Source organism: Cupriavidus sp. BIC8F, assembly GCF_032465815.1.
Taxonomy (GTDB): domain Bacteria; phylum Pseudomonadota; class Gammaproteobacteria; order Burkholderiales; family Burkholderiaceae; genus Cupriavidus; species Cupriavidus necator.
In genome coordinates, this window is sequence record NZ_CP136094.1 from 795481 (window position 1) to 851547 (window position 56067).

At 67.3% G+C, this 56067-nt stretch carries 52 protein-coding genes, 1 tRNA gene and 1 pseudogene (2 of these 54 cut by a window edge); 16 read left to right on the top strand and 38 right to left on the bottom strand.

Translation table 11 applies throughout. The annotated features are described in order from the left end of the window. The 4 genes in view from RS901_RS03665 to RS901_RS03680 are tightly spaced (at most 5 nt apart) and all read right to left on the bottom strand, a layout consistent with a single transcriptional unit that may run on beyond the window. Positions 1-366 carry the start of an AraC family transcriptional regulator gene (locus RS901_RS03665; protein ID WP_316151570.1) on the bottom strand. The gene continues 465 nt to the left of window position 1, outside the view, so 366 of the gene's 831 nt are visible here — the first part of the coding sequence; the start codon lies at positions 364-366; the stop codon falls past the left edge of the window. Further along, positions 363-1256, bottom strand: a complete 894-nt coding sequence (locus tag RS901_RS03670) for a 2OG-Fe(II) oxygenase (protein WP_316151571.1) — start codon at positions 1254-1256, stop codon at positions 363-365. Before RS901_RS03670 ends, RS901_RS03665 begins: the two co-directional genes overlap by 4 nt. After that, complete coding sequence (locus RS901_RS03675) at positions 1253-1996, bottom strand: lytic transglycosylase domain-containing protein (protein WP_013958050.1); 744 nt, start codon at positions 1994-1996, stop codon at positions 1253-1255. Before RS901_RS03675 ends, RS901_RS03670 begins: the two co-directional genes overlap by 4 nt. 5 nt (positions 1997-2001) lie before the next feature. Next, the gene (locus tag RS901_RS03680) at positions 2002-3723 is read right to left on the bottom strand and encodes a proline--tRNA ligase (protein WP_316151572.1); all 1722 of its coding nucleotides are present in this window, start codon (positions 3721-3723) and stop codon (positions 2002-2004) included. A gap of 193 nt (positions 3724-3916) precedes the next feature. Between RS901_RS03680 and RS901_RS03685 the strand changes: the two genes are divergently transcribed. Together RS901_RS03685 and RS901_RS03690 are read left to right on the top strand one after the other, a co-directional pair. Continuing rightward, complete coding sequence (locus tag RS901_RS03685; RefSeq protein ID WP_114133583.1) at positions 3917-4600, top strand: RNA pyrophosphohydrolase; 684 nt, start codon at positions 3917-3919, stop codon at positions 4598-4600. Beyond that, positions 4593-5174: a CNP1-like family protein gene (locus RS901_RS03690; RefSeq protein WP_316151574.1), complete on the top strand. Its 582-nt coding sequence runs from the start codon at positions 4593-4595 to the stop codon at positions 5172-5174. Before RS901_RS03685 ends, RS901_RS03690 begins: the two co-directional genes overlap by 8 nt. A 90-nt stretch (positions 5175-5264) precedes the next feature. Here the strand turns inward: RS901_RS03690 and proB are convergent, their stop codons facing one another. The 4 genes from proB to rplU all read right to left on the bottom strand — a co-directional run bounded on the left by proB (position 5265) and on the right by rplU (position 8323). Then, positions 5265-6383, bottom strand: a complete 1119-nt coding sequence (gene proB, locus RS901_RS03695; protein ID WP_010814745.1) for a glutamate 5-kinase — start codon at positions 6381-6383, stop codon at positions 5265-5267. Between the two features lie 97 nt (positions 6384-6480). Continuing rightward, complete coding sequence (gene obgE / locus RS901_RS03700) at positions 6481-7578, bottom strand: GTPase ObgE (RefSeq protein WP_316151575.1); 1098 nt, start codon at positions 7576-7578, stop codon at positions 6481-6483. A gap of 133 nt (positions 7579-7711) precedes the next feature. Continuing rightward, the gene (gene rpmA, locus RS901_RS03705; RefSeq protein ID WP_010814747.1) at positions 7712-7972 is read right to left on the bottom strand and encodes a 50S ribosomal protein L27; all 261 of its coding nucleotides are present in this window, start codon (positions 7970-7972) and stop codon (positions 7712-7714) included. A gap of 39 nt (positions 7973-8011) precedes the next feature. Further along, positions 8012-8323, bottom strand: a complete 312-nt coding sequence (gene rplU, locus RS901_RS03710; protein ID WP_006576525.1) for a 50S ribosomal protein L21 — start codon at positions 8321-8323, stop codon at positions 8012-8014. A gap of 529 nt (positions 8324-8852) precedes the next feature. Here rplU and ispB point away from each other — a divergent pair. Both ispB and RS901_RS03720 read left to right on the top strand, forming a co-directional pair. After that, complete coding sequence (ispB, locus tag RS901_RS03715; protein WP_316153362.1) at positions 8853-9782, top strand: octaprenyl diphosphate synthase; 930 nt, start codon at positions 8853-8855, stop codon at positions 9780-9782. Positions 9783-9912: 130 nt separating this feature from the next. Then, a tRNA-Pro gene (locus RS901_RS03720) sits at positions 9913-9989 on the top strand. A gap of 71 nt (positions 9990-10060) precedes the next feature. On the opposite strand, the gene RS901_RS03725 is transcribed toward RS901_RS03720, so the two are convergent. Together RS901_RS03725 and RS901_RS03730 are read right to left on the bottom strand one after the other, a co-directional pair. Further along, a complete protein-coding gene (locus RS901_RS03725) occupies positions 10061-10381 on the bottom strand; it encodes a helix-turn-helix domain-containing protein (RefSeq protein ID WP_316151579.1) in 321 nt (106 codons plus the stop codon). Beyond that, positions 10378-10611: a type II toxin-antitoxin system RelE/ParE family toxin gene (locus tag RS901_RS03730; RefSeq protein ID WP_316151580.1), complete on the bottom strand. Its 234-nt coding sequence runs from the start codon at positions 10609-10611 to the stop codon at positions 10378-10380. The genes RS901_RS03725 and RS901_RS03730 overlap by 4 nt, the downstream gene beginning before the upstream one ends. A 420-nt stretch (positions 10612-11031) precedes the next feature. On the opposite strand from RS901_RS03730, the gene pilB reads away from it, so the two are divergent. The 6 genes from pilB (at position 11032) to RS901_RS03760 (ending at position 16881) form a co-directional block, all read left to right on the top strand. Beyond that, positions 11032-12762 (top strand): type IV-A pilus assembly ATPase PilB, encoded by a 1731-nt coding sequence (pilB, locus tag RS901_RS03735; RefSeq protein ID WP_114133588.1) that lies wholly within the window; start codon positions 11032-11034, stop codon positions 12760-12762. Positions 12763-12827: 65 nt separating this feature from the next. Next, positions 12828-14099, top strand: coding sequence for a type II secretion system F family protein (locus tag RS901_RS03740; RefSeq protein ID WP_316151581.1), 1272 nt, complete (start codon positions 12828-12830; stop codon positions 14097-14099). A 3-nt stretch (positions 14100-14102) separates the two neighbouring features. Then, positions 14103-15017: an A24 family peptidase gene (locus tag RS901_RS03745; RefSeq protein ID WP_316151582.1), complete on the top strand. Its 915-nt coding sequence runs from the start codon at positions 14103-14105 to the stop codon at positions 15015-15017. A gap of 63 nt (positions 15018-15080) precedes the next feature. Then, positions 15081-15707 (top strand): dephospho-CoA kinase, encoded by a 627-nt coding sequence (gene coaE / locus RS901_RS03750; protein ID WP_316151583.1) that lies wholly within the window; start codon positions 15081-15083, stop codon positions 15705-15707. A gap of 209 nt (positions 15708-15916) precedes the next feature. Beyond that, entirely contained in the window at positions 15917-16675 is a 759-nt protein-coding gene (zapD, locus tag RS901_RS03755) for a cell division protein ZapD (protein WP_035826777.1), read from the top strand. Between the two features lie 17 nt (positions 16676-16692). Beyond that, on the top strand, positions 16693-16881 hold the full coding sequence (locus RS901_RS03760; protein ID WP_316151584.1) for a DNA gyrase inhibitor YacG: 189 nt from the start codon (positions 16693-16695) through the stop codon (positions 16879-16881). Between the two features lie 31 nt (positions 16882-16912). Here the strand turns inward: RS901_RS03760 and RS901_RS03765 are convergent, their stop codons facing one another. From RS901_RS03765 to secA, 6 genes and pseudogenes are all read right to left on the bottom strand, one after another. Then, positions 16913-17089 carry a hypothetical protein gene (locus RS901_RS03765; protein WP_316151585.1) on the bottom strand — a complete coding sequence of 59 codons (177 nt, stop codon included), beginning with the start codon at positions 17087-17089 and terminating at the stop codon, positions 16913-16915. A gap of 14 nt (positions 17090-17103) precedes the next feature. Next, positions 17104-17346, bottom strand: a pseudogene (locus tag RS901_RS03770) (OPT/YSL family transporter); the annotation flags it as partial. 98 nt (positions 17347-17444) lie between these two features. Continuing rightward, positions 17445-17891 (bottom strand): NUDIX domain-containing protein, encoded by a 447-nt coding sequence (locus tag RS901_RS03775; RefSeq protein WP_316151586.1) that lies wholly within the window; start codon positions 17889-17891, stop codon positions 17445-17447. Continuing rightward, a complete protein-coding gene (locus RS901_RS03780; RefSeq protein ID WP_316151587.1) occupies positions 17888-18793 on the bottom strand; it encodes an ATP-binding protein in 906 nt (301 codons plus the stop codon). The genes RS901_RS03775 and RS901_RS03780 overlap by 4 nt, the downstream gene beginning before the upstream one ends. Positions 18794-18872: 79 nt before the next feature. Next, positions 18873-20099: a bifunctional glutamate N-acetyltransferase/amino-acid acetyltransferase ArgJ gene (gene argJ / locus RS901_RS03785; protein WP_316151588.1), complete on the bottom strand. Its 1227-nt coding sequence runs from the start codon at positions 20097-20099 to the stop codon at positions 18873-18875. 150 nt (positions 20100-20249) lie between these two features. Beyond that, positions 20250-23027 carry a preprotein translocase subunit SecA gene (gene secA / locus RS901_RS03790; protein ID WP_316151589.1) on the bottom strand — a complete coding sequence of 926 codons (2778 nt, stop codon included), beginning with the start codon at positions 23025-23027 and terminating at the stop codon, positions 20250-20252. 295 nt (positions 23028-23322) lie between these two features. On the opposite strand from secA, the gene RS901_RS03795 reads away from it, so the two are divergent. Continuing rightward, a complete protein-coding gene (locus RS901_RS03795) occupies positions 23323-23826 on the top strand; it encodes a hypothetical protein (RefSeq protein WP_010814761.1) in 504 nt (167 codons plus the stop codon). A gap of 63 nt (positions 23827-23889) precedes the next feature. On the opposite strand, the gene lpxC is transcribed toward RS901_RS03795, so the two are convergent. The 18 genes from lpxC to coq7 form a co-directional block, all read right to left on the bottom strand. Continuing rightward, the gene (gene lpxC / locus RS901_RS03800) at positions 23890-24807 is read right to left on the bottom strand and encodes a UDP-3-O-acyl-N-acetylglucosamine deacetylase (protein ID WP_316151590.1); all 918 of its coding nucleotides are present in this window, start codon (positions 24805-24807) and stop codon (positions 23890-23892) included. A 153-nt stretch (positions 24808-24960) separates the two neighbouring features. Continuing rightward, positions 24961-25467 carry a peroxiredoxin gene (locus tag RS901_RS03805; protein WP_316151591.1) on the bottom strand — a complete coding sequence of 169 codons (507 nt, stop codon included), beginning with the start codon at positions 25465-25467 and terminating at the stop codon, positions 24961-24963. A gap of 450 nt (positions 25468-25917) precedes the next feature. Then, positions 25918-27111, bottom strand: a complete 1194-nt coding sequence (gene ftsZ / locus RS901_RS03810; RefSeq protein WP_316151592.1) for a cell division protein FtsZ — start codon at positions 27109-27111, stop codon at positions 25918-25920. Positions 27112-27291: 180 nt separating this feature from the next. After that, positions 27292-28524, bottom strand: a complete 1233-nt coding sequence (ftsA, locus tag RS901_RS03815; protein ID WP_012353950.1) for a cell division protein FtsA — start codon at positions 28522-28524, stop codon at positions 27292-27294. Next, positions 28521-29435, bottom strand: a complete 915-nt coding sequence (locus tag RS901_RS03820) for a cell division protein FtsQ/DivIB (protein WP_316151594.1) — start codon at positions 29433-29435, stop codon at positions 28521-28523. Before RS901_RS03820 ends, ftsA begins: the two co-directional genes overlap by 4 nt. A gap of 27 nt (positions 29436-29462) precedes the next feature. Then, entirely contained in the window at positions 29463-30446 is a 984-nt protein-coding gene (locus RS901_RS03825; protein WP_114134132.1) for a D-alanine--D-alanine ligase, read from the bottom strand. Beyond that, positions 30443-31876 carry a UDP-N-acetylmuramate--L-alanine ligase gene (gene murC / locus RS901_RS03830; RefSeq protein WP_316151595.1) on the bottom strand — a complete coding sequence of 478 codons (1434 nt, stop codon included), beginning with the start codon at positions 31874-31876 and terminating at the stop codon, positions 30443-30445. Before murC ends, RS901_RS03825 begins: the two co-directional genes overlap by 4 nt. 22 nt (positions 31877-31898) lie before the next feature. Then, positions 31899-32969: an undecaprenyldiphospho-muramoylpentapeptide beta-N-acetylglucosaminyltransferase gene (gene murG, locus RS901_RS03835; RefSeq protein WP_316151596.1), complete on the bottom strand. Its 1071-nt coding sequence runs from the start codon at positions 32967-32969 to the stop codon at positions 31899-31901. A 213-nt stretch (positions 32970-33182) separates the two neighbouring features. Beyond that, positions 33183-34424: a putative lipid II flippase FtsW gene (gene ftsW, locus RS901_RS03840; protein ID WP_316151597.1), complete on the bottom strand. Its 1242-nt coding sequence runs from the start codon at positions 34422-34424 to the stop codon at positions 33183-33185. Continuing rightward, a complete protein-coding gene (gene murD / locus RS901_RS03845; protein WP_316151598.1) occupies positions 34421-35932 on the bottom strand; it encodes a UDP-N-acetylmuramoyl-L-alanine--D-glutamate ligase in 1512 nt (503 codons plus the stop codon). The genes ftsW and murD overlap by 4 nt, the downstream gene beginning before the upstream one ends. A gap of 69 nt (positions 35933-36001) precedes the next feature. Next, positions 36002-37171, bottom strand: a complete 1170-nt coding sequence (mraY, locus tag RS901_RS03850) for a phospho-N-acetylmuramoyl-pentapeptide-transferase (RefSeq protein WP_316151599.1) — start codon at positions 37169-37171, stop codon at positions 36002-36004. Between the two features lie 13 nt (positions 37172-37184). Further along, on the bottom strand, positions 37185-38585 hold the full coding sequence (locus RS901_RS03855) for a UDP-N-acetylmuramoyl-tripeptide--D-alanyl-D-alanine ligase (RefSeq protein ID WP_316151600.1): 1401 nt from the start codon (positions 38583-38585) through the stop codon (positions 37185-37187). Next, positions 38582-40144 (bottom strand): UDP-N-acetylmuramoyl-L-alanyl-D-glutamate--2,6-diaminopimelate ligase, encoded by a 1563-nt coding sequence (locus RS901_RS03860; protein WP_316153364.1) that lies wholly within the window; start codon positions 40142-40144, stop codon positions 38582-38584. Before RS901_RS03860 ends, RS901_RS03855 begins: the two co-directional genes overlap by 4 nt. Then, positions 40141-41946 (bottom strand): penicillin-binding protein 2, encoded by a 1806-nt coding sequence (locus RS901_RS03865; protein ID WP_316151601.1) that lies wholly within the window; start codon positions 41944-41946, stop codon positions 40141-40143. The genes RS901_RS03860 and RS901_RS03865 overlap by 4 nt, the downstream gene beginning before the upstream one ends. Further along, on the bottom strand, positions 41943-42260 hold the full coding sequence (ftsL, locus tag RS901_RS03870; protein ID WP_013958080.1) for a cell division protein FtsL: 318 nt from the start codon (positions 42258-42260) through the stop codon (positions 41943-41945). The genes RS901_RS03865 and ftsL overlap by 4 nt, the downstream gene beginning before the upstream one ends. Continuing rightward, entirely contained in the window at positions 42257-43258 is a 1002-nt protein-coding gene (rsmH, locus tag RS901_RS03875) for a 16S rRNA (cytosine(1402)-N(4))-methyltransferase RsmH (RefSeq protein ID WP_013958081.1), read from the bottom strand. The genes ftsL and rsmH overlap by 4 nt, the downstream gene beginning before the upstream one ends. A gap of 7 nt (positions 43259-43265) precedes the next feature. Further along, a complete protein-coding gene (gene mraZ, locus RS901_RS03880; protein WP_013958082.1) occupies positions 43266-43694 on the bottom strand; it encodes a division/cell wall cluster transcriptional repressor MraZ in 429 nt (142 codons plus the stop codon). Between the two features lie 419 nt (positions 43695-44113). Next, positions 44114-44737 carry a 2-polyprenyl-3-methyl-6-methoxy-1,4-benzoquinone monooxygenase gene (coq7, locus tag RS901_RS03885; protein ID WP_153954170.1) on the bottom strand — a complete coding sequence of 208 codons (624 nt, stop codon included), beginning with the start codon at positions 44735-44737 and terminating at the stop codon, positions 44114-44116. A 337-nt stretch (positions 44738-45074) separates the two neighbouring features. On the opposite strand from coq7, the gene RS901_RS03890 reads away from it, so the two are divergent. The 4 genes from RS901_RS03890 (at position 45075) to RS901_RS03905 (ending at position 48476) form a co-directional block, all read left to right on the top strand. Next, positions 45075-46214: a porin gene (locus RS901_RS03890; RefSeq protein WP_316151602.1), complete on the top strand. Its 1140-nt coding sequence runs from the start codon at positions 45075-45077 to the stop codon at positions 46212-46214. A 184-nt stretch (positions 46215-46398) separates the two neighbouring features. Then, complete coding sequence (locus tag RS901_RS03895; protein WP_316151603.1) at positions 46399-47400, top strand: tripartite tricarboxylate transporter substrate binding protein; 1002 nt, start codon at positions 46399-46401, stop codon at positions 47398-47400. Between the two features lie 129 nt (positions 47401-47529). Beyond that, positions 47530-48033, top strand: coding sequence for a MarR family winged helix-turn-helix transcriptional regulator (locus RS901_RS03900; RefSeq protein WP_013958086.1), 504 nt, complete (start codon positions 47530-47532; stop codon positions 48031-48033). Next, positions 48030-48476: a hypothetical protein gene (locus RS901_RS03905; RefSeq protein WP_316151605.1), complete on the top strand. Its 447-nt coding sequence runs from the start codon at positions 48030-48032 to the stop codon at positions 48474-48476. The genes RS901_RS03900 and RS901_RS03905 overlap by 4 nt, the downstream gene beginning before the upstream one ends. Before the next feature lie 72 nt (positions 48477-48548). On the opposite strand, the gene RS901_RS03910 is transcribed toward RS901_RS03905, so the two are convergent. Continuing rightward, on the bottom strand, positions 48549-50231 hold the full coding sequence (locus tag RS901_RS03910) for a long-chain fatty acid--CoA ligase (protein WP_316151606.1): 1683 nt from the start codon (positions 50229-50231) through the stop codon (positions 48549-48551). 189 nt (positions 50232-50420) lie between these two features. After that, the gene (locus RS901_RS03915) at positions 50421-51083 is read right to left on the bottom strand and encodes a TetR/AcrR family transcriptional regulator (protein ID WP_316151607.1); all 663 of its coding nucleotides are present in this window, start codon (positions 51081-51083) and stop codon (positions 50421-50423) included. 205 nt (positions 51084-51288) lie between these two features. On the opposite strand from RS901_RS03915, the gene RS901_RS03920 reads away from it, so the two are divergent. Next, positions 51289-54597 carry an acetyl-CoA carboxylase family protein gene (locus RS901_RS03920; RefSeq protein WP_316151608.1) on the top strand — a complete coding sequence of 1103 codons (3309 nt, stop codon included), beginning with the start codon at positions 51289-51291 and terminating at the stop codon, positions 54595-54597. A 12-nt stretch (positions 54598-54609) separates the two neighbouring features. Here RS901_RS03920 and RS901_RS03925 read toward each other — a convergent pair whose 3' ends face one another. Then, positions 54610-55743: an aminopeptidase gene (locus RS901_RS03925; RefSeq protein WP_316151609.1), complete on the bottom strand. Its 1134-nt coding sequence runs from the start codon at positions 55741-55743 to the stop codon at positions 54610-54612. Further along, on the bottom strand, positions 55740-56067 hold the 3' portion of the coding sequence (locus tag RS901_RS03930; RefSeq protein WP_316151611.1) for a molybdopterin oxidoreductase family protein. The gene runs 1781 nt beyond the window's last position; only the last 328 of its 2109 coding nucleotides appear in the window; its start codon lies off the right edge, out of view; the stop codon is at positions 55740-55742. Before RS901_RS03930 ends, RS901_RS03925 begins: the two co-directional genes overlap by 4 nt.

Here is a 56067-nt window from a genome sequence, read left to right on the forward strand (position 1 = left end):
CGGCTGCGACTGCGTCACGCACGCCGGCAGCCCGGTCCGCGCGGCGCCGTCCTCATCCAGCACCGAGGCGACCCACGCCGGATCGAAATGCAGCATCTGGTAGCTCCAGCGCCCGTCCGGCACCGGATTGCAGGCATGCACCTGGCCTGCCGGGATCACCACCACCGCGCCGGGGCCGATCAGCGCCGCATCGTCGCCGCAGGCAAAGCGGCTGGTGCCGCTGTCGACGGCGCCGACTGACAGGGTGGGATGGGCATGCGCCAGGTAGCTGGCGCTGCTGTGGCTGGCGCGCCGGCTTTCGGCAAACGGCAGCGCCGGATCGGCCCACCAGCGGGTGGCACCCGGCGTGGCCCTGGGGCGGCTCAACGCTCGCTGCGGTACGGCCGTTCGCGCAGCCATTTGGTGGCGATCCACTTTTCGCCGGATGCCACCGGCAGGCCGGCGTGCAGCGTGCGTTCATCCAGCGTGCCGTCGGGCAGCAGGTAGCTGAAGTACACCGCGTTGCCCTTGACCGGCGCCACCTCCAGCCCCACGCGCGGGAACGCGGTGGCGCCGCCCGCCTCGGGCGTGTTCAGGTAGATCACCAGGGTGGCGATGCGCTGCCCGCCAACGGACAGCTGCCGCGCCTCGCCCGGGCGCTGCGGGTTGAAGTAGTCGAAGTGCGGCTGGTACTCGCCACCGGGCTTGTAGTTGAGGATCTGCAGGCCTTCGCCGTGCTCGGCGGGCACGCCGGTGACGGCGGCGATGCGCGCCTCGATGCGCGCGATCAGGGCATGCTCGGCCACCTGGAACATCGCGCCCATGCTGGTGCGGGCATCGATCAGGTTCTCGTCGCCGGTATCGGGGTTGACCACCGGCGAGCGCGCCAGGCGGCCGCGCGACAGCGCCACCAGGGCATCGCACTCGTCGTCGGTCAGCAGTTGCTGGAACAGCTGGACCTGCGGCGACGCCAGCCGGAACAGGATCGGGACCTGGCGGTCGCCGCCATCGGCCGCATAGACCGCGGGCGTGCCGGCGGTGGCGGCAGGGCGGGCCGGCGCGGGCCTGGCCGGCGCGGCACCATCGGCGTCTTGTGCAAAGGCCGCGGCCACGGCCCGGCGCGCAAAGGCGTGGTCATAGCCCGAGCGCAGCATCGACAGCACCAGCGCATCGGCGGCAAAGCCTTGGGCGATATGCCGGGCCAGCCATTGTTCAAGTTCGGGCGAGGATTCGGTGTAGCCGGTCTTGCCGCCGGCAACGGAGGCTTCGCGGATCATGACGGATTGGCGGCGACGCGTTGCGACGAGAACGGGTTGCGGGCTGGCGGCTCGGACACCGGTGCGCGCGGGCGCGACGGTGCGATCTCGGGATCGCCGGCCACGGTGACCGTGGCTTCGGAATACTGCCAGCGCTTCCACGCCGCCAGCACCGCGTTGGGGTACTCGGGGCGGCCGCGGCTGCCGTTGTAGCGGCCCAGCGCCAGGTACAGGTCGCCCTGCTCGCGGTCCAGGTAGTAGCGCAGGATGGTGCAGCCGTAACGCAGGTTGCTCTGCAGGTGAAACAGCTTGCGCGGGTCGCTGTCGCCGATGGCGCGCACCCAGAACGGCATCACCTGCATCAGCCCGCGCGCACCGGCCGAGCTGATCGCGTACTTGCGGAAGTTGCTTTCGACCTGGACCAGGCCCAGCACCAGCGCGGGCTCCAGCCCGGCGCGCTTGGCCTCGTAGTAGGCCACTTCGATCAGCTCCACACGCACCTGTGGCTCGGGGATGCGCGAGGCCAGGCGGGCGGACATCTCGCCCAGCCATTTCAGGTAGGCCAGGCGCTCGCCACCGGACGCAAACACCGGCCGCGTGGGCCGGTCATCGGCAATGGCGGCGGCCAGCGCGCCACGCACGGAATCGGCCAGGTCTTCTTCCTTTTGCGCGCCGGCGTGGGCTGCCATGGCCGCCAGGGCCAGCAGCAGCCCGCCCGCGCAGCGGCGGGCGGCGTCGGTCATGCCGCGGGCGGCGCGCATGGGGCTCAGTTCGCCAGCTGGCTGCGCACGTGGCCGACCACATCGGCCACGCTGACGGCGGTGGCCTGCGCGTCGCGCCGGCCCTGGTACTCGACCTTGCCTTCCTTCAGGCCGCGGTCGCCCACCACCACGCGGTGCGGCACGCCGATCAGCTCCCAGTCGGCAAACATCACGCCCGGGCGCTCGCCGCGGTCGTCCAGGATGACGTCCACGCCGGCGGCCAGCAGCTCGGCATGGATGCGGTCAGCCTCGGCCTTGACGGCTTCGGAGCGGTCGTAGCCGACCGGGCAGATCACCACCGCGAACGGCGCGATCGCGGCCGGCCAGATGATGCCGCGCTCATCGAAGTTCTGCTCGATCGCCGCGCCCAGGATACGGGTGACGCCGATGCCGTAGCAGCCCATCTGCATCGGCTGGGTCTTGCCGTTCTCGTCCAGGAAGGTGGCGTTCATGGACTCGGAATAGCGCGTGCCGAGCATGAACACGTGGCCCACCTCGATGCCGCGGCAGATTTCCAGCGTGCCCTGGCCGTCCGGCGAGGCGTCGCCGGCCACCACGTTGCGCAGGTCGGCCACGACCGGCTCGGGCAGGTCGCGGCCCCAGTTGACGCCGGTGTAGTGGTAGTCGCGATAGTTGGCGCCGCAGACAAAGTCGCTCATGTTGGCGACGGTGCGGTCGGCCACCACCTTGACCGGCTTCTTCATGTCGATCGGGCCCAGGTAGCCCGGCGGCGAGCCGAAGGCGTCGACGATCTCGTTCTCGGTGGCAAAACGGAAGTCGGCCAGGCCCGGCACCTTGGACGCCTTGACCTCGTTCAGTTCGTGGTCGGCGCGGATCAGCAGCAGCCAGATCTCGGCGCCGGCTTCGGTGTCCTTGGCCAGCACGATGGACTTGACGTTGCGCTCCAGCGGGATGTTCAGGAATTCCGCCACCTGCTCGCACTTGACCTTTTCCGGGGTGAAGGTCTTGACCAGGTCTTCCTTGGGCGCGGCGCGCTCGGCCAGTAGCGGCAGCGCCTCGGCGGCCTCCATGTTGGCGGCGTAGTCCGAGGTCGGGCAGTAGACGATGGAGTCCTCGCCGGTCTCGGCGATCACATGGAACTCATGCGAGCCCGAGCCGCCGATGGCGCCGTTGTCGGCCGCCACGGCGCGGAATTCCAGGCCAAAGCGGCGGAAGATGCGCACGTAGGTGTCGTACATGTTCTCGTACGACTTGCGCAGGCCGTCCGTGTCGCGGTCGAAGGAATAGGCATCCTTCATGGTGAACTCGCGCCCGCGCATGATGCCGAAGCGCGGCCGGCGCTCGTCGCGGAACTTGGTCTGGATCTGGTAGAAATTGACCGGCAGCTGCTTGTAGCTGCGGATTTCCGAGCGGGCGATGTCGGTCACCACCTCTTCCGAGGTCGGCTGGACCGCGAAGTCGCGCTCATGGCGGTCCTTCAGGCGCAGCAGCTCGGGGCCCATCTTGTCCCAGCGGCCGGTTTCCTGCCACAGCTCGGCCGGCTGGATCACCGGCATGGACAGCTCCACCGCGCCGGCGCGGTTCATTTCCTCGCGGACGATGTTCTCCGCCTTGCGGATCACGCGCAGCCCGATCGGCATGTAGTTGTAGATGCCGGCACCCAGCTTCTTGATCATGCCGGCGCGCATCATCAGCTTGTGCGAAACGATTTCCGCGTCGGCGGGCGCTTCCTTGAGGGTGGAAATGAAGAATTGCGAGGCTTTCATCCGTAATTTCTCTCTGGGCCGCCGGGTTCGGGAAAATCCGTCCCGGCAAAATCCGGGGGGCCGGCGGCGCTGAATTGTGTGCACGCGCCTGAAACTGCCCTTCCGCTCGGGGAAAACCAGCATCCCCCGGTCCGGGCCCGGCTGCGCGCTTCCTTTATAATCAGCGTAATTCTAAAGGATTCGAGGTGCAGTCATGCTCGATCGTGAAGGCTTTCGCCCGAACGTCGGCATCATCCTCCTCAACGCACGAAACGAGGTTTTCTGGGGCAAGCGAATCGGCGAACACTCCTGGCAGTTCCCGCAAGGTGGCATCAAGTACGGCGAAACGCCTGAACAGGCCATGTACCGCGAACTGCATGAGGAAATCGGCCTGCTTCCGGAGCACGTCAGGATCGTCGGTCGCACGCGCGACTGGCTGCGTTACGAGGTGCCGGACAAGTTCATCCGCCGCGAGATCCGCGGCCACTACAAGGGCCAGAAACAAATCTGGTTCCTGCTGCGCATGGCCGGCAGGGACTGTGATATCCACCTGCGTGCCACCGAGCACCCTGAGTTCGACGCCTGGCGTTGGAGTCATTACTGGGTGCCGCTGGAGGCGGTGATCGAGTTCAAGCGCGATGTCTACCAGCTGGCGCTGACGGAGTTGTCACGCTTCCTGAACCGGCACGCGCGTGTGCCGCTGAGCCCCTATGGCACACACGGGACGCACGGCCCCCAGGGCATACATGGCCGCCACGGCGGGCCACGCAGCCAGGCGCTCAGCCGCGCCCAGCAGGCGCAGCAGGCCGACGCCGACTGCAATGCCGAGGCCGAGCACGCGACAGAGCACGATTCACCGGCAACGCCGGTTTCCACCTCACGGAGCACTGATGACTAGTTTCACCGGCTTGGGCCGCCGCGGCGGCCTGACCGCTGCCGGAATGCTGATTGCCGCGGCCAGCCTTGCGCTGGCCGGCTGCAAGACCACCGGCAAGGAAATGGCGGAGGAAGAAAGCACCTGGATCAACCCGTTCGGGGCCAAGACCTTTGATGAGGCCAAGGCCATGCTGCCGGCGCCGCCGCAGGACGCCAACCTGATCCCGTTCACGGTGTCGGGTACCGGCTCGCTGTCGTTCGCGGTGGACGGCAAGTCGGTCTCGGTCGGCAAGGACAACGTGGTGCGCTACACGGTCGTCACCACCAGCCAGAGCGGCGCGCGCAACGTGACCTTCGAAGGCCTGCGCTGCGATGCGTTCGAGCGCAAGCTCTACGCCACGCTGCCCAAGGGCGCGACGGAATGGGTGCCCAACAGCAGCGACTACGGCGAGACCTGGCACCGCATGGAGACTGGCGTACGCAATGCCTACGCCGCCACGCTGGCGATCGATTTCTTCTGCGAGGGCCGTACCGTGGCCGGCACCGCCGACGCCATCGTGCGCGACCTGCAATCGCGCGCGCCGCGCAAGCGCTGAAGCGCACAGCGTCGACATGAAAAAACGGCGGGACTGCCTGGCAGCCCCGCCGTTTTCATTTGCGCCGGGCCTTTGCGCCGGGATGCCGGGTCAGACCAGCACCAGGTTGTCGCGATGGATCAGTTCGGGCTCGTTCAGGTGCCCCAGCACGGACTCGATCTCGGACGAGGGCTTGCGCGCGATCAGCCGCGCCTCGGCACTGGAATAGTTGGTGATGCCGCGCGCCACCTCCTTGCCCTGCGCGTCGACGCATGCGATCACCTCGCCACGGGCGAACTCGCCCTGCACTTCCGTCACGCCGATCGGCAGCAGCGACTTGCCGCCGCTGGTGAGCTTCTCGACCGCGCCGTTGTCTATCACGACCCGGCCGCGCAGCTGCAGGTGGTCGGCCATCCATTGCTTGCGCGCCGTGAGCCGTCCGGTCGGCGCCAGCAGCTGGGTGCCGATGGCCTCGCCCGCGGCCAGTCGCTCCAGCACGTTGGCCTCGCGCCCGGAGGCGATGGTGGTGTGGGCACCGGACTTGGCCGCGCGCTTGGCCGCCAGGATCTTGGTCAGCATGCCGCCGCGCCCGATCGACGTGCCGGCGCCGCCGGCCATGGCTTCCAGCTCCGGGGTGCCGGCCAGGGCCTCGTCCACGAACTGCGCGGCCGGGTCCTTGCGCGGATCGGCGGTGTACAGGCCGCGCTGGTCGGTCAGGATCACCAGCGCGTCGCCTTCGATCAGGTTGGTCACCAGCGCGCCCAGCGTGTCGTTGTCGCCGAACTTGATTTCGTCGGTGACCACGGTGTCATTCTCGTTGATGATCGGCACCACGCCCAGGGACAGCAGCGTGAGCAGGGTCGAGCGGGCGTTGAGGTAGCGTTCGCGGTCGGCCAGGTCGGCGTGAGTCAGCAGCACCTGCGCGGTCCGGATGCCGTAGCGGCCGAACTGGCTTTCATAGACCTGCGCCAGGCCCATCTGGCCGACGGCGGCGGCGGCCTGCAGCTCATGGATTTCCTTCGGGCGGCGCACCCAGCCCAGGCGCTGCATGCCTTCGGCGATGGCGCCGGAGCTGACCAGCACCACTTCCTTGCCAGCCACGCGCAGCTTGGCGATCTGGGCCGCCCAGCGGGCGATGGCGTCGTGATCCAGCCCCTTGCCGTCGTTGGTGACCAGGCTGGAGCCGACTTTGACGACGATGCGCTTTGCCTGCGCGATGACCGATTGCATGGCGGGAATCCTGTCTCCCGGGCAGCCGGCGGCGGGCGCCGCGCCCGAATTGTCCGTGGGTATTCTTCTGTGGTGGGGCGCCGGCGGCGGCCCCGGCTTATGCCTCGCCCTGCCCCTGGTCGACGTTGTGCAGCCGCTCGTCCAGGCGGATGTCCGGCTCGGCCAGCGCCGCGGCCTCTGCGGCCTTGATCGCCAGCAGGTGGTCCTTGATCGAGTAGATCAGCTCGCGGCAGCCTTCGCCGGTCAGCGCCGAAATCTGGAACACCGGCCCCTTCCACTTGTAGCGCTTGATGAAATCCTTCACGCGGGTGGCGCGCTCTTCCTCGGGAACCACGTCGAGCTTGTTCAGCACCAGCCAGCGCGGCTTGTCGTACAGGGTTTCGTCGTACTTCTTCAGCTCGTTGACGATGGCCTTGGCCTCAGCCACCGGGTCGACTGCCTCGTCGAACGGCGCCAGGTCGACGATATGCAGCAGCAGGCCGGTGCGCTGCAGGTGACGCAGGAACTGGTGGCCCAGGCCCGCGCCCTCGGCGGCGCCTTCGATCAGGCCGGGAATGTCGGCGACCACGAACGATTGCTCATGGTCCACGCGCACCACGCCCAGGTTCGGGTGCAGCGTGGTGAACGGATAGTCCGCCACCTTCGGGCGCGCGTTGGAGATATGCGAGATAAAGGTCGACTTGCCGGCGTTGGGCATGCCCAGCAGGCCGACGTCGGCCAGCACCTTGAGCTCGAGCTTGAGCATGCGGCGCTCGCCCGGCCTGCCATCCACCTGCTGGCGCGGCGCGCGGTTGGTACTGGACTTGAAATGCAGGTTGCCCCAGCCGCCCATGCCGCCTTCGGCCAGGCACACGCGCTGGCCGTGCTCGGTCAGGTCGGCGATGACTTCGCCGGTGTCCATGTCGGTGATCAGCGTGCCCACCGGCATGCGCAGCGTGATGTCCTCGCCGGCGGCGCCGTAGCAGTCGGAGCCGCGGCCATTCTCGCCGTTGCGGGCCACGTGCTTCCTGGCGTAGCGGAAGTCGATCAGGGTATTGATATTGCGGTCCGCCACGGCGAACACGCTGCCGCCGCGGCCGCCATCGCCACCATCCGGGCCGCCGAAGGGCACAAACTTCTCGCGCCGGAACGAGGCGCTGCCATTGCCGCCGTTGCCGGCGATGGCTTCGATTCGGGCTTCGTCTATGAACTTCATGATGATGGGTTTCCGTGATGGATCGGCGGATCAGCGGCTGGAAGCCTCCAACCGGGCTGGCGAACTGACATTGTCGCCAGAAAAGAAAAGGCCCCGCAAGCGTTGCGGGGCCTTCATCCTGCAAAGGCTGTTATCAGGCCGCCGGAACGACGCTGACTTGCTGCTTCTTGGCAGGGCCCTTGACGGCGAACTGCACGTGGCCGTCCACCAGGGCAAACAGCGTGTGGTCCTTGCCCACGCCGACGTTGTCGCCGGCATGCACGCGGGTACCGCGCTGGCGGATGATGATGCCGCCGGCGTTGATGGCCTGGCCACCAAACACCTTCACGCCCAGACGCTTCGATTCGGAATCACGGCCGTTCCGCGTGGAACCGCCGCCTTTTTTCTGTGCCATGTCTTACTCCTGTCGCTTTACCTGGTTACGCTCGATCGATCAGGCAACGATCGCTTCGATGCGCAGTTCGGTGTAATTCTGACGATGGCCTTGACGCTTCTGGTAGTGCTTGCGACGGCGCATCTTGAAGATCTTCACTTTGTCGTGACGACCTTGGGAGATAACGGTAGCCTTGACGGAAGCCCCGCTAACCAGCGGCGTACCAAACTTGATTTGGTCGCCGGCGCCCACTGCGAGCACCTGGTCGAGCGTGATTTCTGCGCCAATGTCTGCCGGTATCTGTTCTACTTTCAGTTTTTCGCCAGCAGCAACCTTGTATTGCTTGCCGCCGGTTTTTACGACCGCGTACATTGTCGAACCTCTCGGATGTGAATAAAACGCCGTATGCCGGCACTGGCGCATCCTGCGCGGCCGGTCAATTGCACGGCCTGGCGCCTGGATGGGCTCACTGCGGCCCGGTTATCTCCCGCCGGCCAGAACCCGCAAAGCGAGCGCAGCTACCGGAGGAAACCGGGAATTGTAAACGAGATCAGAGAAAAGCGCAAAGAAAACAGGCACATAGCCTGTGTGCGGCGGCATCGCCACAATGGAACCGCGTCCTGGCTCAGGTCAGGTCGGCGAGCAGGAATCCCGCCAGCGCCGCAAACGCCACCCAAAGGGCGGTGCGGCGCAGGTGGCGGCGAGGAACGAACTTGTTCATGGCTGCATTATAGATGCGCGCCTTGCGAGCACCCTGAGCGCATACCTGAGCGCGAATCTTTAGAAGCGCCCCATACGTAGAACGCCACGCGCATCGCATATAATCGTCCGGTTTTGCGTAACGGTGATCATCTTGTCCCAGCCTTCCGCCACTGCCTTGCTTGCCCCGGTCGCTGCAGACATGCGCGCGGTCGATGCTGTTATCCGCCAGCGGCTGTCTTCTGAAGTCCCCCTGATCGAGCAGATCGGCGAATACATCATCGGCGCCGGCGGCAAGCGCCTGCGCCCGGTGATCCTGCTGCTGACGGCGCGCGCGATGGGCTACGACGGCAATCGCCACCATGAGCTGGCCGCCGTGGTGGAGTTCATCCACACCGCCACCCTGCTGCACGACGATGTGGTCGACGAGTCCGAGCTGCGGCGCGGGCGTGATACCGCCAATGCCGTGTTCGGCAACGCCGCCAGCGTGCTGGTGGGCGACTTCCTTTATTCGCGCGCGTTCCAGATGATGGTCGATGCCGGCAGCATGCGCATCATGGAGATCCTGTCCAACGCGACCAACGTGATCGCCGAGGGCGAGGTCCTGCAGCTGCTGAACATGCACGACCCCGACGTCACCGTCGAGCGCTACCTGCAGGTGATCCGCTACAAGACCGCGAAGCTGTTCGAGGCCGCCGCGCAGCTCGGCGCCGTGCTGGCCGGCGCCGACGCCCAGATGGAAGAAGCCGCGGCAGAGTATGGCCGCCGCATCGGCACCGCCTTCCAGCTGATCGACGACATGCTGGACTACACCGCCAGCGCCGAGCAGATGGGCAAGAACGCCGGCGACGACCTGCGCGAAGGCAAGCCCACCCTGCCCCTGCTGCACCTGCTGGAGCACGGCACGCCCGAGCAGCGCCAGCTGGCGCGCGACGCCATCGTGCAAGGCGGCACCGAGCATTTCGACGCCGTGTTCGCCGCGATCCACGCGAGTGGCGCGCTGGAGGTCACCTTCGAAGCCGCACGGCGCGAGGCTGAAGCCGCCGAACAAGCGGCACGGCAGTTCCCGCCGTCGGAACTGAAGGAAACCCTGATCCAGCTCTGCGCGTTCTCTTTGCAACGGCAGTCCTGACGCAACCGCGGGGAAGGCGGCGGAAGCGGGCTGAACCGCGATTTTCCTCGCCCTCTTCCATTCCCCAAAAAACGCTGCTAAACTTACCTTCTTTGCTGCAGACGGTCAGACGTTTGCCAGCAAACCAAATCGGGGTGTAGCTTAGCCTGGTAGAGCGCTACGTTCGGGACGTAGAGGCCGGAGGTTCGAATCCTCTCACCCCGACCAGATTTAAAAGGCCGAATCAACGTCAGTTGGTTCGGCCTTTTGTCTTTCTGCCCCTCCCGCCCTCCGGCAACTCATCCCTTGATCGCCTTGCGCTGACGCTTGAATGCCTTCAGGTCGGCCGCGGAAAACAGCTGGCTACGCCCCACTTCCGCATGAGGCGCCAGCTTGCCGTCGCGCACCAGCCGCCGGAAGGTGGCAATTGAAACTTCAAGGTATTCGGCCGCCTCCGCGGCGGTGAAGTCTGCTTCAGCGAGGTGGCCAAAGACCTCCTCGTGCGAGAAGTTCTCGTCCTTGAAAGCCTGCTCGCCCACCAGCGTGAAGAACTTGACGCGCTCCTGCGCGGGCATCTTGCTGACGGCCTTCATCAGGTCTTCTGCGGTCATGATGGTCATCCCTTTCTCTCTGCCCTCAGGTACTGCTTGAGCTCGTCGTAGAAGCTCTCGTGCGAGCCCACCTTGTAGAAGTCGATCCATAGTATTTCAAGGTCCACGCCTGCTGCCTGCTGCCCGGGTCGCGGCCGCCGGTAGGCGATCAGGTATTCCTGCCGGTTGAACTTGAATTTGTGGACCCCGATCCCGGCCAGATCACCAACCTTGGCTCCCCGACGCCAGGATCTGCGCACACCACCTCCACTTCATCCTCGATCGCCAGCCGCAACGGCTTGTGTGCCTTCTTGACGAACTGCACGAAGGGCTTCTTGTAAATTGGCTTCATGCCATGTTATGCACGCATCTTTGATGCTATATCAGATCAAGACGGCGTGGCATCTTCGGTTGTGAAAAGGCCAATGGAAACATGGGCGGGGACAGGGATTTCTCTCAAAAGGACACACCCCGCGCGCAAGGAAGCAGCCTGAAACGCCCCTTCTTCCCCGCGCAAGTAGGGTTGCGCCCGTGTCGCGCAAACGCCAACACCACGCCCGCGTCAGCTTTACAAAAAGTGACCCCGGCGGCAAACTGCCCCGATCCGGGGACGTGGGTCCGTCCGCCCCCGCCTGCGTGGCATCCGCCACCGCCTAACCGCACCGCACAGCGCACCTGCCATGACACTCGGTCTTGCCCTGGCCCAGAGCCGGCGTATCGCGCCCGCCCTGCTTGCTCAGCTGGAGCAGGCCGCGCGTGAAAAGCAGTCGCAGCTGATCGACGAGATCGTCGGCAGCGGCACCATGAGCGCGCACGACCTGGCGCTGTTTGCCGCGGACAAGTACCAGCTGCCGCTGCTGGACCTGGCCCAGTACAACCTGACCAAGGTGCCGCCGGCGCTGGCCGGCAACCGCGAATTCCACGCGCACCGGCTGCTGCCGCTGGGCCGGCGCGAGAACCGGCTGGTGCTGGCAATGTCCGACCCGTCCAACCAGGCCGGGCTGGATGCGATCAAGGAAAAGTACAAGCTGCCGGTCGAAGCGGTGGTGGTCGAGCACGACAAGCTGATGAAGCACGTGCGCTCCGCCGGCGAGGCCCTGGGCACGCTCAAGAACATCTCGCCGGTGCAGGCCGAGCGCAAGATGATCGAATACGATCCGGTGGCCGCGGCCGGCAACCAGCGCAACCGCACCACCGCCGACAATATCGACGACGCCCCGGTGGTGCGCTTCCTGCAGAAGCTGCTGACCGAGGCCTTCCACCGCGGCGCGTCCGACCTGCACTTCGAACCGTTCGAGACCTTCTACCGCATCCGCTTCCGCGTGGACGGGGTGCTGCAGGAGGTTGCACGCCCGCCGCTGGATATCCGCGACAAGATCGCCACCCGCATCAAGGTGCTGTCGCGCCTGGATATTTCTGAAAAGCGCGTGCCGCAGGACGGCCGCATGAAGCTGCTGATTGCCCTGCCCAAGGACAAGGACGCCAAGGAGACGGTCGAGCGGGCAGTGGATTTCCGCGTGTCGACGCTGCCGACGCTGTTCGGCGAGAAGATCGTGATGCGGATTCTGGAATCTTCGTCCGACAAGCTCGACATCGACCAGCTCGGCTATGAGCCCGAGCAGAAGGCGCTGCTGCTGGACGTGATCAAGCGCCCCTACGGCATGGTGCTGGTGACCGGCCCCACCGGCAGCGGCAAGACGGTGTCGCTGTACACCTTCCTGAACCTGCTGAACCAGGGCGACATCAATATCTCCACCGCGGAAGACCCGGCCGAAATCCAGCTGCCAGGCATCAACCAGGTCAACGTCAACGACAAGGCGGGCCTGACCTTTGCCGCGGCCCTGCGTTCGTTCCTGCGGCAGGACCCGGACATCATCATGGTCGGCGAAATCCGCGACCTGGAAACCGCCGACATCTCGATCAAGGCCGCGCAGACCGGCCACCTGGTGTTGTCGACGCTGCACACCAACGATGCGCCGACCACGCTGACGCGGTTGATGAACATGGGCGTGGCGGCCTTCAATATTGCGTCGAGCGTGCTGATGATCACCGCGCAGCGACTGGCGCGGCGGCTGTGCACCTGCAAGCGCGAGGGCGAGGGCGAGATCCCGCGCGAGGCGCTGCTTGAGGCGGGCTTCCGCGAACAAGACCTGGACGGCAGCTGGCAGCCCTACCACCCGGTCGGCTGCGAGCGCTGCAACGGCACCGGCTATAAGGGCCGCTGCGGCATCTACCAGGTCATGCCGATCACCGAGGCCATGCAGGAGATCATCCTGACGCACGGCACGGCACTGCAGATCGCCGAGCAGGCGCGCAAGGATGGCGTGCTATCGTTGCGCGAAGCGGGGCTGCTGAAGGTGAAGCAGGGCGTCACGTCACTCGAAGAAGTGCTGGCGACAACGAATACTTAGGGAAGCAGGACACAACGTAAATACAAGACGCAGAACAAGCGTCATTTACATCGGGGGTCAATATCATGGCGACGCGTGCACCAGCGGCGGGCGCCCGGACGGCGGCACCGTCAAGGGCGAAATCAGGGAAGGGGCGCAAGGCACCCACCCAGTACATCTTTGAGTGGGAAGGCAAGGACCGCAAGGGCAAGACCTTCACCGGCGAGCTGCGCGCCGAGAACCAGGCGGAGGTCACCGCCACGCTGCGCAAGCAGGGCCTGACCATCGTCAAGCTGAAGAAGCGCAAGGCCGCGCGCGGGCGCAAGATCACCGAGAAGGACATTGCCTACTTCACCCGGCAGCTGTCGACCATGCTCAAGGCCGGCATTCCGCTGCTGCAGTCGATCGACATCATCGCGCGCGGGCACGTGAACCCCAACTTCACCCAGCTGCTGTCTGACATCCGCTTCGACATCGAGGCCGGCAGCAGCATGGCCGCGGCATTCCGGCGCCATCCGAAGTACTTCGATACGCTGTACTGCAACCTGATCGATGCCGGCGAACAGGGCGGTATCCTGGATTCGCTGCTGGAGCGCCTGTCGCTCTATATGGAAAAGACCATCGCGCTGAAAGGCCAGATCAAGTCGGCGATGATCTACCCGATCGCGGTGCTGACGGTGGCCTTTGCCGTGACCGTGATCCTGATGCTGTTCGTGATCCCGGCGTTCAAGGGCGTGTTCTCCAGCTTCGGCGCCAACCTGCCGGCGCCGACGCTGCTGGTGATCGCCATCTCGGACTTCTTTGTCCAGTACTGGTACCTGGTGATCGGGGTGCCGGTGGCCGGCATCTCCTTCTACCTGCGCGCGCTGAAGAAATCGGAGAAGGTGCAGCGCGTCACCGACCGCGCGCTGCTGACGCTGCCGATCTTCGGCAGCCTGTTCCGCAAGGCCGTGATCGCGCGCTGGACGCGCACGCTGGCCACCATGTTCGCCGCCGGCACGCCGCTGGTGGAGTCGATGGAGTCCGTGGCCGGCGCGGCCGGCAACTGGGTCTACTACGACGCCACGCGCGAGATCGAGCAATCGGTGCGCATCGGCACCAGCCTGACCAACGCGATGCAGGCCACCCATGTGTTCGACAACATGGTGCTGCAGATGACGCAGATCGGTGAGGAGTCCGGCGCGCTGGACAACATGCTGCTGAAGGTGGCCGAGTTCTACGAGCGCGAGGTCGACGATGCCGTGGCCGCGATCTCCAGCCTGATCGAGCCGCTGATTATCGTGGTGCTGGGTGTGCTGATCGGCGGCATGGTGGTGGCGATGTACCTGCCGATCTTCAAGCTGGGACAGGTGGTGTAAGCGATGTTGTCTGCGTGGTCTGCTTCTCCCTACCCTTCGTCGGCCTCCACCGGTGGCGCGCCGCTGGTCGAGGCACTGGCGGCGCTGCCGCCGGCCTTTCTGGTGGCTGCCGCGGCGCTGCTCGGGCTGGTGGTCGGCAGCTTCCTCAACGTGGTCATCCACCGGATGCCGCGCATGATGGAGCGCGACGAGGCCAACTATATCGCCGAGCTGCGCGGCGACCCGCTGCCCTACCCCGGCCGCTACAACCTGATGGTGCCGCGCTCGGCCTGCCCGCATTGCGGCCACGCGATTGCACCCTGGGAGAACGTGCCGGTGCTGAGCTACCTGTTCCTGCGCGGGCGCTGCTCGGCATGCAAGGCGCCGATCAGTGTGCGCTATCCGCTGGTCGAGCTGGCCTGTGGCGTGCTGAGCGCGCTGGCGGCGTGGCGCTTCGGCCCCGGCGGACAGGCCCTGGCCGCGCTGGTGCTGGTGTGGGCGCTGCTGGCGCTGACCATGATCGATGCCGATACGCAACTGCTGCCGGACCAGATCACCCTGCCGCTGCTATGGCTGGGCCTGCTGCTGAACCTGGGCGGCGTGTTCGTGGCGCTGCCCGACGCCGTGATTGGCGCGGCTGCCGGCTACCTGGTGCTGTGGACGGCCTACTGGCTGTTCCGGCTCGTGCGCGGCAAGGAAGGCATGGGCTTTGGCGACTTCAAGCTGATGGCGGCGCTGGGCGCCTGGTTCGGCTGGCAGGCGCTGCCGGCGCTGGTGCTGCTGTCGTCGGTGGTCGGCGTGCTGTTCGGGCTGGCCAATATTGCGCTGCGCCGCCAGGAACGCGACACGCCCTTCCCGTTCGGGCCTTTCATCGCGCTCGCCGGCGTGGTGGTGCTGCTGTTCGGCCCCGGCGTGCTGCCGCTGTTTGCATGGCCATGACGGTGTCCGACGATATCCGCTGAAGCTGGTATCGTTGCGGCAACATCGTCAACAGAGCCTCACATGCTGGAAATCGGACTGACCGGCGGCATCGGCAGCGGCAAGACCCGCGTGGCCGACATGTTTGCCGCGCGCGGTGCCGCGATCATCGACACAGACCTGCTCGCGCACGAGATCACCGCCCCGGGCGGGCGCGCCATCCCCGCGCTGGTCGAGGCCTTCGGCCCGGCCTGCCTGCGCCCCGACGGCGCCATGGACCGCGACGCGATGCGCGCACTGGTGTTTGCCGACCCTGCAGCCAAGGCGCGGCTTGAAGCCATCACTCACCCGCTGATCCGTGCGCTGACCACCGAGCGCGCCCACGCGATCCGCGATGCCGGCGAGCATCCCTACCTGATCTACGTGGTGCCGCTGCTGGTGGAATCGGGCTCATGGCGCGAGCGCGTGGGCCGCGTGCTGGTGGTGGACTGCACCGAGGCCACCCAGGTGGCGCGCGTGATGGGGCGCAACGGCTTCAGCCGCGAGCAGGTGCAGGCCATCATGGCCAGACAGGCCACTCGCGCCGCGCGCCTGGCATGTGCCGACGACGTCATCGACAACGACGGCCCGGTGGAGGCACTGGTGGACCAGGTCGACCGGCTCGACCGCTACTATCGTGAACTGTCGGCGGCGGCCAGGGTCCATCCATAACGCGCAACCCGGCGCGCCAGCGCATGGCATCACGCACGCGACATTGTCCTCGGCCCTTGTCTCGCATAGAATGCGCTGGAATATGCGGGGAAATCACCGCATACTGCCGGTAACCGCCTGCCATATATCGCCCCTTCCGGCATTTCCCGGGCCTCATTCTGCACCGGGCCGCTCCCGAAAGCGCCCGACGCCCTGCACGGACATTGCACTTGATTCTGTACGAATACCCTTTCAACGAACGCATCAGGACACTCCTGCGCCTGGAGGACCTGTTCGATCGGCTGGAATACTTTCTCGGCCAGGATCATGCCCACCAGCATCATGTCGCGCTGACCACGCTGTTCGAGATCATCGACGTGGCCGGCCGTGCCGACCTCAAGACCGACCTGATCAAGGAACTGGAACGCCAGCGCCAGGCACTGGCACCGCTGCGTGCCAGCCCTCAGATCGACCAGGAGGCGCTGGACGCCATCATCGGCGAGATCGAGCAAGGCATCGCCATGCTCAACCAGACCGTGGGCAAGGCTGGCCAGCTGCTGGCCGACAACGAGTGGCTGACCAGCATCCGCAGCCGCGCGATCATCCCCGGCGGCACCTGCGAGTTCGACCTGCCGGCCTACTATGCCTGGCAGCACCGCCCCGCCGAAGACCGCCGCGCCGATATCCTGAAATGGGTACGTCCGCTGCTGTCGCTGCGCATGGGCACCACCATCGTGCTGCGCCTGCTGCGCGAAGCCGGCCAGAGCGGCAAGGTGATCGCCACCGGCGGCAGCTACCAGCAGATGTTGTCCGGACGCAGCTATCAGCTGATGCAGGTCTACCTGGATGATTCGCTGCTGGCGTTTATCCCGGAGATGAGCGCCAACAAGTACATGCTGTGGGTGCGCTTTACGCAGCAGGACGGCGACCTGCGTCCGCGCTCGGTCGATGCGGATATCCCGTTCCTGCTGAAACTCTGCAATTTCTGAAGCCTGCGCTGAACGCTATGCCTGCTGTCGTCAAATGCCCCACCTGCGGCACCGAGGTGGCCTGGGTGCCCGAGAACAAATTCCGCCCCTTCTGTTCCGAGCGCTGCAAGCAGATCGATCTCGGCGCCTGGGCGTCCGAGAAATACGTGATCGGCGGCAAGCCGGGCGAGACCGCCGCCGACCAGCCTGAAGACGAGGACGACTGAAGCACCCTCGCCTTCAGCGTCCCCCCGTGGCTCAGTGCGCCGCCGCCAGCACGCGGCGGTAGAAGCCCACGCACACCAGTGCGAACACCGCCAGGCCCAGCCACTGCGCGGTCGCTTCAAACCCGGCCCCGACCAGCGCCAGCGGCGCATCCTTGCCCGACAGGCCGATCACCGCGGCCAGCATCACGCCGACCAGGCTTTCCCCCACGATCAGGCCCGAGCCGCGGCCGAGGCCTGCGTCTGCACCATGTTGTTTTCCAGGATGTTGGCGCCGGGGAAGAGACGCAGCACGGCCATCGAGATCACGGCCGCCGGGATCGCCGACGAGAAGGTCAGGCCGACCTTCAGGCCCAGGTAGATGTTCGAGGCGGTGAACACGACCGTGATCAGCGCACCGAGGATGATGCCGCGCAGGGTCAGTTCGGGCAGGGAAACGTCGTCGGCAATACGATCGACACGTAGCATGCAGCTTCCTTTCCTGTGGATCAGGGCCTGCCTGGTCAGGCCCTGGCGGCGCACAAGCGGGCGCCGCGGCCGCTTGTCCGACAGCGGGAATGGCAGGGTCAGCAGTTGCCCGATTCCTCGGCCAGCCACTCCACCACGGGAATGGTGGCCGGCAGCAGCGGCCCCACCGTCACCGGCGTGCGCTGCCACGAGAAGGCCTGGCCTTCACGGCCGACGGGGTCGCCCCGCCAGTCGGTGACTTTGCAGAAATACAGCCGCACATAGGCGTGCGGGTAGTCATGTTCCAGGATGTGCCAACGCTCGCATTGCGTGACATCAAGACCCAGCTCTTCATGCAGCTCGCGGGCGAGCGCCGCCTCAACCGACTCGCCCGGCTCCAGCTTGCCGCCGGGGAATTCCCAGTAGCCCTCGTAGGGCTTGCCGGCCGGGCGCTGCGCCAGCAGGAAGCGTCCGTCGGGCTGCACCAGCACGCCGACCGCCACCTCGGTCACCTTGCGCGGCGGGTTGCCGCCGGTCTGTGCGGGGTTCTGCGTGGCCGCGCTCATGCCTTGGCGTCTCCGGCGACATCGGCAATATAGGGCTTGCCATGCTTGCCGCCCCAGTCGCGCGCAAACTGCCAGGCCACGCGGCCCGAGCGCGAGCCGCGCTCCAGCGCCCACACCAGCGCGTCGCCGCGCGCCGCGGCGATGTCCTCGTCGGTGCAGCCGAAGTGCCTGAGCCAGTGGCCGACGATGGCCAGGTATTCGTCCTGCTTGGGCGGGTAGAACGACAGCCACAGCCCGAAGCGTTCGGACAGCGAGATTTTCTCTTCCACCACTTCGCCGGGATGGATCTCGCCATCGTCGGTGTGGCGGTAGGTCTCGTTGTCTTTCATGTACTCCGGCAGCAGGTGCCGGCGGTTGGAGGTGGCGTAGATCAGCACGTTGTCCGACTGCGCCGCCACCGAGCCGTCCAGCGCCGACTTGAGCGACTTGTAGCCCGACTCGCCCTCTTCGAACGACAGGTCGTCGCAGAAGATCACGAAGCGCTCGGGGCGCTGCGCAACCAGTTCGACGATATCGCCGAGGTCGCCCAGGTCATCCTTGTCCACCTCAACCAGCCGCAGCCCGTCCTTGACGAAGGCATTGAGGCAGGCCTTGATCAGCGACGACTTGCCGGTGCCGCGCGCGCCGGTCAGCAGCACGTTGTTGGCCGGCAGCTTGCTCACGAACTGGCGCGTATTGCCGACGATGGCGTCCTTCTGGCGCTCGATGTTCTTCAGGTCGTCCAGGTGGATCGGCGGCAGCTGGCGCACCGGCTGCAGGTAGCCGATATTGCCGAACAGGCTCTGCCGCTTGCGCCAGCGGAACGCCACGGCCTCCTGCCAGTCGGCGTCGCTCAGTTGCGGCGGCAGCCATTGTTCGAGTCGGGCGAGGAAGTTGTCGAGGCGGGCGGCAAGATCAGACATGGCAGGGGCGCGCTGGGGGCGCGGTATCGGCTGGCAGGGAAATCTGTCCTTCCCGCATGCACGGGAAGGACGAAAAGGCTCAGGAGCGGTAGTCGGCGTTGATCGACACGTAGTCGTGCGACAGGTCGCAGGTCCAGACCGTTGCTTCGGCCTTGCCGCGGCCGAGCGCGATGCGCACGGTGATCTCGGCCTGCTTCATCACGCGCTGGCCGTCTTCCTCGCGGTAGTCGGGGTTGCGGCCGCCGTCGCGGGCCACCCAGACATCGTCCAGCCACAGGTTGACGCGGCCGACGTCGAGGTCGTTCACGCCGGCGTAGCCGACCGCGGCCAGGATGCGGCCCAGGTTGGGGTCCGACGCATAGAACGCGGTCTTGACCAGCGGCGAGTGCGCCACCGCATAGGCGATCTGGCGGCACTCGGCCACGTCCTTGCCGCCTTCGACGCGGATGGTCATCAGCTTGGTGGCGCCCTCGCCGTCGCGCACAATCATCTGCGCCAGCTCCTGCGCCAGCGCGGTCACCGCGTCGCGCAGCGCCTCGAAGGCCGGGCCTTCGGTGCGGTCGACCACGGCGCCGGACTTGCCCGTCGCGATCAGCACGAATGAGTCGTTGGTCGAGGTATCGCCGTCGATGGTGATGCTGTTGAAAGAATGGTCGGCAGCGTAGGAGACCAGCGCCTGCAGCACCGGCTGGGCCACGGCAGCGTCCATGGCGATAAAGCCGAGCATGGTCGCCATGTTCGGGCGGATCATGCCGGCGCCCTTGCTGATGCCCGACAGCGTCACGGTCTTGCCGTCGATCTGCACCGTGCGCGACGCGGCCTTGGGCTGCGTGTCGGTGGTCATGATGGCTTCGGCGGCGGCCAGCCAGTTGTCCGGCTTCGCGTTGGCGATGGCGGCGGGCAGGCCGGCCACCAGGCGGTCAACCGGCAGCGGTTCCAGGATCACGCCGGTCGAGAACGGCAGCACCTGCTCGGGGGCGATGCCCAGTTGCGCGGCCAGCGCGTCGCAGCTGGCGCGGGCATTGGCCAGACCCGGCTCGCCGGTGCCGGCGTTGGCATTGCCGGTGTTGACCACCAGCGCGCGGATGCCCTTGCCAGCGGCCAGGTGCTCGCGGCAGACCTGCACCGGCGCGGCGCAGAAGCGGTTGCTGGTGAAGACGCCGGCCACGGTGCTGCCTTCGGCCACGCGCACCACCAGCACGTCCTTGCGGTTGGCCTTGCGGATGCCCGCCTCGGCCCAGCCCAGCTCCACGCCGGCGACGGATTTCAGGTTCTCTGCCTGGGGCAGCGGAAGATTGACGGGCATGTGGACTCCTCTTTCCTGCTTGCGTTATCTGCTTGCGGCTTCTGCTCGCAACTTGCTTGTCATCAGACGAACATGCCCGCTAAGGGCGGGCATGTCGTTTCCTTTCGCGTCACGCCGTGCGACGGGCGCGACGTCATACCGGTGCGCGACTCAGCTGAGCCTGCCGTGGCACTGCTTGAACTTCTTGCCCGAGCCGCACGGGCACGGGTCGTTGCGGCCGACCTTGGGCATGCCCGCCAGCGCCAGTTCGGCGGCGGCCATGGCCGCACCGGTGCGCGGCGACGGAGCTTCCTCGACCGGCTCGCGCCCTTCGGCGAACTCGTCGTGCTTGTACTGCACGTTCTCCAGGTGCGACAGGCCTTCCTCGATCTCTTCGGAAGCCTGCTCCAGTTCTTCCGGCGACTGGATCTGCACGTTGAAGGTCACGCGCGTGACTTCGCTCTTGATCAGGTCCAGCAAACGCGCGAACAGCTCGAACGACTCGCGCTTGTATTCCTGCTTGGGATCCTTCTGCGCATAGCCGCGCAGGTGGATGCCCTGGCGCAGGTGGTCCAGCGCGGCCAGGTGCTCGCGCCAGTGCGTGTCGATGCTCTGCAGCATGACCGAGCGCTCGAAGCCGGCGAACGACTCGCGGCCGACCATCGCGACCTTGCTGTCGTAGCGCTCCGCGGCCGCCTTCATGATCAGGTTGAGCAGCTCTTCGTCCTCGATGCTCTGCGCGCCCTCGATGGTCTGCGCCAGCGGCACTTCCAGGCCCCAGTCCTCGCGCAGGCGCGTTTCCAGGCCGGCGATGTTCCACTGCTCTTCCATGGTGTCGGCCGGCACGTGGTCGCGGAACAGCTCAACCAGCACGCTCTCGCGCAGGTTGGTCACCATGTCGCCGACATCCTGGGCTTCCAGCACGTCGTTGCGCAGCTTGTAGATTTCCTTGCGCTGGTCGTTGGCAACGTCGTCGTACTGCAGCAACTGCTTGCGGATATCGAAGTTGCGGCCTTCAACCTTGCGCTGCGCCGACTCGATCGAGCGCGTGACGATGCCGGCTTCGATCGGCTCGCCCTCGGGCATCTTCAGGCGTTCCATGATGGCGCGTACGCGGTCGCCGGCGAAGATGCGCAGCAGCTGGTCGTCCAGCGACAGGTAGAAGCGCGACGAACCCGGGTCGCCCTGGCGGCCGGCACGGCCGCGCAACTGGTTGTCGATACGGCGCGACTCATGGCGCTCGGTGCCGACGATATGCAGGCCGCCGGCGGTCTTGACCTGCTCGTGCAGCGAATGCCACTCATCCTCGAGCTGCTTGATGCGCGCGGCCTTCTCGGCGTCGGACAGGTTCGGATCCGCCTCGATAAAGCCGGATTGCTTCTCCACATTGCCGCCCAGCACGATGTCGGTACCGCGACCGGCCATGTTGGTGGCAATGGTGATCATCTTGGGGCGGCCGGCCTGGGCCACGATCTCGGCTTCGCGTGCGTGCTGCTTGGCGTTCAGCACCTGGTGCGGCAGTTGCTCGCGCTCGAGCAGGCCCGACAGGTATTCCGAGGTCTCGATCGAGGTGGTGCCCACCAGCACCGGCTGGCCACGCTCGTAGCAGTCGCGGATATCGCGCACCACGGCGTCGTAGCGCTCCTTGCCGGTCTTGTAGATCTGGTCCTGCTGGTCCTTGCGCTGGGCCGGGCGGTTGGTCGGGATCACCACCACTTCCAGGCCATAGATCTCCTGGAATTCATACGCTTCGGTGTCAGCCGTGCCGGTCATGCCGGCCAGCTTGCTGTACATGCGGAAGTAGTTCTGGAAGGTGATCGTCGCCAGCGTCTGGTTCTCTTGCTGGACGGTGACGCCTTCCTTGGCCTCCACGGCCTGGTGCAGGCCGTCGGACCAGCGGCGGCCGGTCATCAGGCGGCCGGTGAACTCGTCGACGATCACGACTTCGTCATTCTGCACCACGTAGTGCTGGTCGCGATGGAACAGGCTGTGCGCGCGCAGGGCGGCGTACAGGTGGTGCATCAGCGTGATGTTCTGCGGCGCGTAGAGCGATTCGCCCTCGCCGATCAGGCCCTGCTGCGACAGGATCTCTTCGGCCTTCTCGTGGCCGGCTTCGGTCAGGTAGACCTGGTGGCCCTTCTCGTCGACGTAGTAGTCGCCCGGCTTTTCGACGCCGGTGCCATCGGCCTTTTCCTCGCCGATCTGGCGCTCGAGCAGCTTGGGGATGCCGTTCATGCGCTGGTACAGGTCAGTCTGGTTCTCGGCCTGGCCGGAGATGATCAGCGGGGTGCGGGCCTCGTCGATCAGGATCGAGTCCACTTCATCGACGATGGCGTAGTTGAGCGGGCGTTGCACGCGCTGCGACGGGTCGTAGACCATGTTGTCGCGCAGGTAGTCGAAGCCGAACTCGTTATTGGTGCCGTAGGTGATGTCCGAGTTGTACGCCGCCTGCTTGGCGTCATGCGGCATCTGCGACAGGTTCACGCCCACCGACAGGCCCAGGAAGTTGTACAGCCGGCCCATCCACTCGGCATCGCGCTGCGCCAGGTAGTCGTTGACGGTCACCACGTGCACGCCCTTGCCGGTGATGGCATTCAGGTACACGGCCAGGGTCGCGGTCAGCGTCTTGCCTTCGCCGGTGCGCATTTCGGCGATCTTGTTGTCGTTCAGCACCATGCCGCCGATCAGCTGCACGTCGAAGTGGCGCATCTTCATGACACGCTTGCTGGCTTCGCGGCAGACGGCGAAGGCCTCGGGCAGCAGCGCCTCGAGCGATTCGCCGCCGGCGTGGCGCTGCCGGAAGGTCTCCGTCATGCCGCGCAGCTCGTCGTCCGAGAGCTGCTCGAACTTCGGCTCCAGCGCATTGATCTGCGCCACCGTGCGGCGATATTGTTTGATCAGCCGCTCATTGCGGCTGCCGAAGACTTTCTTGAGAAGGCCGGTGATCATCGATTGCTTTCACCTGCGCGGAACCGGGTGGCACCCCAGGGATGCGGGCTGCTCCGGCGGCCGGGCGAGGAATGGATAGATTGGCGCAAAACGCCGAGTTTATCATGTGCCGGGGTCACGGCCGGAACGCGCCTGGCCCCGTCCCGCAAGGGCAGGCAAGCCTGCCGAATGTTGACCACACGTGTCGTTCGCATGATCGCCCGCGCGCCCCGTCAGCCACAGTTTGGGGCGGCCGCCGCAGCTTCAATCCACAGTCGGGCAAGGCGGCCCCCGCGCCCCTTGCTAGAATGCATGCATGCGCCGCTTCACCCACCACGCCCTGCAGACCCCTGCCGCCAAGCCGCTCAACGACTGGCTGGCCAAGGCCGGCCCGGTTTCGACGCTGATGCAGACCGCGCGCCAGCTGTCGGTGCTTGAGGCCGAGGTGCTGGCGCTGCTGCCCGCCGGCATGCGTGACGGCCTGGCCGTGGCCGGCGTCAAGCGTGACGCCACCGACCCGAACGCCCAGGTGCTGCTGTTGCTGGCAGCGCACGGCGCCGCCGCTGCCCGCGTGCGCCAGGTGGTGCCGACGCTGCTGGCGCGGCTGCAGCAGCGCGGCTCGCACATCACCGCGATCCGGGTGCGGGTGCAGCCAGAGGTGTCGCGCCACGCGGACTGGGAAGTGGAGCCCGTGCAACGCCAGCGCACCGGCGGCCGCATGACCCCCACGGGACTCGCCAACCTCGACCAGCTGGCGCGCAGCCTGCCGGATTCGCCGCTGCGCGACGCGCTCAATACACTGCTCGCCCATCACCGCTAGCCCGGTGCCGAACACGAAAAAGCCGACCCGAGGGTCGGCTCTTTTTGCGCCAGTTCGCCAGGATCAGGCAAACGCCGGCTGCGCCTGCGGCAGGAACGCGGCCGGGGCTTCCTCGACGCGGTCGAAGGTGACCAGCTCGTAGGCTTCCTGGTCGGCCAGCAGCGCGCGCAGCAGCTGGTTGTTCAGGCCGTGGCCCGACTTGTTGGCCACATAGGCGCCGATCAGCGGATGGCCCACCACATACAGGTCGCCGATCGCATCCAGGATCTTGTGGCGCACGAACTCGTCGCCGTAGCGCAGTTCTTCATTGTTGAGCATGCGGTGCTCGTCCAGCACGATCGCGTTGTCCAGGCTGCCGCCGCGCGCCAGGCCCATCTCGCGCAGGGCTTCCACCTCGTGGGCAAAGCCGAAGGTGCGGGCGCGGGCAATCTCGCGCACGTAGCTGGTGTCGGCAAAATCGATCGAGAAGGTCTGGCCGGTCTTGTCGACCGCCGGGTGGCGAAAGTCGATGGTGAACGACAGCTTGAAGCCGAAGAACGGCTCCAGCCGCGCCAGCTTGTCGCCCTCGCGCACTTCCACCGGTTTCTTGACGCGGATGAAGGTCTTCAGCGCGTTCTGCTCTTCAATGCCGGCCGACTGCAGCAGGAACACGAAGGACGCGGCGCTGCCGTCCATGATCGGGATTTCCTCGGCGTCGACGTCGACATAGAGGTTGTCGATGCCCAGGCCGGCGCAGGCCGACATCAGGTGCTCGACGGTCGAAACGCGCGCGCCATCCTTTTGCAGCACCGATGCCAGGCGCGTGTCGCCGATGGCCGACGCGGCCACGGGAATCTCGACGGCCTCGGGCAGGTCGACGCGGGTAAAGACGATGCCGGTGTCCGCCAACGCGGGACGCAGGGTCAACGTGACTTTGCGTCCCGAGTGCAGGCCGATGCCAACGGTCTTCACCAGGGATTTGATCGTGCGCTGTTTGAGCATGACAGCCTCAACTATTATAAAAATCTATCGGGCAATGTTTCTGATTAAGGGATTTTACCACCACCTCACGGGCGCTGCAGCCGGGTTTTGTTTCCGGCTGTTAACACTCCCTTAATAAGTTACGTATTATCCACGTTTACCCGGATGACTGTGTCAGCCACGCAACGCCGCCAGCACTGCCTCGGCACTGCTGACGCGGAATTCTCCCGGTGCCTCGACGTCGAGCCGGGTGACGACGCCGTCGTCGATCACCATCGCGTAGCGCTTGGAGCGCACGCCCATGCCGCGTGCGGTCAGGTCCTGGTCCAGGCCCAGCGCACGGGTCCACTCGGCGCTGCCGTCGGCCATCATGCGCACCGTGCCGCCCGCCTGCTGCTCACGGCCCCAGGCGCCCATCACAAAGGCGTCGTTGACCGACACGCACCAGACCTCGTCGACGCCGGCCTCGCGCAGCGCCGCGGCGTGCTGCACAAAGCCCGGCACATGCTTGGCCGAGCAGGTCGGCGTGAAGGCGCCGGGCAGGCCGAACACCACGATCTTGCGGCCGCGGACCAGGTCCGCCACCTTGAAGGCATTGGGCCCGAGCGCACAGCCGTTGCCTTCGGTTTCGAAGAATTCCTGCAGCGTGGCGTCAGGGACGCGGGAACCGGCAGTGATCATGGGTCGTGGTCCTCCTGGGTTTTCTGAAGAATAGTCCGGATGCCGGGGCGCGGACGCCCACACTCAGGCAGACGGGCAACCTCAAGATCATAGGCGCCCTGCCCGCATTGCCAAAGCCGGGTCACATCCGGTGACATCCGGCGCGGATCCGATACACCTTGCTACAAAGACGTCCGCGCGGCGCACCTCTTGGGTGCGCCGCGCGGACGCTGATACATCCCGACCGGGAAGGCGGGAAACCAGTCCGGGGAGGCGGCCAGCGGCACGCCCGTCCCGGCAACGGGATGCGGGTGAAGCTCAGTCCGGCGCAGGCGCGGCGCCGCCAGCGGCCCGGCGGTTCACGTCATTCCATGCAAGGCACGCGCGGATGGGGAGCGCACGTGCATCGCGACAAGGCGACGCGTTCCGTCAGGCGGCCGGTGGAGGCACCGATGCCGCGCCAGGCAGGGCTCAGTCTGCCTGCTTGCGCAGGAAGGCCGGGATGTCGTACGTATCCACACCCTTTTCCTGCAGCGCCGCCACGTGGGCCGACGCCGACTCACGCGAGCTGCGCCACACTGCCGGCGTATCCAGGTTGCTGTAGTCCGGCGAGCTGTGCGTGGCCGCGGCGGCGGTCATGTTGGCCATCATCTGCACCGGCATGTTGTCCGTGCCGGTCTTGAGCAGGGTCATCGGCTGTTGCTTCTTGGCCGAGCGGCCCAGGCCCGTGGCCACCACCGTCACGCGCAGCGCATCGCTCATCGAGTCGTCGTACACCGTACCGAAGATCACGGTCGCATCTTCCGCGGCATAGCTGCGGATGGTGTTCATGACTTCCTTGGTTTCCGACAGCTTCAGCGAACGGCTGGCGGTGATGTTGACCAGCACGCCGCGCGCGCCGGACAGATCCACGCCTTCCAGCAGCGGGCTGGCAACGGCCTGCTCGGCCGCCAGGCGGGCGCGGTCCACGCCCGACACGGTTGCCGTCCCCATCATGGCCTTGCCTTGCTCGCCCATCACCGTCTTCACGTCCTCGAAGTCGACGTTCACCAGGCCGTCAACGTTGATGATCTCGGCAATGCCGGCCACCGCGTTGTGCAGCACGTCGTCGGCGCACTGGAAGCACTTGTCCATCTCGGCGTCGTCGCCCATCACTTCGAACAGCTTCTCGTTGAGCACCACGATCAGCGAGTCAACACTCGACTCCAGCTCGCTCGAACCGTGCTCAGCCACCTTGGCGCGGCGCGCCCCTTCGAAGTCGAACGGCTTGCTGACCACGCCCACGGTCAGGATGCCCATCTCCTTGGCCACTTGCGCAACGATCGGCGCGGCGCCGGTGCCGGTGCCGCCGCCCATGCCGGCAGTGATGAAGACCATGTGCGCGCCGCGCAGGGCGTCGGCGATCTGCTCGCGGGCCTGATCGGCGCAACCGCGGCCGACTTCCGGCTTGGCGCCGGCGCCCAGGCCCGTATTGCCGAGCTGCAGCACGCGCGAAGCGGTCGAACGCTTGAGCGCCTGGGCGTCGGTGTTCATGCAGATGAATTCGACGCCTTGCACACCGCGGCTGATCATGTGCTGCACGGCATTGCCGCCCGCGCCGCCCACGCCGACCACCTTGATGATGGTGCCGTCCATCACTTCCGTTTCGATCATGTCAAAGTCCATCACTGCCTCCGAGAAAAATCAGTCCCCAGACGATGCAGCCTCCCCGCCGCAACCCCTGGTTTCTGAACAAGAAACCAATAAAAAGAAAACCAGAAAAATTCCACCCGGCACGCCGGCCTGTCCGGTAGACAGCCCTGCCTGCGCGCCGTTGCATCGTCAGCGCGTCAATTTCCGCATTGATCAGAAATTGCCGACAAACCATTCCTTCATGCGCGTCCACACCTGCTTGACCGACCCGCTCTGCACGGCCACCTTGCGTCCGCGCATGCGTTGCACGCGGCCTTCCAGCAGCAGGCCCATCACGGTCGCGTAGCGCGGGCTCTTCACTACCTCGTGCAGGTTGCCGCGGTACTCCGGCACGCCCACGCGCACGGGCTTGAGGAAGATGTCCTCGCCCAGCTCGACCATGCCCGGCATCATCGCGGTGCCGCCGGTGATGACCACGCCGGACGACAACAGTTCTTCATAGCCCGACTCGCGCACCACCTGGTGCACCAGCGAGTACAGCTCTTCGATGCGCGGTTCGATCACCGCGGCCAGTGCCTGGCGGCTGAGCGTGCGCGTGCCGCGGTCGCCCACGCCGGGCACCTCGATCATGTCTTCCGGGTCGGCGATCGCCTGCTTGGCGATGCCGTACTGGATCTTGATGTCCTCGGCGTCGGGCGTCGGCGTGCGCAGCGCCATGGCGATGTCGTTGGTGATCTGGTCGCCGGCGATGGGGATCACGGCCGTATGGCGGATCGCGCCTTCGCTGAAGATGGCGATGTCGGTGGTGCCGCCGCCGATGTCGACCAGCACCACGCCCAGCTCCTTCTCGTCCTCGGTCAGCACCGCCAGGCTCGAGGCCAGCGGCTGCAGGATCAGGTCGTGCACTTCCAGGCCGCAGCGGCGCACGCACTTGACGATGTTCTGCGCCGCACTGACCGCGCCGGTGACGATATGCACCTTCACTTCCAGGCGGATGCCGCTCATGCCGATGGGCTCGCGCACGTCTTCCTGGCCGTCGATGATGAATTCCTGCGTCAGGATGTGCAGGATCTGCTGGTCGGTCGGGATATTGACCGCCTTGGCGGTCTCGATCACGCGCGCCACGTCGGTCTGCGTGACCTCCTTGTCCTTGATCGCCACCATGCCGCTGGAGTTGAAGCTGCGGATGTGGCTGCCGGCAATGCCGGTGAAGACCTCTGAAATCTTGCAGTCGGCCATCAGCTCGGCCTCTTCCAGCGCCTTCTGGATCGACTGCACGGTGGCCTCGATATTGACCACGACCCCTTTCTTCAGACCCTTGGACTCTGACTGGCCCATCCCGATCACCTCGTAGCTGCCGTCGGGGCGCAGTTCTGCCACCACCGCCGCCACCTTCGAGGTGCCGATATCCAGACCGACCAACAGGTCCTTGTATTCCTTGCTCATCGGGTTTTCTCCGCGTTCTTGCTCTTCAGTCGCGTCGGATTGTTGTTGGAAGTACCTGAAACCGCTGCTGCCGCCGGCGCCGGCTTGGCCGCCTTCGCTGCCTTCGCCGCCTTCTCTGCCCTGACCGCCGCTGCGATCTGCGCCTCGGTCAGGAAGCGGGCATTGGCGGCGCGGATGGCAAAGCCGTTGGGATAACGCAGGTCGGCATACTCGATCTGGCTGCCCCATTGCTGGGTGACCTGCGGCCAGGCCGCGACGAAGCGCCGGACCCGCTGGTCCATCGCCACGCGATCCTCATCGTTCTGCTCGCGGCCCAGTTCGACCTCCATGCCGTTGGACAGCTTCGCGCGCCAGGCATAGCGGCCGGACAGGGCCACCGCCAGCGGCTCGGCCTTGAGCGGCTTGAACCACTGGCGCATGACCTCGAGCTTCTCGATCACGTCGCCCTCGCTGTCCGGCGGCCCGTCCAGCGCCAGCAGCTGTGCGTCTTCTTCCGCCTCGGCGGTGTTGGCGACAAAGACCTCGCCAAAGGTATTGATCAGGCGCCCGCTGTCGGGCGTGCCCCAGGTGCCCAGCGCTTCATGTTCCTCGACCTCGACCGCCAGGCCGTTGGGCCACTCGCGCCGCACGCTGGCGCGCCGCACCCAGGGCACCGACTCGAACGCCTGCCGTGCCGCGTTCAGGTCCAGCGTGAAGAAATTGCCGGTCAGCTTGCCCAGCGCGCTGGCGCGCACGCTAGGCGCGTTCACGTGGCGCAGCGCGCCGCCGTCCAGCGGGCCGATCTCCACATGGGTGATGGCGAACACCGGCCGCTGCGCCAGCCACAGCAGGCCTGCCGCGAGCGCCATCAGCACCACCAGCGCGTACAGCGCGGAGGCGATCAGGTTGAGCAGGCGTGCGTTATGCCACATGGTCCGGTGCGGTCCTGTTCGGTTGCGTTATTCGGGTTTCCAATGCTCGTTGGGATGCAGGTCCAGCGTGGCCGCGGCCACCACCTGCATCACGAAGTCCTCGTAGCTGATGCCAACCGCGCGCGCCGCCATCGGCACCAGCGAATGGCCGGTCATGCCGGGCGAGGTATTCATCTCGAGCAGGAAAGGCTTGCCGTCGGCGCGCAGCATCAGGTCGGCGCGCGCCCAGCCGCGGCATCCCAGCACGCGGTAGGACTGCACCGCCAGTGCCCGGACCTCGCGTTCGACTTCAGGGTCCAGGCCCGACGGGCACAAGTACTGGGTATCGTCAGTAAAATACTTATTTTGATAGTCGTAGTTGGCTTCGGGCGCAACGATGCGGATCACCGGCAGCGCTTCGGCGCTGTCGCCCTCGCCCACGATCGGGCAAGTCAGCTCGGCGCCGTCGATAAAGGTCTCGGCAATGACGTCGTTGTCCAGCGCAGCGGCCTTCTCGAACGCCGCGCGCATCTGGTCGGCGGCAGTGACCTTGGTCAGGCCGATCGACGAGCCCTCGCGCGCCGGCTTGACGATCAGCGGCAGGCCCAGGTCGGCCGCCACGGCGTCGAAATCGGTGTCGGCATGCAGCATGGCAAAGCGCGGCGTGGCCAGGTCATGGGTCATCCACAGGCGCTTGGTGGCCTGCTTGTCCATGGCCATGGCCGAAGCCAGCACGCCGCTGCCGGTGTACGGCACGCCCAGTTGCTCGAGCAGGCCCTGCATGGTGCCGTCCTCGCCATAGCGTCCATGCAGTGCGATAAAGACGCGGTCAAAGCCGGCCGCGGCCAGCTCGGCCACGCCCTGCAGGCCCGGGTCGAAGCCGTGCGCGTCCACGCCGCGCGACTGCAGCGCGGCCAGCACACCGTTGCCCGACATCAGCGAGATCTCGCGTTCGGCCGAGCGCCCGCCCAGCAGCACGCCGACCTTGCCCAGCGACTTGGGATCAATATTGGGATGGGCGACGAAGCTCATGCCTGGCCTCCCTGCGTTGATTGCGTCGATTGCTGGTGCGACACCAGCTGCCCCGGCACGGCCCCGACCGAGCCCGCGCCCATCGTCACGACCACATCGCCCGGCCGGACGGCATCCAGGATGGCCTGCGGCATTTCTTCCATCTGCTCCACGAAAACAGGTTCGACCTTGCCGGCCACGCGCAGCGCGCGGGTCAGCGCACGGCCGTCGGCGGCCACGATCGGGGCCTCGCCGGCGGCGTAGACCTCGGCCAGCAGCAGGGCATCGACGGTGCCCAGCACTTTGACGAAGTCCTCAAAGCAATCCCGCGTACGGGTAAAGCGGTGCGGCTGGAACGCCAGCACCAGGCGGCGCCCCGGGAACGCGCCGCGCGCGGCGGCCAGCGTGGCCGCCATCTCCACCGGGTGGTGGCCGTAGTCGTCCACCAGGGTGAAGGTGCCGGCGCCATCGGGCGTGGCCACCTCGCCGTAGCGCTGGAAGCGCCGGCCCACGCCGTGGAACTCGCGCAGTGCCTTGACGATGGCGGCATCGGGCACCTCCAGCTCGGTGGCGATGGCAATCGCCGCCAGCGCGTTCTGCACGTTGTGCAGGCCGGGCAGGTTCAGCGCGATCTCCAGCGGCGGCTCGGCATGGCCGTTGAGCTGGCGCTGCACGGTGAAGTGCATCTGGCCGTCGACCGCGCGCGCGTCCACGGCGCGGATCTGGGCATCCTCGGCAAAGCCGTAGCGCACCACCGGCTTGGACACGAACGGCAGGATCTCGCGCACGTTGGGGTCATCCACGCACAGCACCGCGATGCCGTAGAACGGCAGCCGCTGGGTGAACTCGATAAACGCCTGCTTGAGCCGGGCAAAGTCGTGCCCGTAGGTGTCCATGTGGTCGGCATCGATATTGGTAATGACCTCGATGACCGGGAACAGGTTCAGAAACGATGCGTCCGACTCGTCGGCCTCGGCGACGATAAAGTCGCCGGTGCCCAGGCGCGCATTCGCGCCGGCCGAGTTCAGGCGGCCGCCGATCACGAAGGTGGGATCGAGCCCGCCCTCGGCCAGCACCGATGCCACCAGGCTGGTGGTGGTGGTCTTGCCGTGCGTGCCGGCAATGGCCACGCCCTGCTTCAGGCGCATCAGTTCGGCCAGCATCACCGCGCGCGGCACCACCGGGATGCGCTTGCTGCGGGCTGCCAGCACTTCGGGGTTGTCGCCGCTGACCGCGGTCGACACCACCACCGCGTTGGCGCCGGTCACGTTGGCCGCGTCATGCCCGTGCATCACCGTGGCGCCCAGCGAAGCCAGGCGCCGCGTGGCGGCATTGCTGCCCACGTCCGAGCCCGAGACCTTGTATCCCAGGTTCAGCAGGACCTCGGCGATGCCGCTCATGCCGGCGCCGCCGATGCCCACGAAGTGGATGTTTTTGACGATATGCTTCATTCGATTGCTGCTTGATTAGGCTTCAGTCCCTGGCCAGCTGACTGCAAATCTCGGCGACACGCCGGGTTGCCTCAGGCTTGGCCAGTCCGCGCGCTAGGCGCGCCATGTCTTTCAGCTGCGGCCGGGTCAGGCTGGCGATGGTTTGCGCCAGGCCCTCGGCCGTCAGGTCTTTCTGCTGCACCAGCAGGGCCGCACCCTGCTTCGACAAAAACTCCGCGTTGGTGGTCTGGTGGTCGTCCACCGCATGCGGGAAGGGCACGAACATCGCCGCCACGCCTGCGGCAGCCACTTCCGACACCGTCATCGCGCCGGCGCGGCAGATCACCAGATCCGCATCGGCGTAAGCGCGCGCCATGTCGTCGATAAACGGCAGGGTCTGCGCGGGCACCTGCGCGGCCGCGTAGTTGGCGCGCAGCGTGTCGATCTGCTTCGCGCCCGCCTGATGCGTGACCACCGGGCGCTCGCTCTCGGGCAGCAGCGCGATGGCCTTGGGTACCACCTCGTTCAACGCCGCAGCGCCCAGGCTGCCGCCCACCACCAGGATGCGCAGCGGGCCGCTGCGCTGGTCATAGCGCGCTTCGGGCGCGTCCAGATGCGCCAGTTCCTCGCGCACCGGGTTGCCGGTCCATTCGCCGCCGGGCAGCGTGTCCGGGAACGCGCACAGCACGCGGTCGGCCACCTTGGCCAGCACCTTATTGGCCAGACCGGCGATCGAGTTCTGCTCGTGCAGCACCAGCGGCCGCCCCAGCAGCGATGCCATCATGCCGGCCGGGAAGGTGATATAGCCGCCCATGCCCAGCACCACGCTCGGGCGCACCCGGCGCAGCGCGCCGATGCTCTGCCAGAACGCGCGCAGCAGGTTCAGCGGCAGCAGGAACTTGGTCACCAGGCCCTTGCCGCGCAGCCCGCCGAACTGGATGAACTCCATCGGGATGTCGTGCTTCGGCACCAGCGTGGCTTCCATGCCGGTGCGGTTGCCCAGCCAGACCACCTTCCAGCCTTGCTCGCGCAGCGCGTGCGCGACCGCAAGCCCCGGGAACACGTGTCCCCCGGTGCCGCCGGCCATCACGAGCAAGGTGCGCGGTGCGGTCATGCCTGCCCTCCGCGCGCAAGTCCGCGATTGTGATCGCACGCGCCGCGCGTGGCTTCACCCACATGCGGGATATCGAGCACCGAGGTCTGATGCAGGGTGGTCATACCTTCCCTCCGCGCATCAGCACCTGATTTTGGCTTCGGCCGCTGCGCTTAACTTCCCGCTGACGCGGGAAATTAGCCTTCGCCGAAATCGAGTATTGCTGCGCTCCGGTCATACCTTCCCTCCGCGCATCAATACTCGATTTTCATAATCAATGCGCAGCAGGATCGCCAGCGCCACGCAGTTCATCAAAATCCCCGACCCGCCATAGCTGACCAGCGGCAGCGTCAGCCCCTTGGTCGGCAACAGGCCCAGGTTCACGCCCATATTGATAAAGGTCTGCCAGCCGATCCACACGCCGATGCCCTTGGCCACCAGGCCGGCAAAGGTGCGGTCCAGCTGCAGTGCGGTGCGGCCGATATTGAAGGCGCGGCGCACCAGCCAGTAGAACAGCACGATCACCACCAGCACGCCGACAAAGCCGAATTCCTCGCCGATCACCGCCAGGATGAAGTCGGTATGCGCTTCGGGCAGGTAGTGCAGTTTCTCGATGCTGCCGCCCAGCCCCACGCCGGTCCACTCGCCGCGGCCGAAGGCGATCAGCGAGTGCGTCAGCTGGTAGGCCTTGCCCAGCGCGTTGCTCTCTTCCCACGGGTTCAGGTAGGCAAAGATCCGCTCGCGCCGCCAGGGCGAAGCCGTAATCAGCAGCGCGAACGCGCCCACCGCCACGCCGACCAGCCCGGCGAACAGCTTGCCGTTGATGCCGCCCAGGAACAGGATGCCCATCGCCACTGCGGCGATCACCAGGAACGCGCCCATGTCGGGTTCCAGCAGCAGCAGCATGCCCACCACCACCACCGCCACGCCCATCGGCAGGAAGCCCTTGGACACAGTCTGCATCCACTCCTGCTTGCGCACGGTGTAGTTGGCGGCGTACAGCACCACCGCCAGCTTCATCAGCTCGGACGGCTGGAAGTTCATCACGCCCAGCGGAATCCAGCGCCGTGCGCCGTTCACGCCCTTGCCAATGAATGGGACCAGCACGATCACCAGCAGGATCAGCGCGAGGATAAAGAGCTTGGGCGCGTAACGGTCCCACACCTTGACCGGGATCTGGAACGCAGCCAGCCCGACCGACAGCCCGATCCCCAGCGCGAACGCATGGCGCATCAGGAAGTGGCTCTCGCGGTAGTTGGCGTAGCGCGGCGAGTCCGGCAGCGCGATCGAGGCCGAATAGACCATCACCAGGCCGAGCGCGAGCAGCACGATCGACACCCACAGCATGGGCTGGTCGTACTCCATCATGCGCGAGCGGGTCGGCTTGACGCCCGACACGGCGTCGCGCAGGCCACCCCAGGCATTGCCGATGGTGGCGCCGATAAAGCCGCTGCGCTTGACCTGTGCTTCGCTCATGGCAGGATCCCCCGGGACAGCGCCAGCTCTTCCACCGCGCCGCGGAACACCTCGGCGCGGTGCACGTAGTTGCGGAACATGTCGAGGCTGGCGCACGCGGGCGACAGCAGCACCACATCGCCGTTCTCGGCCAGTCCGGCAGCCTTCGTCACGGCCTCTTCCAGCGTGGCGGCGTCGACCAGGCTGGCACCGCTGCCCTGCAATGCATCGCGCAGCTCACCCGCGGCGCGGCCGATCAGCACCACCGCGCGTGCGTACTGCGCCACCGGCGCGGCCAGCGGCGAGAAATCCTGGCCCTTGCCTTCGCCACCGGCGATCAGCACCACGTGCTTGTCCAGCCCCGACAGCGCGGCCACGGTGGCGCCCACGTTGGTGCCCTTGCTGTCGTCGAAATATTCAACATCGTCGATGGTGGCGACCCACTCCACGCGGTGCGGCTCGCCGCGGTATTCGCGCAGGCCATGCAGCAGTGCGTTCATCGGCAGGTCGATGGCACGGCACAGCGCCAGCGCGGCCATCGCGTTGGTGGCGTTGTGCATGCCGCGGATATGCAGCGCGTCGGCCGGCATCAGGCGCTTGTGGCGCACCGGCACGGCTTCCTGGACCACCTCGGCGGCCTTGCGGCGGCGCGGCTTACCCTCCCCTTCCGCGTCCGGATCGGGCTCGGCCAGCACCAGCCAGGGCATGCCGCCCTCGCGCAGGATGCCGAAGCTGCCCGGCGTTTCCGGCAGGTCGGTGCCGAAAGTCAGCGGCGAGCGCCCGGACCGCGCCATGTCCATGGTCAGGCGGTCGTTGCGGTTGAGCACCTGCACGCACTCGCTGCCAGCCGGCCCGAAGATGCGCGCCTTGGATGCGGCATAGGCTTCCATCGAGCCATGCCAGTCCAGGTGGTCCTGGGTGACGTTGAGCACGGTGGCCGCGGCGGGCGCCAGCGTGTGCGTGGTTTCCAGCTGGAAGCTGGACAGCTCAAGCACCCACACCTCCGGCAGCGATGCCGAGGCGATGCAGGCCGACAGCTTGTCCAGCGCCGACGGGCTGATATTGCCCGCCACCGCCACGCTCTTGCCGGCGCGCTCCACCAGCCGGCCGGTCAGCGCTGTGGTGGTGGTCTTGCCGTTGGTGCCGGTGATCGCGAGGATCTTCGGCGCGTAGCCGGACTCGGCTTCCAGGTGGCGCAGCGCGCGCACGAACAGTTCGATCTCGCCCCACACCGGGATGCCGCGCGCCTGCGCCGCGGCCAGCAGCGCGCCGGTGCCGGCTTCCAGCGGCGACAGGCCCGGGCTGATTGCCACCAGGCCGATGCCGTCGAGCAGGCTGTCGGCGAACGGGCCGCCGACGAATTCGGCCGAAGTCAGCTCGGCCTGCAGGAAGACAAGGTTGGCGGGCGCCTCGCGCGTGTCGGCCACGCGCACCGCGCAGCCGTTCAGGCCACACCAGCGCGCCATGGCCAGGCCCGACTCACCGAGGCCCAGTACCAGCACATGAGGTTTTTGCAGCTCGCCAAACACTTCGATTTCCTGCCTTTGGTTTCCTGAATCTATATATAGAGCGCCGTCAGTCCCTGACCCGCGCAACCGTTAACGCAACTTCAGTGTCGACAACCCGATCAGCACCAGCAGCATGGTGATGATCCAGAAGCGCACCGTGACCTGGGTTTCCTTCCAGCCGCCCAGCTCGAAATGGTGGTGCAGCGGCGCCATCCTGAAGAGCCGCCTGCCTTCGCCATAGCGGCGCTTGGTGATCTTGAACCACGTGACCTGCGCCATCACCGACAGTGTTTCCACCACGAAGATGCCGCCCATCACGAACAGCACGATCTCCTGGCGCACGATCACCGCCACCGTGCCCAGCGCGCCGCCCAGCGCCAGCGCGCCGACGTCGCCCATGAACACCTGCGCCGGGTGCGCGTTGAACCAGAGGAAGGCCAGCCCCGCCCCGGCCAGCGCCGAGCAGAAGATCAGCAGCTCGCCCGCGCCCGGGATATGCGGGAACAGCAGGTACTTGCTGTAGACCGAACTGCCCATCACGTACGCAAACACACCCAGCCCGCTGCCGACCAGCACCACCGGCATGATCACCAGCCCGTCCAGGCCGTCGGTCAGGTTGACGGCGTTGCTCGAGCCCACGATCACCAGGTAGGTCAGCACGATGAAGCCGGCCACGCCCAGCGGGTAGCTGATCTCCTTGAAGAAAGGCACGATCAGGTTGGACTTGTACGGCATGTCCAGCGACAGCCCGCCCTCGACCCAGCTCAGGAACAGGTCCCACACCTTCACGTTGCTGCTTTCCGACACAGAGAACGCCAGGTAGACCGCGGCCACCAGGCCGATCAGCGTCTGCCAGAAAAATTTCTCGCGGCTCGACATGCCGCGCGGGTCGCGATACACCACCTTGCGGTAGTCGTCGACCCAGCCGATGGCGCCGTAGCCGAAGGTGACCAGCATCACCACCCAGATGAAACGGTTGCCCCAGTCGCACCACAGCAGCGTCGACACCGCGATCGAGACCAGCACCAGCACGCCGCCCATGGTCGGCGTGCCTGCCTTGACCAGATGGGTCTGCGGGCCGATGGTGCGCACCGCCTGGCCGACCTTCAGCTCGGTCAGCTTGCGGATCACCCACGGACCGAACGCCAGCCCGATCAGAAGCGCGGTGAGGTTGGCCATCACCGCGCGGAAAGTCAGGTAGTTGACGACCCGGAGGAAGCTGTAGTCGTTTTGCAGCCACTGGGCCAGAGCCAATAACATCGTGTTGTCTTATTTAGTGTGCGGAAGAGTCTGCGACCAGCGCCGCGACCATCCGTTCCATGCGCATGAAGCGCGATCCCTTCACCAGCACGGCGCCCGCTTGCGCCACCATGCCCCTGCTGTCTTCCTCCAGCGCCTTTGCCAGTGCTTCCGCCGTGCCGAAATGCCGGCCGCCCGCGCCGAATGCCTGCACCGCGTGCACGGCCAGTTCGCCGGTCGCCCACAGCGTGCCAACGCCGCGCGCCTTGGCGTAGGCACCGATCTCTTCGTGGAACGCCGGGCCCTGGTCGCCCACTTCGCCCATGTCGCCCAGCACCAGGATGCGCGGCGCGGCAAAGCCGGCCAGCACGTCGATGGCGGCGCGCATGGAGTCGGGGTTGGCGTTGTATGTGTCGTCGATGACGACCGTCCCACCCGGCGTGTACTTGACCTGCAGCCGGCCCTTGACCGCATGGAAGCCGGCCAGGCCCGACTGGATCGCCGGCACGTGCACCCCCGCTGCCAGCGCGCAGGCGATCGCGGCCAGCGCGTTGCGCACGTTGTGCTCACCCAGCAGCGCCAGGCGCACGTCGAAGCCATGGCCAGGCGCGCGTACCTGCATCACCTGTGCGCCGTCGACCAGCGTCACGGTGGCGTGCACATCAGCGCGCTGCGAGGTGCCGAATGACAGCGCGCGGCGCGCGCCCGCGGCTTCGCGCCACACCGGCGCGTGGGCGCTGCCGCTTTCCGCGTCGAGCGGGTACACCGCCACGCCGTGGGCCGGCAGCGCCGCAATCGCGGCGGCGTGCTCGTGGGCAACGGCTTCCACGCTGACCATGAACTCCTGGTGCTCGCGCTGCGCGTTGGTGATCACCGCCACGGTGGGCTGGGCGATGCCGGCCAGGTAGACCGTCTCGCCCGGATGGTTCATGCCGAGCTCCAGCACCGCCAGCTTGTGCGTGGCGCGCAGGCGCAGCACCGTCAGCGGCAGGCCGATATCGTTGTTCAGGTTGCCGCCGGTGGCCAGGCGCTGGTCCTCGCCCACTGCCGCGGCAAAGATGGCCGCGATCATTTCCTTGACCGTGGTCTTGCCGTTGCTGCCGGTCACCGCCACCGCCGGCAGCGTGAACTGGCGGCGCCAGCCGGCGCCCAGCTCGCCCAGCGCGATGCGCGTGTCCGGCGCGACGATGGCCGGCACGCCGGCATCGACCTCGCGGCTGACCAGCACGGCGGCGGCACCGCGTGCCACCACGTCGGCGATGAAGTCATGCGCGTCGAAGCGCTCACCCTTGAGGGCGACGAACAGGTCGCCGGGCTCGACGCTGCGGCTGTCGGTATGCACGCGCGAAAACTTCACGGCGCCGTCGCCGCAAACGCGCGCGCCGGCGATCCAGCCGGCGGCTTGCTGCAAGGTGGTCATTGGGGTCTGGCTCATGCCGATACTCCACGGGTGGCAAGCGCCAGTCGTACGTGTTCGCGATCGGAGAACGGGCGCTTGCGGCCCTGGATCTCCTGGGTGGCCTCATGGCCCTTGCCCGCCACCAGCACCACGTCGGCCGGTGCCGCGTGCCTGACGGCATAGAGGATGGCGGCGGCGCGGTCTTCGATCTGGCGCGCGCGCGCGCGCTCGGCCATGCCGTCGGCAATGGCGTCCAGGATGTCCTGCGCGTCTTCGCTGCGCGGGTTGTCGCTGGTCAGGATGATCTCGTCGGCCTCGCGCTCGGCCACCGCGCCCATCAGCGGGCGCTTGATCGGGTCGCGGTCGCCGCCGCAGCCGAACACGCACCACAGGCGGCCGTTGCGCGCCTGCGCCACCGGGCGCAGCGCGGCCAGCGTCTGCGCCAGCGCGTCCGGGGTATGGGCGTAGTCGACCACGGCCAGCGGCGCATCCGGGCCGCCGGCGGCACCGAACAACTCCATGCGCCCTTCCACCGGCGTCAGCGCGCGCAGCGCGGCGATGGCCGCGTCCCACGCCACGCCGTTGGCGAGTGCCGCACCCAGCACCGCCAGCAGGTTGCTGACGTTGAAGGCGCCGATCATCGGCGTGGCCATCTCGGCGCTGCCAAAGCTGCCGTCGATATGGAAGGCGGTACCGGTGGGCGTGGCGCGCACGTTGGTGGCGCGCAGCCACTCGCCGCGTGGGCTGCGCACCGTGGCCGCGCCGGGGCCGTCGATGCCGTATTCGATCACGTGCGGCGCGCCGATGGCGGCGGCGTCCGCCGCCAGCAGGCGCTGGCCCATGGCGTCGTCGCGGTTGACCACCGCGGTGCGCAGGCCGTCCCAGCGGAACAGGCTCTCCTTGGCGGCCTCGTACTCAGCCATCGAGCCGTGGTAGTCGAGGTGGTCCTGGGTCAGGTTGGTCAGCACCGCCACCGAGAAATGCGTGCCGGCCACGCGCTCCTGCTCCAGGCCGTGCGAGGACACCTCCATCGCCACGGCGCGCGCGCCGGCGTCGTGCAGGGACGCCAGGCTGGCCTGCAGCTGCACCGCGTCGGGCGTGGTGAAGCCAGTGGCCTGCAGCGCGCCCGGGAAGCCGGTGCCCAGCGTGCCGATGGTCGCGCAGGGGGTGCCGGCGGCCTGCAGCACCCGTGCCAGCCACTGGCTGCACGAGGTCTTGCCGTTGGTGCCGGTAATGCCGGTCACGGCCAGGCCGCGCACCGGGTTGCCATGCCAGCCGGCGGCGATCGGGCCGGCCAGCTGGTGCAGGCGGCTCACCGCGAGATGCGGCACGACGTCGCCGAAGGGCCAGTCGAAGCCGTCGGCCTCATAGACGATGGCCCCCGCGCCGGCGGCGATCGCCTGGGCGATATAGGGCCGGCCGTCGGTGGCCAGGCGGGCGTTGCCGAGCACGTAGGCGAAGAACACATCGCCGCGCGCCAGGCGCCGGGTATCGCCGGTCAGCTGCGCGGCGGCGGCCACGTTGGTACGCAGCCAGGCCAGCGCGTTGCTGGCCTGGGCGGTGACCTCGAGCGGGAGCAGTGGCTTGGCCGTCATTGGGTCGAGCTCCACGGTTCGCTCTCCTGCACCTTGTCGCTGACCACCAGCTGGCGGATCGGCGAGTCGGGCTGCACATTCAGCGCGCGCAGCGTGCCGCCGGTGATGGCCGCGAACGCCGGGCCGGCCACCAGGCCGCCGTAGTGGCTGCCGGCGGTGGGCTCGTCCACGCTGACGGCGACGATGATGCGCGGATTCGACATCGGCGCCAGGCCGATGAACGAGGCGCGGTACTTGCTGCGGTTGTAGCCGCGGCCTTCATGCTTGTAGGCGGTGCCGGTCTTGCCGCCGACGCGGTAGCCCATCACCTGCGCCTCGGGGGCGGTGCCGCCGGGCGCGGTCACGGTTTCCAACATGGCGCGCACATCGCGCGCCACCTGGGGCGACAGGATGCGCTCGCCGGTGGCGGGGCCGCTGGTGCGGAACATCGACACCGGGATCAGCTCGCCGTCATGCGCGAAGATGGTGTAGGCATGCGCCATCTGGAACAGCGACACCGACAGGCCGTAGCCGTACGACATGGTGGCCTGCTCGATCGGGCGCCAGCTCTTGAACGGGCGCACGCGGCCGGCCACGGCGCCGGGGAAGCCGATCTTGGGCGCCTGGCCAAGGCCGACGCTGGTGAACATGTCCCACATTTCCTGCGGTTTCATCATCATCGCGATCTTGGTCGTGCCGATGTTGCTCGACTTCTGGATCACGCCGCTCACCGTCAGCGCCCCGTAGTTGTGGGTATCGCTGATGGTGGCGCCTTCGAAGTTGTACTTGCCGGTGGTGGTGATCACCGTGGACGGCGTCACGCGCTTGAGCTGCAGCGCCAGGCCGACCGTGATCGGCTTCATCATCGAGCCCGGCTCGAAGGTATCGGTCAGCACGCGGTTGCGCAGCTGCTCGCCGGACAGCCGGGTACGGTCGTTGGGGTTGTAGGTGGGCCAGTTGGCCAGCGCCAGCACTTCGCCGGTCTGGGCGTCTAGCACCACCGCGCTGGCGGCCTTGGCCTTGTGCTTTTCGACCACGGCCTTGAGCTCGTTGTAGGCCAGGTACTGGATCTTGGCGTCAATCGACAGCTGGATGTCCTCGCCGTCGCGCGGGGTCTTCAGCACGCCGACGTCCTCGACCACGCGGCCCAGGCGGTCCTTGATCACCTGGCGCGCGCCGGCACGGCCGGCCAGGCCGGGCTCTCGCGCCAGCTCCACGCCTTCCTGGCCGCGGTCTTCCACGTTGGTGAAGCCGACGATGTGGGCCATCGCCTCGCCTTCCGGGTAGAAGCGCTTGTATTCGCGGGTCTGGTGGATGCCTTCGATCTTCAGCGCGGCGATCTTGTCGGCGACGTCAGGCAGCACCTGGCGCTTCAAATAGACGAAGCCCTTGTCCTCGGACAGCTTCTTGCCCAGGTCTTTCTCGGACATGCCGAGCAACTTGGCCAGCTGGCGGATCTTGGCGGCCTCGACCTGGTTGGGCACGTCCTCGGGCACCGCCCAGATGGCCTTGACCGGCAGGCTGGTGGCCAGCACCAGGCCGTTGCGGTCCAGGATCTTGCCGCGCGTGGCCGGCAGCTCCAGCGTGCGCTGGAAGCGCTTCTTGCCCTCGGCCTCGTAGAACTGGTTGCCGGGGCCCTGGATCCAGGCCGCGCGCACGGCCAGCGCGCCGAAGGCCGCAAACATCATGAACACCACCAGCTTTGAGCGCCACATCGGCAGGCGCAGGCCCAGCACCGGGCTGGCCGAGAACTGGCCGCTGCGCGGGCGCGACGCGGTGCCGTTGCGGTCACGGCGGGGCGGGTTGGGACGGGCCATGCTCATCGGCGCGCCTCCGCGGCACTGGCCGGCGCCGCCTCGGCGGGCGCCGGCAGCACGATGCCGGACAGGTACTGGGTCTTGCCGGGGTTGACCGGCGCCATCTTCAGCTGCGCGCGCGCCGTGTCGGCGATGCGCGCGCTCTTGCCCAGCGCGCTCTGCTGGTACTGCAGGCGCGACCAGTCGATATCGAGCTGCTTCTCTTCGGCCTGGGCCCGCTCCAGCGCGACGAACAGCGTGCGCGCCTGGTGCTGCGCGCTCACCAGCGACAGCGCGCACAGGATCAGCGCGGCGAGCAGGAAGAAGGTCAGGCGGTTCATGCGCGTGCGCCTCCGCCCGCAGGGGTCGCGGCAGGGGCCAGCTTCTCGGCCACGCGCATCACGGCCGAGCGCGCGCGCGGGTTGGCGGCCACCTCCTCAGTGCCCGGCTTGTAGCGGCCGAGCAGGCGCAGCGTCGGTTGCGGCAGGTCGGCCGCGCGCAGCGGCGCGCGGCGCAGCGCCGGGTCGGCATCCTGCTGGGGACGGGCGTGCGCCGCCATGAACCGCTTGACGATGCGGTCCTCCAGCGAGTGGAAGCTGATCACCACCAGGCGCCCTCCGACCTGCAGCAGTTCATACGCCGCCTTCAGCCCTCTTTCGAGGTCCTCAAGCTCTTGATTGACGTGAATCCGTAGAGCCTGAAAGGTGCGGGTCGCAGGGTCCTGACCCTTCTCGCGTGTCTTGACGGCTTTCGCCACGAGCGCGGCAAGGTCGGCAGTAGTGGCGATGGGTCCGCCATCGCCGGGTTCGCTCCGGCGAGCAACAATCGCCTTTGCAATCTGTACAGCAAACCGTTCTTCCCCATAGTCTCGTATCACCCTGGCAATGTCCTGCTCATCCGCCTGCGCCAGCCACTGCGCGGCAGTGATGCCACGCGTGGTGTCCATGCGCATGTCCAGCGGGCCCTCGAAACGAAAGGAAAACCCCCTCGCCGCCTCGTCGATCTGGGGCGAACTGATCCCCAGGTCGAGCAGCACGCCAGCGACGTGGCCGCGCCCCGACAGGCGCTCGGCCATGGCCGCAAAGCTCGCGTGCTCAATGGAGAAGCGGGCATCCTTGATGGTGCCCGCTTCTGCGATTGCTGCTGGGTCCTTGTCGAACGCAACCAGGGCCCCGTCTGGCCCCAGCCGGGCCAGCACCGCCCGGCTGTGCCCTCCCCTGCCGAAGGTGCCGTCGACGTAGACCCCGTCGGGCCGCCAGACCAAGGCGTCGACGGCCTCGTCCAGCAGCACGGTGCGATGGCGCAGGGCGGGGGTTGCCGGCGTTCCGGTAGGACTCATGACCTCGTCAGAAAGAGAAATTCTTCAATGCTTCGGGCATGCCCTGCGCCATCGCCTGCTGTTCCTTGGCGGCGTAGGTCGCGGCATCCCACACTTCGAAATGGCTGCCCATTCCGAGCAGCATGACTTCCTTGTCGAGCAAGGCGGCACTGCGCAGTTCCGGGGCGATCAGCACCCGGCCCGCGCCGTCCATTTCCACGTCGGCGGCGTTGCCCAGGAAGATGCGCTTCCACCAGTGTGCATCCATCGGCAGCGCTGCAATGCGCGTGCGGAAGGTTTCCCACTCGGGCCGGGGAAACAGCAACAGGCAGCCATCCGGGTGCTTGGTCAGCGTCACCCGGCCCTCGGCCTGCTGTTGCAGCGCCTCGCGGTGCCGGGACGGAATGGACATCCGCCCCTTGGCATCCAGCGAGAGTGCCGATGCTCCCTGAAACAAGCTTGCTCCCGGTCCATGCCGGCCGGTTGTCGGCCAGCATGCGCGTGAATCCCTTCTGTTCCGACTATGGCGACATCATCCCACGGCCGGGGCCCAATTTCACACAAAAATACACTTCCTCACACTATTTCCCACTTTAGAGGAAGCGATATGGCGGGTCAAGGCTGGTTGCAGGGCAGCAAACGAGTTTTTTTGAATCAGAACAATGACTTAGCGCGCACACCTCACGCACCGAAAAAGTGAATCCTTAATGAAATGAAGATCTTAGGGAGGAAAGCCGAGAAACCACCTGAGAACCACTTGCGGAGGAACTGCCGGCGGCACGGGAAAGACCTGCCCCGTCGCGCGAAGGAAGGATACAACAATTGCCCGCCAGCCCTGCCGGAACCAGGGCCAGCGAGGGGCAGGCAGGGGCCGGCTCAGATCCGGTAGGCGGCGGTGGTCATCACGCGCGAGGCGCCGCGCATCAGTGCCCGCACCGGGGCGGGCAACGGGATCCCGCCGGCATCGCGTGCGGCATCGCCGTGGCGGATCTCGTCGTCACGCATCTGCTCGAGGATGGCGCGCGAGCGGCCGTCGGCCTCGGGCAGGCGGTCCAGGTGCCCGCCCAGGTGGTGCTCGACCTGGCGCTCGGTCTCGGCGACGAAGCCCAGGCTGACACGATCGCCGGCGCGGCCGGCCACCCAGCCGATGGCGAAGGCGCCGGCGTACCACAGCGGATTGAGCAGGCTCGGGCGCGAGCCCAGTTCGCGCAGGCGCTCGGCGCACCAGGCCAGGTGGTCTTCCTCTTCGCGCGCGGCGGCATCCATCTGCGCGCGCACCGCGCCGTTGCGCGCGGTGAGCTTCTGGGCCTGGTACAGGGCCTGCGCGCAGACCTCGCCGACATGGTTGATGCGCATCAGCCCGGCCACGTGGCGTCGTTCATCGGCGCTCATCTGTTCGGTGTCCGGCGCCAGCCGGTCAGCCGGGTTGGTGCGCGCGGTGCGCGTGGCGCCGGCAATGGCGCGCAATGCCACGTCGAATTCTTTGATCAGGGTGTCCATGTCGCAGAGGCAGTTGGTCTTCGTTCCCGGCAGCCCCTGCCATCGTGGGGTGCGCGGCCGCGGCGCGGCACGCGCAGGGGCCATCGGGATTACCCGCATTGTAGCTTGCCTCTAATCGGCGCCAACCCGCATCCCGCCTTGCATTGATGCGCCAGGCTACTCAGAAACCCTGAGTTGTTAAAAGAAGACAAAGGGGGATTGGCCTGACTAGTGAATTAAGGGTTGTTTGTTACAGTACTTCGCAACTTCCAAGGAAGTTTGACGCACGGGGGATGGAGACCAACAGGAGGTTCTCCCGGGCCGTCACCAATAATTCTTACAGTGGAGATCAACGAGCATGAAGAAATCGCTTCTGGCGCTGGCAGCGCTTGGCGCATTTGCTGGGGCGGCGCAGGCCCAATCGAGCGTGACCCTGTACGGCGTGGTCGATGCGAACCTCGAATACGTCAGCAATATGTCGACGACGAACCCGACCAACGCCAGCCCCACCAACCCGTTCCCGGGCGCAGCGCACAACCTGTTCCGGATGTCCTCCGGCGGCCTGTCCGGCTCGCGCTGGGGCCTGCGTGGCGTCGAGGACCTGGGCAGCGGCCTGAAGGCGCTCTTTGTGCTTGAAAGCGGTTTTGGACTGGATGACGGGAAATCGCAGCAAGGTGGCCGCCTGTTCGGTCGTCAAGCCTACGTCGGCCTGGAAAGCGACCAGGTCGGCCGCGTGACCTTCGGTCGCCAGTACACCTCGCTGTTCGACATGATGGCCAACTTTTCGCCGACCGGCTATGCCACCCAGTACGAGCCGGTGGTCGCTCAACTGGGCCTGAACTTCCGCTCGGACAACACTGCCAAGTACACCGGCAAGTTCGGCCCGGTGACCGCGGTCGCGCACTGGTCGTTCGGTAACGGCGTTGCCGGCGGCGGCGAAGTCCCCGGCCAGTTCCGCCGCGACACCGGCTACGGTGCCGGCCTGGCGTGGGCCGCCGGCCCGTTCGGCATTACCGCCGCCTACGACCAGTACAACCCGACCCTGAACGCCGCCGGTGGCACCGGTGACTTCAAGAAGGCCGCGGTTGCCGCCAGCTATGCCTTCGGCCCGGCCAAGCTGATGGCCGGCTATCGCTGGGGCATGAACAAGGCACCGAATGACAATACGATCCTGAAGGACAACTACTACTGGGTCGGTGCCAACTATCAGGTCACGACGGCGCTGGGCCTGACGCTGGCTTACTACTACGACGACGTCAAGAACCTGAACCTGGCCGCCACCGGCGCCACCAACAACATCAAGAACCCCTGGCAGATTTCGTTCGTCGCCGACTACAACCTGTCCAAGCGCACCGACCTCTACCTGACCACCGCCTATTCGAAGAACGCCGGCCTGAACTTCGACACCTCGGCCATCAGCTTCGCCAACGGCTACTTCCTGGGTGCCGGCAAGGACAACATGGTCGGTGTCGCCCTGGGCATCCGCCACAAGTTCTGATCGCCTGTCGATCCCGGTCGCAAGGCCGGTCTGCAAAGGCACCTCCGGGTGCCTTTTTTCATTGGCGCGCCCTCATCTCCCATAGGGCATCACCTCATCGGCGCCACCCCGGCAGCGGACTAGAATGCACTTACCGTAGCCGCCCCACCGACCTCACGAGCGGACAACACCAGGAGACCCACGCATGCAACCCACTCGCCGGCGCGTCGTTGCGCTGCTGCTGTCCGCCAGCCTTGCCGCGCTCGCCAGCCAGTCGGCGCTGGCCGCCGACCCGTACCCGGCCAAGCCGATCCGGCTGGTGGTGCCCTTTGCCGCCGGCGGCACCACCGACATCCTGGCCCGCGCCGTGGCCGCAGAGCTGGCCAGGCTGCCGGGCTGGAACGTGGTGGTCGACAACAAGCCCGGCGCCGGCGGCAATATCGGCGCGGACCTCGTCGCCAAGGCCGCGCCGGACGGCTACACGCTGCTGATGGGCACGGTGGGCACCCATGGCATCAACCAGTCGCTGTACGGCAAGCTGCCGTTCGACCCGATCAAGGACTTCGCCCCGATCACCGAGGTGGCGGCCGTGCCCAACGTGCTGGTGCTGAACCCGGCGTTTGCACAGCAAAACAAGATCGACAACGTCAAGGACCTGATCGCCTACGCGCGCGCCAACCCCGGCAAGATCAACATGGCCTCCAGCGGCAACGGCACCTCGATCCACCTGGCCGGGGAGCTGTTCAAGACGCAGACCCGGACCTTCATGGTCCACTTCCCGTACAAGGGCAGCGGGCCAGCGCTGACGGACCTGGCCGGGGGCACCGTGCAGGTGATGTTCGACAACCTGCCGTCATCGATGGCGCTGATCAAGAGCGGCAAGCTCAAGGCGCTGGCGGTGACCAGCGCCAGGCCGTCGCCGGCGCTGCCGGGCGTGCCGACCATCGCCCAGGCCGCGGGCCTGCCGCAGTATGAAGCCAGTTCCTGGTTCGGCATGCTGGCGCCGGCCGGCACGCCGCCGGATGTCATCCACCGCATCCAGCAGGAAGTGGCCAAGGCGCTGAATGCCCCGGCCGTGCGCGAGCGCCTGCAGGCGCAGGGCGCCGAGCCTGTCGGCAACACCCCGGAGCAGTTCGCCGCGTTCATCCGCGCCGAAACCGCCAAGTGGGCCAAGGTGGTCAAGGATTCCGGCGCCAAGGTGGATTGACGCCGATTTGATCGCCGGCAGGGCGGCGGCCCGTATCGCGCATATACTTGAGGCATCAAATGTCGGCTGCCCGCCCCGTGGGCGGCCCCTGGCGGCTGCGGCCGCACCCTGCGCACCGATGCACTGAAGATGCCAAACCCGTCCCCTGCCGCCGGCGCCGAAAGCGCGCCGGTCGACCTTGAAACCCGCGCCGACCAGACCGAGCACGAAGCCCTGCGGCTGTGGTTGCGGCTGTTGACCTGCACCACCCTGATCGAGGGCGATATCCGTTCGCGGCTGCGCCAGGATTTTGCCTGCACGCTGCCGCGCTTCGACCTGATGGCACAGCTCGACCGCCACCCTGAAGGCCTGAAGATGGGCGAGCTGTCGCGCCGCATGATGGTGACCGGCGGCAACGTCACCGGCATCACCGACCAGCTGCAGCAGGAAGGCCTGGTCTCGCGCGAGGCCCTGCCCACTGACCGCCGTGCCTACCTGATCCGCCTGACCCCGGCCGGGCGCGCCGCGTTCTCGCGCATGGCGCGCGCGCATGAGGACTGGATCGAGCAACTGTTCTCGGGCCTGGCCGAGACCGACCGGCGCGCCCTGTTCCGACTGCTTGGCCGGCTCAAGACCGGCCTGATCTCGCCATGAGGACCCTGCCCTACCTTGTCCTGTGCGGCCTGCTGCCGGTGCTGGCTGCCTGCAGCAGCACGCCGCAGCCGCCGCAGGTCACGCCGGTGAACGCCACCATCAAGCTTGGCCGCGTCACCGAGAAGACGTTCCTGGCCCGCCTGGACGTGGCCCAGGTGCCCCCGTACTACGGCGGCGGCACCAGCGTCGGCGTGGGCGCCGCGGGTGGCGGCGGGGGTGGCGGGGTGGGCGTGGGCTTTGCCTTCGACCTGAGCCGGCTGTTCAACAAGCCCGCACCGGTGCAGCAGGTGGACCTGTTCCAGTACAAGGTGCGAACCATGGACGGCGCGATCGTATCGGCCAACGCGCCGGCGGCGCCGGGGCTGGAGCCTGGCGCGTGCGTGCGGGTGATCTACCCCGACGGCAGCCAGGAAGCCCGCCTGGCGCCATCGAACGAGTGCTGAGCCGCCGCAACGCAGCCTGAAAGCACAACGGCCTCCACTCGGGAGGCCGTTGTGTTTTGCAGCGGCTGCCGCTCAGGCGGCCTTGCGGCTGTCGCGCAGTTCGCGGCGCAGGATCTTGCCGACGTTGGTCTTGGGCAGCTCGGTGCGGAACTCGACGTACTTGGGCCGCTTGTAGCCTGTCAGGCGTTCCTTGCAGAACTCGATCACATCGGCCTCGGTCAGCCCCGGATCCTTCTTCACCACGAACAGCTTGACCACCTCGCCCGAGTGCGTGTCGGGCACACCCACGGCCGCCACTTCCAGCACGCCCGGGCACTCGGCGACCACGCCTTCGACCTCGTTCGGATACACATTGAAGCCCGACACCAAGATCATGTCCTTCTTGCGGTCGACGATCTTGGTGTAGCCACGCTCGTCCATCACGCCGATGTCGCCGGTCTTGAAGTAGCCGTCCGGGGTCATGACCTTGGCGGTCTCGTCCGGGCGGTTCCAGTAGCCGGCCATCACCTGCGGGCCGCGGATGCAGATCTCGCCCGGCTGGCCGAGCGGCACGTCCTTGCCGTCATCGTCGCGGATCACCACTTCGGTCGATGGCAGCGGCATGCCGATGGTGCCGGAGAACACATTGGTGTCGGTCGGGTTGCAGGTGGCCGAGGGCGAGGTCTCGGACAGGCCGTAGCCTTCGATGATCGGGCAGCCGGTCTTGGCCAGCCATTGCTTGGCCACCGCCTCCTGCACCGCCATGCCGCCGCCGTTGGCCACGCGCAGGCCAGAGAAATCGACCTTACTGATTTCCGGGTTGTTGAGCAGCGCGTTGTACAGCGTGTTGACCGCCGGGAACATGTTGAACTTGTACTTCTGCAGTTCCTTGATGAAGCCCGGGATGTCGCGCGGATTCGGGATCAGCACGCTGGTGCCGCCGCTGCGCATGCCCAGCAGGCAGCAGACCGTCAGCGCGAAGATGTGGTACAGCGGCAGCGCGGTGATGGTGATGGGCTGGTCGATATGGGCGCCCTTGTCCAGCGCCGGCTGCATCCACGCCTCGGATTGCAGCACGTTGGCCACCACGTTACGGTGCAGCAGCACCGCACCCTTGGATACACCGGTGGTGCCGCCCGTGTACTGCAGGAAGGCAACGTCCTCCGGCCCCGTGGTGGCCGGCTGCAGCGTCAGCTTGCGGCCTTCGGCCAGCACGCTGTTGAAGCGCACGCAGTTGGGCAGCTCCCACGCTGGCACCATCTTCTTGACGTTGCGCACCACGAAATTGACGATCGCGCCCTTCAGCCCGCCGAGCATGTCGCCCATGCTCGCCACCACCACGTGCTTGACCGGGGTCTTGGCCAGCACCTGCTGCAGCGTGGAGGCAAAGTTCTCCAGGATCACGATGGCCTCTGCGCCGCTGTCCTTGAGCTGGTGCTCGAGTTCGCGCGGGGTGTAGAGCGGGTTGACGTTGACCACCACGAAACCCGCGCGCAGCACCGCCGCCAGCACCACCGGGTACTGCAGCACGTTCGGCATCATGATCGCCACGCGTGCGCCGGGGCGCAGCCCGCGCGACTGCAGCCATGCGGCAAAGTGGGCCGAGAGCTGGTCCAGTTCGCCGTAGGTGATGGCCTTGTCCATGCAGATGAAGGCCTTGCGGTCGGCATAGGTGCGGAAAGACGCCTCGAGCAGCGCGGCAAGCGAGCGGAACTGGCTGGCATCGATCTCGGCGGGGACGCCGGCCGGGTAGTGTTTCAGCCAAATTCTTTCCATAGCACCGTCTCCTGAATTTCTGAATGGTCGTTCGATTTTGCCGAGATGCTAAACGTGCGCCCCGGTTAAAACAACAACTTAGACGAAGTCCTCGGGGCCACCCGACAGGCCCTGGAGCCCCTGACGGGCATTATGCGCCACCGATCGGGCGCAAGTAGCGGGATAACCCCTAGTGAGGCAAACCCGCACTCACCCGCCGCTGGGCAGCGCCAGCTTCATCATGCTGGCGGCAAGCTCCTGCGCCAGCGTCTCCGGGTCCATGCGCCCGGGTTCATGCCACGTGTACAGGAACCCCACCACGCTGCCGATCGCATGCGCCGTCACGCGCGCGTCGCCGAAGGCGAACACGCCATCGCGCTTGCCCTCTTCCAGCAGCGCATAGAGGTCGCGATAGAAGTCCCGCGCCATGCTGTCGAGCCACGCCACGGTGTCGGGGCGCAGATACTGGTTGTCGCGAAAGCTCAGCGTGGCCGGCACATGGCAGGCGACGCAGCGCCGCGCCATCTCGAGCAGGCAGGCCTGCAGGCGCTCGCGCACCGGCAGCGCCGGGTCCGCGGTCTCGCGGATCACGGGCAGGCAGGTCTGGGCCGACTCGCGGCACAGGATGTCGAAGATCTCGTACTTGTCAGTAAAGTAGTAGTAGACGGCCGGCTTGGTCACGCCCAGCGCGCGGCACAGGTCGTTCATGGTCATGCCGGGATAGCCCTTGCTGTAGAAGAGCTGCGCGGCGGTATCGAGGATCTGGCGGCGGCGGGCCTCCTGGCGCTCGGCGATATGCGGGCGGGCCGGCTGCGGCTCTGGCGGTGCGCTCGACGGCGGGTTCAGCGGTGCGGATCTGGGTGCAATCGACATGATGCAATTCTCGCATGGCGGGATCGTTACGCCAGTCCGGTCGAGCCCTTGCCTGACCCCGCGCTCTGCGGCGCCAGAGGGAAAACGGCCAATTGACGCGAATACCCGATCACCCTAGGATCTTACCCAACGGTAAAAAAATATACCAGCGAGTACATACCCGCGCCGCGCCCCGCACAACGCACGCCATCAACGCTCCCGCATCATGACGACCCACAAGCTCCTGATCGCCAATCGCGGCGAAATCGCCATCCGCATCGCGCGGGCCGCCGCGGCCATGGGCATCCCCAGCGTGGCGCTGTACAGCGAAGACGACCGCGACGCGCTGCACGTGCGCAAGGCCGACGCGGCCGTGGCGCTGCCCGGCACTGGTCCGCGCGCCTACCTCGACATTGCCGCCGTGGTGGACGCTGCGCAGCAGGCGGGCTGCGGCATGGTGCACCCCGGCTACGGCTTCCTGTCCGAGAACGCCGACTTTGCGCAGGCCTGCCTGGACGCCGGGCTGGTCTTCGCCGGCCCCGCGCCCGACGTGCTGCGCCTGTTCGGCGACAAGGCCCGCGCCCGCGCGCTGGCGCGCGAGCATGGCGTGCCGGTCGTGCCCGGCACCACCGGCCCGACCTCGCTGGAGCAGGCGCGGGCCTTCTTCGACAGCCTCGACGGGCAAGCGGGCATGATGATCAAGGCGCTCGCCGGCGGCGGCGGGCGCGGCATGCGCGCCGTGCATCGCGCTGCCGGGATCGACGAGGCCTACGCCCGCTGCGTCTCCGAGGCGACCGCGGCGTTCGGCAATGGCGCGGTCTACGTGGAGCGCATCGTCGCCGCGCCGCGCCATATCGAGATCCAGGTGGTCGCCGACGCCGAGGGCCACGTGCTGACGCTGGGCGAGCGCGAATGCAGCCTGCAGCGCCGCCACCAGAAGCTGGTGGAGATCGCCCCCAGCCCGGCCTTGGATGACGCAATGCGCGCAAGGCTGGCCGATGCCGCCGCCACACTGGCGCGCGCCGCCGCCTATCGCGGCATCGGCACGTTCGAATTTCTGGTGGAAGACGGCGGCGATGGCGGCCCATCGTTCTGGTTCATGGAGGCCAACCCGCGCCTGCAGGTCGAGCACACGGTGACCGAGATGGTGACCGGCGTCGACCTCGTGCAAACCCAGCTGGCCATCGCCGCCGGCGCGCGCCTGGCCGACCTGGGCCTGGAGCAGGCGAGCGCGCCGCGCGGCATCGCGGTGCAGTTGCGCATCAATGCCGAGCACCTCGACGCGCAGGGCCAGCTGCGCCCGGCCAGCGGCACGCTGACGGCGTTCGAGCCGCCCAACGGGCCAGGCGTGCGCGTGGACAGCGCTGGCTTTGCCGGCATGACGGCGAATCCGCGCTTTGATTCGCTGCTGGCCAAGCTGATCGTGCACGAACCCGGGGGCGACTACGCGCGTGCGCTGGCGGTCGCCTACCGCGCACTGTGCGAGTTCCGCATCGAAGGCATCGACACCAACCGCCGCTTGCTGCAGGACTTGCTGCAGCTGGACGACGTGCGCCGCAATGCCGTGCACACGCAGTACCTGGACCAGGCGCTTGCCGCACTGGCGACTGCCGACGCCGACCACCCGGTGCTGCACGCGCCGCCCGCCCTCGCCGACAGCGCGCTGGCGGATGCGGACCAGGCGCTGACCGACATCCCCGACGAGGCCATTGCCGTGCCCGCGCCCATGGACGGCGCGCTCGCCGCCATCCACGTGCGCGAAGGCGACACGGTCAGGCGCGGCCAGCCGCTGGCCATCATCGAAGCGATGAAGATGGAGCACCCGCTGGAGGCGCCCGCCGCCGGCACCGTGCTGCGCGTGCTGGCCGCCGCGGGTGCCACGCTGCGCGCCGGCGCCGCGGTCATCGTGCTGGCGCCCGGCGACGATGCCGGCCATGCCGCCGAGACCGCCGCGGCGGCCGACCTCGACCATGTGCGCGCGGACCTGCGCGAAACGCTGGAGCGCCACGCCCTCGGCCGCGACGCCGCACGCGCCCAGGCCGTCACCAGGCGCCACGCCCAGGGCGGCCGCACAGCGCGCGAGAACATCGCCCAACTGTGCGACGACGACTCCTTCATCGAGTACGGCGCGCTCGCCATCGCCGCGCAACGGCAGCGCCGCAGCGTTGACGACCTGGTCAGCGCCACGCCTGCCGACGGCATCGTCACCGGTATCGGCACCGTCAACGCGGCGCGCTTTCCCGACGCCGATACGCGCTGCATGGTGCTGGCCTACGACTACACCGTGCTGGCCGGCACGCAGGGCTTCTACGGTCACAAGAAGCTGGACCGGATGCTGGCGCTGGCGCGCCAGTGGCAGGTGCCTGTAGTGCTGTTTGCCGAGGGCGGCGGCGGCCGGCCCGGCGACACTGACATGCCTGTGGTGGCCGGGCTGGACTGCACCTCGTTCATCCAGTTCGCGCGGCTGTCGGGGCTGGTGCCGCTGGTGGGCATCGTGTCGGGCCGCTGCTTTGCCGGCAACGCCGCACTGCTGGGCTGCGCCGACGTCATCATCGCCACGCGCAGCGCCACCATCGGCATGGGCGGGCCGGCCATGATCGAAGGCGGCGGGCTGGGCGTGTTCGCGCCCGAGGAGGTGGGCCCGGTCAGCGTGCAGGGGCCCAACGGCGTGATCGACGTGCTGGTCAATGACGAAGCGGCCGCGGTCGATGCCGCGCAGCGCTACCTGTCCTACTTCCAGGGCGATGTGCGCGACTGGCAGTCCGAGGACCCGCGCCACCTGCGCCACGCCATCCCCGAGAACCGCCTGCGCAGCTACGACATGCGCGCGGTGATCGCCGCCATGGCCGACACCGGCTCGGTGCTGGAGCTGCGCGCGGCGTTCGGCACCGGCATCATCACCGCACTGATCCGCATCGAAGGCCGCGCCTTCGGCTGCTTCGCCAACAACCCGCGCCACCTTGGCGGCGCCATCGACAGCGCCGCCGCCGACAAGGCCGCCCGCTTCATGCAGCTGTGCGACGCGCACGGGCTGCCGATCGTGTCGCTGTGCGACACCCCGGGCTTCATGGTCGGGCCGCAGGCCGAGAAGACCGCCACGGTGCGGCACGTATCGCGCCTCTTTGTCACCGCCGGCGCGCTGCGCGTGCCGTTCTTCACGGTGGTGCTGCGCAAGGGCTACGGGCTGGGCGCGCAGGCCATGGCCGGCGGCAGCCTTGCCGCGCCCTTCTTCACCGCGGCCTGGCCCAGCGGCGAGTTCGGCGCGATGGGCATCGAGGGCTCGATCCGGCTGGGCTTCCGCAAGGAACTGGAGGCCGTGGCCGATCCCGACGAGCGCGCGGCGTTGTTCGCGCGCATGGTCGACGGCGCCTACCAGCGCGGCCGCGCGCTCAACATGGCCAGCCACCTGGAGATCGACGCGGTGATCGACCCTGCCGACACGCGGCGCTGGCTGCTGCGCGGGCTGGCCTCGGTGCCGCCGGGGAGCCTCGGCCGCCAGGCCAACGCACCGAGACGTTTCATCGATACCTGGTAAGCGGCGCGGCTGCTAGTTGGCCGCCGTCTTGCCGCCCGCGGTCAGCGTGCCGGTGCGCGTGGCCGGCGGCGCCAGCCGCTGCAGCGCGGCCTCGCGCTCGGCGGCGGGCAGCGCGCCGATACGGGCGGCCTCGTCATAGAACCGCTGCCAGTCGCCGTTGCACTGCGCCAGCAACGCGGTGAAAGCCGGCACCCACTGCTGGTAGGTGGCCACCGCGGCCAGGTGGGCATTGGTCAGCGGCTGGTCGAACCAGCGGTCATAGCCGCTGAAGCCGCCCCACTCCGTGCGCAGCCGCGCGTACCCGGTGCGCAGGTCGGCGAAGATCCTGGCCTTGCCCTCGCGCTTGGCGTCGTCATCGAGCGGGGTCTGGTACAGCGCCACCAGCCGGTCGCGCGTGCCCAGCAACAGCGCGCGGAACTGCTGGCGCCGGGCATCGTACTGCCGATAGCTGGCGCGCGCGTCCTCCGACGCATCCTCGGCCAGCCAGCGCTCCACGCCCGCGGCTTCCACCGCGGTCGCGAAGGACTCGTTGAAGGCGGTGTCGTTGCGCACGTACACCACCTGGTGCGCCAGCTCGTGGAAGATCAGCCGCGCCAGCTCGCCCTCGGGCAGATAGACGAAGGTGTTGAGCAGCGGGTCGTCGAAATAGCCCAGAGTCGAATAGGCGGGGATGCCAGCCACGTACGTTTCCAGCCCGTCGCGGCGCAATCCCTGCGCATACTGCTCGGCATCGGACTGGGCGTAGTAGCCGCGGTAGCTGATGCAGCCGACGATGGGGAAGCACCACTTGCGCAGCTCCATCGACAGCTCGGGCGTGGCGAACACGCTCCACACCACATAGGGCCGGTGCAGGTTGGCGTAGCGGCGGTAGCTGCCGTTCTCGGGCAGCTTCAGTTCGCGCGAGGCGAAGTCGCGCATGCGGCCGGCCAGCGCCAGCCGCTGTGCCAGGCGCGCATCGTTGGCGTCGCGCGCGCTGGCGATGGCGTCGGTCAGCGGCTGTGCCTGGGCCATCACGCCCAGGTGGCCGCCGATCGACTGCGCGTAGTAGCCGACGGCCTCGCACCCGGCCGTCACCAGGACCACCGCGGTGAGGCCGGTCGCCGCCAGGAGTGCCGCCCAGCGCCGGCGGCCGCGCTGCGGCGTCATGCCGGCAGGACTGCCCCTTCCGTGCAGGCCTCGACCTGCACCAGGCAGTCATAGAACACCGGCGCGCGGCCCAGGTCGGTCAGGCGCTGGCTGGTCAGCTCGTTGGCGTTCTTGCCGTCCGAAGCCAGCTTCTTCCACCAGATCGACAGGCCCACCACCAGCCCGCGCCGGGCGCGGTCGGTGACGCGGGCGCGCGCCACCATGCTGCCGCGGTCGTTGAAGACCCGCACCATGGCGCCGTGCACGATGCCGCGCTCGACGGCGTCGGCCGGGTGGATGTCCAGATGCGGCTCGCCCTCGGTGGCGCGCAGGCTGTCGACGTTG

Excerpts from the sequence above, each read along its gene's own strand:
- ftsZ (WP_316151592.1), bottom strand. The coding sequence starts at position 27,111 with ATGGACTTTGACATGATCGAAACGGAAGTGATGGACGGCACCATCATC.
- RS901_RS03855 (WP_316151600.1), bottom strand. The coding sequence starts at position 38,585 with ATGAGCCAGACCCCAATGACCACCTTGCAGCAAGCCGCCGGCTGGATC.
- RS901_RS03915 (WP_316151607.1), bottom strand. The coding sequence starts at position 51,083 with ATGTCGATTGCACCCAGATCCGCACCGCTGAACCCGCCGTCGAGCGCA.
- ftsW (WP_316151597.1), bottom strand. The coding sequence starts at position 34,424 with ATGAGCGAAGCACAGGTCAAGCGCAGCGGCTTTATCGGCGCCACCATC.
- pilB (WP_114133588.1), top strand. The coding sequence starts at position 11,032 with ATGACACTCGGTCTTGCCCTGGCCCAGAGCCGGCGTATCGCGCCCGCC.
- RS901_RS03920 (WP_316151608.1), top strand. The coding sequence starts at position 51,289 with ATGACGACCCACAAGCTCCTGATCGCCAATCGCGGCGAAATCGCCATC.
- RS901_RS03910 (WP_316151606.1), bottom strand. The coding sequence starts at position 50,231 with ATGGAAAGAATTTGGCTGAAACACTACCCGGCCGGCGTCCCCGCCGAG.
- mraY (WP_316151599.1), bottom strand. The coding sequence starts at position 37,171 with ATGTTATTGGCTCTGGCCCAGTGGCTGCAAAACGACTACAGCTTCCTC.
- ftsL (WP_013958080.1), bottom strand. The coding sequence starts at position 42,260 with ATGAACCGCCTGACCTTCTTCCTGCTCGCCGCGCTGATCCTGTGCGCG.
- murG (WP_316151596.1), bottom strand. The coding sequence starts at position 32,969 with ATGACCGCACCGCGCACCTTGCTCGTGATGGCCGGCGGCACCGGGGGA.
- RS901_RS03905 (WP_316151605.1), top strand. The coding sequence starts at position 48,030 with ATGAGGACCCTGCCCTACCTTGTCCTGTGCGGCCTGCTGCCGGTGCTG.
- RS901_RS03725 (WP_316151579.1), bottom strand. The coding sequence starts at position 10,381 with ATGACCATCATGACCGCAGAAGACCTGATGAAGGCCGTCAGCAAGATG.
- RS901_RS03865 (WP_316151601.1), bottom strand. The coding sequence starts at position 41,946 with ATGAGCATGGCCCGTCCCAACCCGCCCCGCCGTGACCGCAACGGCACC.
- ftsA (WP_012353950.1), bottom strand. The coding sequence starts at position 28,524 with ATGAGCAAGGAATACAAGGACCTGTTGGTCGGTCTGGATATCGGCACC.
- RS901_RS03860 (WP_316153364.1), bottom strand. The coding sequence starts at position 40,144 with ATGACGGCCAAGCCACTGCTCCCGCTCGAGGTCACCGCCCAGGCCAGC.
- RS901_RS03745 (WP_316151582.1), top strand. The coding sequence starts at position 14,103 with ATGTTGTCTGCGTGGTCTGCTTCTCCCTACCCTTCGTCGGCCTCCACC.
- murC (WP_316151595.1), bottom strand. The coding sequence starts at position 31,876 with ATGAAGCATATCGTCAAAAACATCCACTTCGTGGGCATCGGCGGCGCC.
- RS901_RS03675 (WP_013958050.1), bottom strand. The coding sequence starts at position 1,996 with ATGCGCGCCGCCCGCGGCATGACCGACGCCGCCCGCCGCTGCGCGGGC.
- coaE (WP_316151583.1), top strand. The coding sequence starts at position 15,081 with ATGCTGGAAATCGGACTGACCGGCGGCATCGGCAGCGGCAAGACCCGC.
- RS901_RS03805 (WP_316151591.1), bottom strand. The coding sequence starts at position 25,467 with ATGATCACTGCCGGTTCCCGCGTCCCTGACGCCACGCTGCAGGAATTC.
- rpmA (WP_010814747.1), bottom strand. The coding sequence starts at position 7,972 with ATGGCACAGAAAAAAGGCGGCGGTTCCACGCGGAACGGCCGTGATTCC.
- RS901_RS03820 (WP_316151594.1), bottom strand. The coding sequence starts at position 29,435 with ATGTGGCATAACGCACGCCTGCTCAACCTGATCGCCTCCGCGCTGTAC.
- RS901_RS03670 (WP_316151571.1), bottom strand. The coding sequence starts at position 1,256 with ATGATCCGCGAAGCCTCCGTTGCCGGCGGCAAGACCGGCTACACCGAA.
- RS901_RS03825 (WP_114134132.1), bottom strand. The coding sequence starts at position 30,446 with ATGAGCTTCGTCGCCCATCCCAATATTGATCCCAAGTCGCTGGGCAAG.
- argJ (WP_316151588.1), bottom strand. The coding sequence starts at position 20,099 with ATGCCCGTCAATCTTCCGCTGCCCCAGGCAGAGAACCTGAAATCCGTC.
- RS901_RS03795 (WP_010814761.1), top strand. The coding sequence starts at position 23,323 with ATGCGCCGCTTCACCCACCACGCCCTGCAGACCCCTGCCGCCAAGCCG.
- RS901_RS03685 (WP_114133583.1), top strand. The coding sequence starts at position 3,917 with ATGCTCGATCGTGAAGGCTTTCGCCCGAACGTCGGCATCATCCTCCTC.
- ispB (WP_316153362.1), top strand. The coding sequence starts at position 8,853 with ATGCGCGCGGTCGATGCTGTTATCCGCCAGCGGCTGTCTTCTGAAGTC.
- lpxC (WP_316151590.1), bottom strand. The coding sequence starts at position 24,807 with ATGCTCAAACAGCGCACGATCAAATCCCTGGTGAAGACCGTTGGCATC.
- coq7 (WP_153954170.1), bottom strand. The coding sequence starts at position 44,737 with ATGGACACCCTGATCAAAGAATTCGACGTGGCATTGCGCGCCATTGCC.
- RS901_RS03680 (WP_316151572.1), bottom strand. The coding sequence starts at position 3,723 with ATGAAAGCCTCGCAATTCTTCATTTCCACCCTCAAGGAAGCGCCCGCC.
- rsmH (WP_013958081.1), bottom strand. The coding sequence starts at position 43,258 with ATGAGTCCTACCGGAACGCCGGCAACCCCCGCCCTGCGCCATCGCACC.
- RS901_RS03890 (WP_316151602.1), top strand. The coding sequence starts at position 45,075 with ATGAAGAAATCGCTTCTGGCGCTGGCAGCGCTTGGCGCATTTGCTGGG.
- RS901_RS03760 (WP_316151584.1), top strand. The coding sequence starts at position 16,693 with ATGCCTGCTGTCGTCAAATGCCCCACCTGCGGCACCGAGGTGGCCTGG.
- RS901_RS03780 (WP_316151587.1), bottom strand. The coding sequence starts at position 18,793 with ATGTCTGATCTTGCCGCCCGCCTCGACAACTTCCTCGCCCGACTCGAA.
- RS901_RS03900 (WP_013958086.1), top strand. The coding sequence starts at position 47,530 with ATGCCAAACCCGTCCCCTGCCGCCGGCGCCGAAAGCGCGCCGGTCGAC.
- secA (WP_316151589.1), bottom strand. The coding sequence starts at position 23,027 with ATGATCACCGGCCTTCTCAAGAAAGTCTTCGGCAGCCGCAATGAGCGG.
- RS901_RS03895 (WP_316151603.1), top strand. The coding sequence starts at position 46,399 with ATGCAACCCACTCGCCGGCGCGTCGTTGCGCTGCTGCTGTCCGCCAGC.
- RS901_RS03775 (WP_316151586.1), bottom strand. The coding sequence starts at position 17,891 with ATGAGCGCGGCCACGCAGAACCCCGCACAGACCGGCGGCAACCCGCCG.
- proB (WP_010814745.1), bottom strand. The coding sequence starts at position 6,383 with ATGCAATCGGTCATCGCGCAGGCAAAGCGCATCGTCGTCAAAGTCGGC.
- RS901_RS03690 (WP_316151574.1), top strand. The coding sequence starts at position 4,593 with ATGACTAGTTTCACCGGCTTGGGCCGCCGCGGCGGCCTGACCGCTGCC.
- obgE (WP_316151575.1), bottom strand. The coding sequence starts at position 7,578 with ATGAAGTTCATAGACGAAGCCCGAATCGAAGCCATCGCCGGCAACGGC.
- RS901_RS03740 (WP_316151581.1), top strand. The coding sequence starts at position 12,828 with ATGGCGACGCGTGCACCAGCGGCGGGCGCCCGGACGGCGGCACCGTCA.
- rplU (WP_006576525.1), bottom strand. The coding sequence starts at position 8,323 with ATGTACGCGGTCGTAAAAACCGGCGGCAAGCAATACAAGGTTGCTGCT.
- RS901_RS03925 (WP_316151609.1), bottom strand. The coding sequence starts at position 55,743 with ATGACGCCGCAGCGCGGCCGCCGGCGCTGGGCGGCACTCCTGGCGGCG.